The sequence below is a fragment of the Marinagarivorans cellulosilyticus genome (genome assembly GCF_021655555.1).
GTDB lineage: Bacteria > Pseudomonadota > Gammaproteobacteria > Pseudomonadales > Cellvibrionaceae > Marinagarivorans > Marinagarivorans cellulosilyticus.
The window spans coordinates 2586887-2644557 of record NZ_AP023086.1 but is presented as its reverse complement, the minus strand read 5'-3'; the positions used below and the strand labels follow the sequence as shown (position 1 = coordinate 2644557).

The following is a 57671-nucleotide window of genomic DNA, read 5'->3' as shown; positions in this document are numbered from 1 at the left end:
TCAGCGCCGGCCACCACACCAATACTACAATGGGGCGAAATGCCGGAAGGCACTGACGGCTTTGGCTTGGCGCTCCACAATAACGGCGAAGGCCACGAATGGCGGCTGCAAATAGGCAGCGAAAATAGCGTGAGCGTTTACGGTGCCGGCACTCTTGATACCCCCGTACATATCGCAATTACACTAGAAGACCAGCAGTTACAGCTATTTGTAAATGGGCAACCTTCGAACAACACTTTAGCCACTTTACTGACCACCGAAACCATTGCCCCTTTAAGCCTAGGTTTTTTTGATATCAGCAATGCCGAAACAGCCGCTTGGTATTTAGATGAGCTATTAATTACCCAAGGGCAAAGTAAATACAGCGCACCTTTTACACCGGAAAAAACACCTACCGTGGTAGAGCTTGATTATTAAGATCCGTAACTATTCAACCATGCTCAAATAGGTCGGCAAACTGAGCATTTCGCACCCACCTGAATAGTTACCAAGATCCTCGGCGTGCTGCATTTTGTGAAAACGGGTGTAACCCGCCATCCAGCGGCAATAGCTTTTTTCTGTAGTGTAAGCCACCTGCTTGCTGCGGATAAAAGCTATTGCCTGATCAATATTTAGCCAACAAACAACAAAATATCTTAATATCCCGTCTGATCGAATATTGGGATATTTTGGTTGAGCAATTTCAAAAAAACATAAAAATCAGATGGTTGTGGCGCTTTATTATTGCACGGATATTATAATATTCGGTTTTGGTGTGACGGTATATTTCTGGGGTTTGATGGGGTAATATCGCTGTAAGCTACGGAGGGCTGGGTTTTGACCTGTTTTCTCGTGAAAATGTCGGCCAGGAAAAGCGTCTAACGGAAATGCAAATGTTATATTCCACCCAATTTTATACCTGCTTCTCGCCTGCAAGCTGCTAGTAAACTTTCAATCGAATCTTGGTTCTGAAGCGTTCTAGCTATGGCGACAGCGCCAATCATCATTGCTGTAACTGACAAAATATCTTGTTCGTCGCAGTCGCAATAACTACTTGCGTACTCCATAATTGCTGTATTCATGCCATAGTAAACGTCAGCATAAGCTGTCTTTATTGCATTATCCTGCATGTTGATATCTGTGGCCAGGAAGGCTAACGGACAAGTCAACGAGCGCTCTCCTTTCACATGTTCCAAGCTCAGGTATGTATTTAGAAGCAAAGACAACCACTGTTTATTGGTGGTGTCCTCTGGTTTAAGGCCGGCAAGTTTAGTGCTGCAGGCTCTAAATTTTAGTGCCTCACGGTAAAGCTCTGCTTTGCTCGTGAAATGCGCATAAAATCCGCCTCTGGTAAGCCCGCAATTACTCATCAAATCATCGATTGTAACGCCCTCAAAACCTTTTATTGCAAATAGTCTGAAAGAGCTATCAAGAATTTTCTCTCGGGTTTTGTTTTTGTGCGTCTCTGTATATGGCATAGGGCTATCTCTGACTATTATTATATATGTTCTTTATCATATATAAAATCCACTCTAAGATGAAGTCGCATCTTTGGCAATTAAATTAAAGATGTATATTTATTACTATATTGTCGTCGGACATTATCGATACCGGAGATTACATGGAAAAGCATATTGGAAGTTGTCGCTGCGGCGACATTGAATTTTACTTTTATAACGACCCGATTAATTCTATTTTTTGCTATTGCAAGGAGTGCCAAGCGCTCACTGGGTCGGACAAATGGTTTGGGCTGTGGGTGCCAAAAGATAAATTTAAATTTACTAAAGGAACGCCTTCAACGTATACGCGGGCTGGTGATTCAGGTAAAGGCGTAAATTATAAGTTCTGCGCTACTTGTAGCTCTGCTTTGTGTGCTGAGGTAACTGCGGGTAATTTTTACTCTGTATCAGCAACTTCATTGAAAAACAATAAGTTCAATCCTAAAATGTCAATCTACGCATCATCAGCACCATCATGGGCGATCTTCCCCACCGATGTACCAAAATTTGATACTCTACCGCCAGGAATGGGAGGCTAAATCCCAAACAAAAACAGACGGCAGTAAACTTACGAGCGCAAATATAAATCGGGTAAGAGCTGGTTTCTAGCCAGCTCTCCCCACACCACCCGGCATGCGGATCCGCTATGGGCGGTTCCCTACTGGTAATGAATTTCTACCCAACGATCACGTAGCGAAATTAACCCTAAGTCGGCGAAGAATTCGTTGTTAAGCGCGGCATGAATACCTTCGGTTTTAGAGCTTCGCCAATAACCTTAACTGATAAACCGCTCCTTCGTTATCAGTATGACCACCATCCATGGCGGCCTTATTGGTGGAGCCGCATTGAACGGCCAAGTCTATTTTCACACCTAGACGTAATAAATTACGAACTTTAGTCCTCACTTTTCGCCAGTTTTGTATGAAATACCTCCTTGTATTTCAGCCTTCGGCCAGCAGAGCTGTGCTAAATTGATCCGGTCAATTTAGTCCAATAACTCATTCGTAGCCTTCGGCGTATCCAGTGGTCCAGCTCAATGCATTTCTGATAGCCTTGGGCTATACCGAAGCTTCCGCGTCCTGCTCACGCACCTTACCTAAATCCCTTTAGGCAAAATAATTAATCCAACCGCGAAGATACCGCGTTAGTTCGAGGATTTTACGTTCCATCGAAATACCTCGTGATCAGCCAGTGATTTCTCTGACGCGACATTTAAATTGGTCTAGCACTTTATTGTGCCAGACCAACTTTTTACCGAGAAAGGAAAATCCCAGAAATTTACACTGGTTAATAGGCGCCACTTGGCTTTTCGTCGTATTTACTTTGAGTTTAAGCTTGCGCTCAATAAAGTCGGTAATACTGGCCATGACGCGCTCGCCAGCTCGTTTAGAGTTAACAATAATCATAAAATCATCCGCATAGCGAACAAAGTCATGGTTACGCTTTTCTAACTCTTTATCGAGCAGGTCTAAAACAACGTTGGACAAGAGCGGAGAAAGAGGGCCACCTTGCGGAACCCCTTCGCGACACTCAAGCCAGCAGCCGTTTTCTATCGCACCTGCACGTATATATGTCCCGGTGAGTTTAAGGAGTGATTTATCGTTTATCTTGCGGCCGAGTAATGTCATTAATAGATCATGATTTACGCGGTAACCGCCACGGATGGTGGAAATGCAGATATTGCAGAGAGCAAATATCTGCCCTCCCCACAAGGCCTCGCGGACTTGCAGTTGCCATTCGCTAGTAGTTAGCGTTTAATAAACGGCATTAAACGGTGATTTCACTGGTAACTACGCCATGCATTATCATCAGACCCCATCCTTGGCGGCCTTCCTACAGAGGACTTTGATGCGCAGGACGCGCGAATGCAGTGAAGCATAGGGATATGGGAGAGCGTCACCTCATTAGTTCACGCCCATGCTGGGCGTACTAAGGCGCTTATACCGACAGTTTTCCCATCACTTGAATTTATGGCGAAGAAGACTGCCATAAATCAACCAATTACAAAGCTGCGGTATGGCGCGGCGTTAAGTGCAAGGAGCCCCAATGAGAAAGTGTCTTTTGTTTGATTGTGACGGTACTCTTGTGGATAGCGAACGACTCTGTAATATTGGACTTGTAATCAAGTTTAGAGAATACGGTATTGAGTTAGATGCCGATGAGCTGGGCATAAGATTTAGAGGCTGGAAGTTGGCTAAAATTATTGAAACTCTAGAGCAGGAGTCCCAATTAAAATTAGCTGAAGACTTTGTTGATAGCTATAGAGCTATAGTAACCAACCTATTTGAAACTGAATTAAAACCAATTCAGTATATTGGTGAGACCCTAAAGAATTTAGATCACCCAAAAGCTGTAGTATCAAGTGGCCCTGCTCATAAAATTCAACAAGCACTTAGGGTCTGCGGTTTAACCAAGTATTTTGGGGCTAATATTTACAGCTCCTATGAGGTTGGAATATGGAAACCAGACCCTGGTATTTATATATATGCTGCGAAAGATATGGGGTTTTCCGCAGAAGATTGCATTGTAATTGATGATAGTCCAGTAGGTATCGAGGCTGGTTATAGAGCGGGAATGAAAACGCTATTTTATAATAGGTTTAATGAGAAATGTGAATTTGAACCGGTAGTAAGCTTTTGTACAATGAAAGAGCTTCCTCAGTTGATTCACACTTAATAATAACAGGCAAGACGACGCCAAAAACCGGCGCACTTGCTGTTGGCGTTAGCTGTAAGCAGAGAGAACGATGAGAATATTGACGAATATATGCTCCGATGACTTACAAAAAAGTAAAGAATTTTATGTGAGCCTTCTAGGTTTTCAGGTTAAGTATGATAGTGATTGGTACGTACAGCTTTGCTCTCCAGAGGATTCTGAAATTGAATATGGCATTATTCAAAGAGATCACGCACTAGTACCCATAGAGTATCAGAACATACCCAATGGAATGTATGTAACATTCGTTGTCGAAGATGTTGATATTATCTATAAGAAGGCATTAGGTATGGAAATCCCTATTCTGCAAGAACCACGTAATGAGTTTTATGGTCAACGTAGGTTTTTGATTAAAGATCCTAATGGTTGTTTAGTTGATGTTTGTTCGCCATGGGAACCAAAATAATACACTAGGCCCCTAACCCGATAATGCAGCAAGCGTTTTCGTAACTATTCAGTCATGCTCAAATAGGTCGGCAAACTGATCATTTTCTGGGCCGCTCAAGCCGTCCTTGGTCACTATACAAGCGTTCCAGACACTTAAATGCCCAAAAAATAATCAATTCGCCTTTGGGGTGGCCATCATTTCGCACCCACCTGAACAGTTAAGCGTTTTCTAATAGCTGCGCGATGATAAATCACTGTACAAAGTGATTTATCATCGCCCTTAGGCGGGCAGGTTTTATGGGCTTTTTCAAGGAGGTAAAACCCATCGATTTAATGCGCTCCCAAGCGGCATCAGATTCCGTACCCGAGATAATAAACGCCGGGATTTCATACTGAAAAATGTCGCGGACAACGGCTATCGCTTGATCGCCTGTCACATTATCTGCCAATTCGTAATCGGAAATAATTAAAAACGGTATTTTACTTCCCCTCCGACCATCACTGCCATTACCGCTATCAGTATAGAATGCGCGCATACTGTCAATATCCGCAAAATCGTCGACGCTATAGCCCCAGTTTTCCAGTGTTTCTTTAAGGGCTTCGCGTACAACATCCATATCGTCGATCAATAAAATATGGGACTGGGCTTGTTCTTGCAGGCTGTCAAAGGTGGCTTTCTTTAAAGACGATTGCCTGCGCTCTACCCGTTGATCGCTGATTTCCCTTGCCAAGTTTTTATTGGCAACCGTATTCGGCGCTAAAGGCACCGTCAACCGAAACACAGTACCTCGACCAACAACCGACTGCACGCTTAGCTCATAACCTAAACTATCAACAAATTGTTTAACAATCGCCAAGCCCAAGCCAAAGCCACCGCGCTCGGTACGATCCTTTTCGTCAACTTGCACATACTTACTAAAAATAGAGGCTTTATTGTGCTCGGGAATACCACGCCCGGTATCCCAAACCTCAATAACCAATAAGTCGCCGCGCCGGCGACACCCCAATAAAACGCCACCCTTATCGGTATAGCGAATAGCATTACTGAGTAAGTTGCGAATAATGCGCTCTAACAAAGCCCCATGGGTAAGCACTTTGTAATCTGGAGTATAAAAACGTAGCTTTAAATGCTTTTGCGCCGCTAAGGCCTCGAACTCCAAATAAACTTTCGATAGCAGGTTTTTAATAGAAGTGGGCTGACTCGTCGCCTTTGCCACATCAAATTCGTAACGCGATACGTCTAGAATCTCAGTAAATAAATGATTGAGATTAAGCATGGCCTGCTTTAGTTTATCCAGAATACTCAGCTGATCTGGATCATCGACCTGGTTACATAGAGTATCAACAAAAATAGCCATTGCTTGCAGTGGTTGCCGTAAATCGTGTGCGGCGCTGCCAAATTGGTCTTTAACATGCGCGTTACGTAGCTCTAGGGATGCGGCGGTTGCTTCCGCTTCGGCGCTTTTCTCTACCAAGCCCCGGTACAATACCTCTAAGTCATCGTTGTGGTTTTCGACAATTTGCAACATTTCATTAAATGAATTCACTAACAAGCCCACTTCGTCACGCCCTTTAGCCTGCGCCCGCAAGCTTAAATCATTGCTTTTGCGCACTTGATCCATAACCGAAGACAAACCAATAATTGGTTGCACCACGGGCCGCAACAGGCGACGAGTAATTAAATAGGCGATAAATAAAGCCGCTAGCGTGACGTAAAAACTAATCGACACCCATTTTTTTGTCCGCACGGAAATAGGCGACAAATCGGAACCAACTAAAACAAAACCCAAGGGTTTCCCTTTGCGGATCATCGGTTCGACCACCTCCAGAAGCTGGACACTACGATTAGCCAAAATGCCATCGGCATAATCATAATCTAAAACTTCTGGGCAACCGGAAAATAGGGAATCTTTACGCAGATAGGCGGCGAATAGCTGTTGCTCTTGAGTATAAATACAAGCATGCTGAATTGTAGAGCGCAACGCCAAAGCCGATACATTTTCAAGCGCATTGGCCTTATCGCCAAAGGCGACAGCAACGGCACTTCTGGCTGCGGTAATGCGCGCTAGCACACGCATTTCCTCTACGAGGTCTCGCTTTACGTTATCGCGATCAAAAGAAATAAAGTTTGCAACCGTTACAATAATTGCACTAAGTATCCCAATAACAACCACTATAGAAAGCTTGCGCTGTATCGGTAAATCTTGATAGCGCAAAAAAGCTAACATTAGTCGGCCTTTTGGGTATTGCGCTTAATTAAGCGCGCTAACGCGAGTAAATCGGAATCTAAAAATAAGCCATTAGTTAATGCGTTTTCAATATTAACATCAAACTGAACACGGTCTTGTGTTCGCAAAATATTAATAATTCCGCCTTTATCAGCAAAACCTTGCCGCTCACCAATACTCAATACATAAATGTAGCGTATCTGCCCCCAGAAGGTCGGCAAACGAACGCGTTCGTCTTCGCCAACATACAGAATATGGCACCCCGCTCGAATATCGTCCATATTATCTGCCTTGGAAACCTCTAGAGCGCGATTGCCAATTAACGAGCCATTAAATGAATATAAATAGGGTGCAAAAAAAACACGGCCAAATAAACACACTTTAATCGGCGAGTTGGGTTTAATAAATGCGTCATCTGGCCATTCAACAAAATTGGCGAAGTTATACACAAACTGAGCGCGAACTTGTTTCTCGGCTTCGCTTTTAGGCGCCGCCCAAGCGGTAGAAACCCCAAAAGATAAAATAAGGGTTACACATAAATGAATAAGATATCGACTAAGCAACATAACTACATCTCAGATGTGGGTGGTAGCTCGCCACCCACAAGCCAGTGGGACAAAAAAGCCTTTAATGCAGTATCAATACGGCAGCGCTTAACACTATCATCGTCAATATCGGTGCAACTGCCGCCAAAGACTGCATCAAATTGATGAGCCACATTTTCGCCACTCGCTTGAATCTCCTCTTCAACTATCACGCTATCGTCAGCATCGGGCATTTCGGCCAATACATCGTCTATATCGTAAAGTTTAGCCGGTTTATCCGTCGTTATTGTTAAAGTTCTCCCCTCCCTTATTTGCTGCCAAGGTTGTGCGGCTACAACCACACCGTTCACAAGCACCTGCCCCGTCTGACTATCAGTCGGGTTATTATAGGCCTCTATTTGCACACCCTGTGCCTGCACTACATGACGAACCGCATCCTCGGAAGTATCAACCGGCCAAGCATTAAGTGCAATGTCACTACCCACTGCTTGTAAAGCCACTGCAGTACTGCCATTGCCTAAAACAATTTGTCGCTCGTTTGCGGTATTATCGGTTAGACGCAAGCTAATGCCATCTTCAGCACCGCTGTCTCGTCTATTGGTGCTACCCAACCCATTAATGTTATAGCGCGAAGTGATTGCCGCGTTATCCGATTGGCCGACTAATATGTTGCCGTTATCTGCGACTAAATCAATAATACCGTTGCGCAAGCCATCGTTGGCAATATCACTGGCTGTGATATTGCCATCTACGCTTAAATCGCCATCATTCACGTAAAGGCTAAAATTACCATCGGCAATATGTATTGCCTGTGCATCGCCGTTTAAATCTTGCACCCCTAAAGCGCCATTGCTGAATATCTGTAAACTTGCAGCACCGTTTATTTGTGCATCAACAATTCCGCCATCAAGCTGCCACGTATTTTCGCCCTGGGCATTACTTAAATTCACCAGAAGTTCTGGTGCCGAAAAATTTAATGTCCTATCGCTATCGGTAAAATCTGATGCCGACACACTTAAACGTGAATTAGCCGCTAAACCGCTTTCAGGAATTCGCAAAACACCAGTAGCTGCTAAAGCAGTATTCGTTGCATTAGCGGCTTGCCAATCAGTAAGCCACAAATCGCCCGTATTGTTTATTGACAAGGCATTTTCGGCCGCATAATCCAGCGCCAAAGTCGCCAGTTGGGTTTCTAAAGCTAAAGCCTGTTCACCACCTAATGTTAGTGCAGCACTATCACCAATCAAACGTATTACGCCGCCTCCGGTAGAGGTTAAATTGTTAGCCTCCATTGAAACATTGGCAACATTTAAACCCGCTTCTAATAATTCAATACTGCCTAAGGCTTGCACATCAAGTAAACCATTTACCGAGGTAGCCGTTGTTAAAAACTGTAAATCTGACGCGCCAATTAAAGAGGTATCAGCCGCTGATGTTAGCGCCGAAATAGCCGTTGCACTCGGCAAATTTACGCTTAACGCATTAATGCCACCGTAGGTAATATTCACGTCGTTAGCCGCTAAGATAAGGGCATTACTTTGAATATTATTAGCATTAAAATTAATAGTATCAGCCTGCCATCGCGTAATGCCCACACCTGCCGCGTTAGCAACTGTATTAGCATCAAGCGTTAAATTGGCAACAAGGTTAAGGCCAGCATTCGAAACCGTTAGCGTATCGGCCACCTGCAGCAATAAATCGCCAGTTAAAACCGGGTTACTTTGATTAAACGTTATAGAGCTATCTGCAACAATATCGACATTACCACCGGTATCTAAGCGGTTAACCGTTAAGTCCCCGCTTTGTTGTAACACAAGAGCACTGCCGGTTGTTTGCGAATAGCGTAATTGCGATAAGTCTGAATTTAACGTAAGTGCCTGCAACTGGTTACGAAGGGTAATATCCGCAGAATTTGCAGACAATATAATATCTTGATCGCCATCTTGTAATGAGGCCACATCCAAGCGTACATCGCCTTCAACATTCAAACCGGTATCTGCAATTTGCAACAAGCCGGTGCCGGTGGTTTGTACATCCAGCAAGCCAGGTACAGTAACATTCTGCCCTAAGGTTATATCTCCAGCCGATGTTAAAGTCGCATCGCCAGCCACCGCGAGATCACTAACTAAGATATTATTTTGCGCATTAATTACAACTGGGTTAAGGCCTGAAGAAGCGAAGCTTAATGTATCGGCATCGATATTGAGTATCGCATCGGCTGCGGCAGAATCTTGGCTAATACTCAAGTTGTTGGCTGTAATGCTAACAGTATTGTCATCATCCAAAATTTGCGCTGCTTGCAAAGTTAAATTATCACTATGATTTAACCCCGCCGTAGGAATCACTAAATTTTCGTTAGCCACCAGCTGTAAATCACCCGCTACCGCAGGGTTGACCACTAGCGTTAAATCACCCGCCGCTGTAGCGACACTAGCTGCTCCACCTGTGGTTAAAGTATTTAAAACCAAGGCATTACTATTATTAATAGCTAAACCACCGGCGCCGGCAACATTGGTTCCTAAGCTATTAAAGCTCGTATTCCAAATTTTATCGGCAGCGCCATCGCGCAAAATTATATTGGCATTCGGTGCAGCCAGGGTAATGTCGTTATCGGTATCGCGTAGGTTATCAGCCGTAAGGTTGAAGGTGCTTGCATGAGAAAAGCCAGCATCACCAATAATGACATCACCACTACCTATAGTGCTTAGCGCTAAATCCCCAGCTATATCTAACGTTGTTGGCGCTACAGTTAAGTTAGCGGCAACTGTACTTATATTGGCTGCGCCGTTGGTGCTTACTCCATTTAGGGTTAAGGCCCTGCTATTCGTTAGCGTCAGTCTATTAGTCGATGCTTGGGCATCTAAATTCAGCTGATTAAAGCCACTACTAATTGTTAAATCATCAGCCATTGCGGTCAAAGTAATGTCCGCTTGATCCGCATCAATCGCTACCGCACGATCACTATCAACAAGGTCTTGCGCCGTTAACATTAAGTTGCCGGATGTTGTCCAGCCTGCATCGGGAATAATCAGGTCGCCGGCCACTACATTAAATGTGCTACTGCCAGTAATTGTTGGCAGCGAATCTAATAAGGTTAAATCGCCGGCTGCCAATGTCACATTAATATTATCGACAGCTGCAATGGTTAAAGCCAAAGCGCCATCGTTATGAATAAATGCATTGCCAGCTGTCAGCGTTAATGCACTGCTGCTGTTCTCTATTGCATCGGTATTGGTGCCCACATTGCCGCCAGCAACAAGGTTAATGCTAGGCGCTGTTATATTCAGCGCCGCGGTATTAGCATCAGTAATATCGCCTGCAGCGGTAATATCAACCGCTGCGCCGATAACGCTCGCTAAATTAATATTATCGCCAGCATTTAATGCCATATTACCCGCACCGGCATTACTGGTCGTTAATGCCGACTGCAAAATATTGCCATCCGCCAATAACGATAACTGCGTGCTGTTATCAACAGCACCAGTAACATCAGCGATATCAGCATTAATAAAAAGATCATTCCCTGCATTTAACGTTAGAGCTGCCGCATTCCCTTCTAAATTAATGGCATTGGCTACAGTTAAATCAAAACCGCTTGCCGTTTGAATAACAGATGACCCAGTTGTTGCCTCATATTGCGTAAGTGATAGGTCTGAGCTATTAATAACCGTTACCGTATCTGCGCCGGTATTACGCAATTCTAAAAATTGCGCATCTGCATTAATCGTCGCATCACCACCTTCAAAATCACTATTAAGCACTAATGTATTCGCGGCAAGGTCCACTTCCCGCAAACCGTCTTGCTGTCGAATATCACTACCATTTAGCGTCATTGTGCCCGTAACGCGCAGCTCAGTATTTGGCAAACGAATTAATTGGCTAGCATTTACCGTCAAATCGGTTGCATTCACAATGGCAGAATTACGAATGGCAAAACCATTCGTGGCATTAATGGTTACAGCCCCGCCCGCCTCTAATCGCTCAGCGGCAAAACTTGCTACGTCACTTAATTCTATATTTCCTGCGGTAGAAATCGCATCAAAAGTATTGGTTTCTGATTCTAGTCCAACGATATCCCCCATCGAGCGCAAAAAGAAGCCGCCATCAGGTGCGTATAAATCGGTGCGGGTATCACCGCCATCAAGAATTTGGCCATTAAGTGCAGATACCGTAATGGCGTTATTAACCATCGCCTGCGTATTCAGGCCAGTAACTGTTGCATCGCCATTCAACGCTTGAACATCGAACACCCCAAAGCCAGAACTTAAAATCGAGCCGTCCAACATCGATAAATCGGTACCGGCCACAAGATTAATATCCAGCTCGTGATCAGAAGATCCCGTTTCATCAACTATGCGGCCATTAATGACCATTTCGGTACCCGATGTAAGGTTCAGCGTAGAAGCCGTTGCACCATCAAAATCGTTGCCGGCATCCCCAACATAAGTAAGGCTACCACCCGCCGAAATAGACATGGTCATGTTAGCGCCCAAACCCAACCGGTTTAACGAAAGGTCACCGCTAGTGCTCAAAGCGACATCACCTGAACTATTGCGAACTCCGAGCTGGGTCGTTTCTAAGGCTATGCTATCAATGCCGTTAACCGCCTGTAAAAAGATGCCGCCGCTGTTTGCATGCAAACCATTGGCCGCATTCGTATCGTCTAAAATTTCCCCCGCTGTCGCAGTAATACTTATCGCGTTTTCGGTCGTATTCAGGCTGACAATATCGGCAACAGTTACATGGTTACCACCGGTTAAATTAACCGGAAAAGCACCTGCATTTAGCTGGCTATCGGCGCCCATTACTATATCGTGGCCGGCATTTATATTAATAGCGCCGTCACCAGAGATAGAAGCATCGCCTAATAATGAAAAGTCGTTTACTGCCGTGGCATTAACACTGCCATTGCGAAAAGCCACAACAGAACCACTTTCAAAAGTGATTGAGTCGCCGGCATTCATATCAAGATTAAGGCTCCAATTGCCATTATTGGTATGGGTAAAGCCAGCGCCATCGCGAAAGATAATATCGTTGTCGGCACGCAAGCTCATTACCCGCCCTGCCGGAGCACCAATAAAATCCACTGTCGCTTCGAAAATAATATCGCCTGTACCGGCAGCATCAGAGGCGGTATCCAAATAGACACTGCCAAAATTAACCAAGGTGTTTTGCAAAGCCATACGGTTAGCAATGGACGTTGCTTGCGCAGGTAGGGTTAAGTTAAAAATATACCCATCCCCCCCCATAGTAAAAGCGCCATTGGTATTACCCGTGGCATCTGTAACGGTAATATCGGTAGGGTCGATGTACCATAAGCCGCCTTTGCCGTTGGTTGCGCCAATATCAACAGGGCTTTCTACAGCAACCACATTGCGGCCAGAAACCTCTACAAAACCGCCATCGCCAAGCACATCGCCACCGCGTGCCGAAATTTGACTACCCTCGCGATACCAAGTGGCGTTATCTGCGTACGCGATCATTTCGCCGCCGTTGCCTTCGGCGCCGCCATCAACGCGGGATTCACTATCTGCATGAAACACAATGGTATCGGCCGCATGAATATTAACAGCGCCGCCATCACCGATATTGGCGCCGCTGGCATTAAGCTCACCGGTTTGCGCATAGCGATGCGCCTCGATATTTACCGCGCCCCCTTGACCGTCGGTAGCGCTAGCATCTAAGCGCCCGGTATTCACAACATCGCTACTGCCCGCAAGCAATTCTATGCTGCCACCTTCACCGGCCACACTGACCGCACGCACTAAACCATGATTATTAATGGCGCTATCGTAAACATCGCGGCCTTGTTGGCCATCCAATACTAAAGCAACGCGGTTGGCACTAAGGGAGCCAACGTTCGAAACATGCCCGTCAAGCTGTGGGTCTTCAACCAGAATAGGGATTTCACTTCCTGCTGTGTGCAGCAACACACTGTTGCCACTTCGTAGCATAATTTCGCCAGCTGGGACTTGAATATCACCACTATTAAGTACCTCGGGCGCCATTAAGACCACGCGATCACGCGCGTTAATATTGCCCTGATTATCCACCGAGCCCGCTTGCTCACCACTAAAGTGCTCGCGCTGCTGCATAAAGTCTTGGTTGTCGATATCCAGCGTTGTAGCAACAAGGCCGGTAACATTCACCTGCGCGCCTTCACCAAATAAAACGCCGTTGGGGTTAATTAAATAAACGTGGCCATTGGCGTTAATAGAGCCGTGTATTTCAGATAACTCAGAGCCTAGCACTCGGTTTAGCGCCACCGAGTCACTGTTAGGTTGCTGGTAATTAACGGTTTCACCGGCCGCCACGTTATAGCTATCAAAATCTAGCACTACACGCTGCGAATCCTGATGAATATTCATTGTGTCGCCAGCATTTTCGATGCTTGCATCGCCGGCGCTCACCTGCCCCCCCTGTGGCAATGCAAAAGCACTACCCGATGAAGCAGCCAATACCGCCAAATAAAGCCGGCGGCGAAGCTTAATACCAGCGGATTTCGAACAAAACTTGCCCATCGCCCTCTACCTCTGTACCGTTTAACTCCCCTTTTAGGGCGCTAGACGCAGTCACTTGGGCCGTAAGATGACGACCCCAGTCTAAACGCATACCCACGCCAGCACTGGCATAAGTGGCTTGTGTTTCCAGGCCATCACCTAAACCTTCTTTATCGCCTGTTGCCCAGTCCCCCATCACAAATGGCTCCAACCGCCAACGCTGCTCGGCAGAAAAATACAGCAACGACGGAAAGCGCCACTCTAACGATGCCAGCACCGCGTTATCGGCATTAAAGCCTCCAGCTTCGTATCCGCGCACACCGTCGGCGCCGGTTAAAGAAACACCCTCCACGCTTGGCAAACCAGCATCACTCGCCTGCCCGCGTAAATTGAGTTGCAATACATTGCGGGCATGACCACCGGCCATACCTTTTAACCAAAAAGTGCTGATATTCAATTTATTAAATTGGCCATCAGCGGCAGCTTCTACGCTATATTTACCGTGGCTTAGGCCCACAACCCAATTCATTAACGCACTGCTTTTTTGCCACTGCTTATCTTTAAACCACTGTAACGACAAGCCTTGGCTTAGCTCTTCTTGCACGCCACTATCATCGTCTGCATCTAAACTATTGTGTTTGCTATACAGCCCTAAACGCATGCGCGAGCGATGCTTAGCATGAAAGCCGAAGTGTTTAGTAATGCCGGTACGCACGGTTGTGGCATCGCCCTCTAAACCCAACGAGGCAAAACGCGCACCGACTTCAAATTGATTATTACTAGCGCTTATATCCCAAGCATACTGCAAGCCTGCAAACGGTAAGCTGTACGATAAGCTACCGTAAGTATTCGCAACATCGTCCACAGAGCGCAATACCGCCAGCGATAAACGGTCATGGTGACCGGTTAATTGAAATTCAGAATATTGAGCGATTAAACGCTGCTGGCCGCTGCTTTCGCTGCCATAGTTATCGCTCTTAAGCGAAAAAGAGCGCTGTCGCGACTTCTCAACTTTTAAATTTAAACGGGCTTCTCCGGCTTTAACGCCACGCGAATAAAACGCAAAGACCTCAAAGCCACCTTGCATCTTTAACGCTTGCACTCGGTCTTCTATTGCTGGGGCATATAGAATATCACCCACAAGGTCTTTAAAAACCCGACTAAAACGAGCATCGGGTAGCGTGGTGTTATTAATGACATGAACAGAGCTAAGCGTGCCTTTTTGTAAGTTTAAGGCGACAAAACCATCCTCAATTTTTTGGGGCGGTAAAAAGACTGAATGAAAAACATAACCTTTAGAGCGAACGTACGCAGTCAAAGCATCGGCCACCTGATGAAGCTCATCCACAGTCATCATTTCACCAAAGCGCGCACGTTCTAACGTTAGCTGTTTTAGCAAAGACTCGCGTGGCAATTTTGCCGATGTCTCACTGTCCAATTCAACCAAGGTAAAGGTATTAACCTTAAGGCGCGCATCGTCGGACATTGGGTTTATCGCTTGCGCCCAAACGGGCAGGCACAGCGTAGCCCATAAAATGGTTAAAAGAATATGGTTATAAATCCGTTTCATCCTCGTTCTTAGCATAAAGTGATTATTGTATTTTTTGAGCACCAAAAACCTAAAAACAACGGTAAATACACTCGATAAGTTCAACAGTTACCTTGCTCTAAGGCGAAACAACCTGCCTGCAGTCAATTCACTCATTGCACACTAAAAATACAAACGCTAATACGCCTAACTTTTGACAGGATTTCTACGTTTTAGGCGTAAACTTAAATAGTGCCAAAATTAAGTTACAGTACTTGCGTTAATAAATATTTAATAAAATAGATTTGCGCTTATTAATGATAGTTTAGCCCCAGAAAACAGCGAAGCCACCTTGCTTTAGGCAACTGCGCCAACACTTTTAATAGGTTAAGAACACACAAAGAATGTTACAGTATACACTTCGCGAACCTCCCGTCAGCACAGCGCCGACAGCGGTTGCCAATAGGCAAAGCATCAGCCATTCTTAATGGGTAGGAATTCACCAGAAACAGAATACATGAGACCACAAACCGTTGAGCATTAAAGTACTCATTGTTGATGACCACGGGCTTTTTCGGCAAGGTTTAGAAATGCTGCTGATGGCGCAACTAAGCTGTAGCACCGTTTTACATGCCGCCACCGGCCAAGAAGCACTGGACTACCAAGCGCAAGATCAAGACATCGACCTAGTTTTGCTGGATTACAACCTTGGTGCCGACCACGGTTTAGACATCCTGCAAAAACTTAAAAAATGCGACCCCGCCTTGCCCGTTGCCATGGTATCGGGCCGCGATGAACCCCAAGTTATTTTGAGCGCGCTCGGCAGCGGTGCCAGTGGCTTTGTGCCTAAAAGCCTAGCCCCTGAAGATATTGTTTTTGCGATTCAACAAGTCATTGAGGGCGGCATTTATGTGCCCTCATCACTATTGGACACCAACCCGCGCACAACACCGGTCGAAGACACCCAGTCTATTCAAAAACAGCTGCAACACTTGGCCGATATTGCAAGGCGGGTAATACGCGAAAAGAACCTTGATATTTGTGATCAAGCCGATGTTGAAAGCGAAATGACATCAACACTCAATCGCTTGGTTCGAGAGCTCCAAGAAGACCGCGATTATTTAGAATTGCTCGCATTTCAAGATGACCTAACGGGTGTGGCCAACCGCCGTCTGTTCGATGAACGGCTAGATCAAGCACTGCGCAATAGTCGGCGCAACTGCACTTTTATTTCATTGATTTACTTGGACCTAGACCATTTTAAACGCATTAACGACACCCTAGGACACCCCGCAGGCGATGCTTTACTTAAAAAAGTTGCCCAGCGATTAGTAACGTCTGTACGTGAAGTCGATACTGTTGCCCGCCTGGGTGGCGACGAATTTACGGTTATTTTAGTGGATGTCGATTCTATCGACGGCCTTGAAGGCCACCTTACGCGCTTACGCAATACCATCAAGCAAGTGATCACCCTCGAAAACGGTAAGCAATGTACGCCCTCTGTCAGCATTGGCGCTGCCTTAAGTGACGGTGACGAAACAGCCGAATCCTTAATGAAACGTGCCGACAACGCCCTTTACCAAGTCAAAGAACACGGTCGCGATCATTTTCGCATCGCCCCGATTAACCAATAGCACTTTATTCGCTACTAAAAAGCCTACTTGCGGCCATCTTGCCCGCAAGTAAGCTGACTAGCCTGTACATAGCTCAACGCCTACCGTACCGCTGAACAGCTTCACGCTCCATGTGACGGATAGTTTTTATCAACACGATTGCGTAACATGCCCCCTACACGGGGACTGCAGCCACAAGGACGCGCCCTAGCCAGCCAACAACTTCAAAAAGGTGCCCCTTGCCAGAGCTCAATGTGCAATCCAATATCACTCACCCTCAAACCAATGCAACTGCACTTGCCCCCAAAGGCAGCGGCGCATGGAAGATCGCTATAATCGGCAACTTCAGCGGCCTAGCTTGCAGCGATGGGGCGACTTCGCTGTTAAAGCGCAAACATCACCGCGTTACCAAAGACAATTTCGACGAAGTCTTTGAGCGCTTGAATGTGCAACTTAAACTCCCCATTTGCGACAACACCATTAGCTTTGACGATATAGACGATCTTAACCCCGATCACCTGTATCAAAACGTTGCAGCTTTTAGCCAATATCGCGAATTAATCCAAAAGCTGCAATCTAAAGCACACTTCCAAGACGCCGTGGACCAACTACAAGCAAAAGGGTTAATTGAGCAAACACAAACTGCGGCGCAAGTGCGCGGTATACCCCCAGAAAACCTATTAGATTCTGTTCTGAGCAGTGCAACACAACAAAGCAATGCCGAGTTTTCTGTCGAGGCTTTAATTCGCCAAACTATTGCCCCCCATATAGAGGCACAACTAGACCCGCGAGCCGAACAATACGTTGGTGCCGTAGAGGCCGCAGCCACTGACCTGCTGCGCAGCATTATGCACGCCAGTGAATTCAAACAATTAGAAGCCAGCTGGCGCTGCCTCGACTTTATTAATCGCAAACTCGACACCGATCGCGCCTGCCACCTGCACCTTATTGATGCCAACCTAGAGGCCATCAAAAAAGACGCTTTGGAGCACGCCGCCAATGTTGAGGCATCCGAGTTATACCGCAATGTCATTGCGGACAAAGCCATTGCAGGCAATGCGCCCTACGATGCAATATTGCTCGACATTAACGCAACACCAAACGACGCACAATTGCTGCAGTTTTTTGCCCGCTTTGCTCAAGCGGCCAACGTACGCTTACTGACTGGCGCCAGCCTTGACACCGCAGGCTATACCAGTGCAAACGCATTATTAGATAACCAAGCAGCCACCGCTCAAAGCGATGCTTGGCTGCAAGCGCGCAGTACCGCTGGCGCACAAAATCTATTTGCCTGCACCCCGCCGTTTATGGTCCGCCTGCCCTATGGCGCTAAAACAAAACCTATTGAAAGCCTGCGCTTTGAAGAATTGCCCAGCACCAGCAATAAAGCATCTTTTTACTTGTGGGGTAATAGTGCTTATTTAACGCTTATGAGCCTAGTTAATAAGAATAACAGTATCGACAGCCTTCCTTTTCATGTCACTTATGATGACGATGGCGATGAATTATTGATACCTACGACTGGCGCTTACCTGCCAGCCAGTGCAATAGAAAAACTAGAACACGCAGGCCTTAGCGTCGTACAGTCTGTTAAAAATAGTGATAGCGTTTTAATTCAGCGCTGGGTGAGTTTCCAAAACCACCCCTAAAAAGTAAACGCCCAAGAATGTAACAGCGCCAGCTGTTACATTCTTATATGCTATACAACAGCAACCGTTATCCCCTTCCTGCAACCCTACAAATCGTCAACCACTGCTGACCTTCTTTTTCAAAAAAACATAGCTCTTTTACCCACCGCTATTTTGCACCTAATTTGCTGCCATTTTTACCAGAATCTAATTTTTGAAAAAAATACTGAATTGAAGCCGAAAAATAAGCATTTGGGCACCTCTAAAAATAGTAATTTTTGTGTGAGAGCAAGGAAGCGCCGCCCGGAGAGCCGCAGTTTACATGGTGTAAATGAGGACTCGAGGACGGAGCTGACGCCGCTATCGCGGAAAAAGTGCATTTTTAGAGATGCCCATTTGGCGACATTAACCCCAAAAGCACTTACATTTAAAAAACAAAAATAAACGTTACGCCACAAAATCACTTTTTGCGACAAAGCTAAAATCTAATATTTAAATAAATACTGCAATATTAATGAATGACACCGCTAAACCCCTGCTAAATAAGATTAATTACAATACTCGAAAACTATCGCGCTCTATTTTTTATTTCCTCACTACTACAATATGCATGAATGTCTTATTTAGTATTTAAGCAAGCAAAATAATCATGCGATATGTGAAGCATCTAAAATATTCATGTGCGGTATGTAGCAAAAAACACACAATACTAATCAGCTTTGGAACTCTCATAGAGTATGTATACGCCGTTAACATTTTTCTGCCTGTAAAACTTCTATAGTGCGGTCACTAAAAATATAAAGCGGCAAAGAAACCAAGGTTATTTTCTAATGAGTTTATTTTCGAGATGTATCCTGATAGCGATTGCTGTCATGACAAATAATTGCTTAGCGGCGGAGCGTGACGGGATATATGTGGGAGGGAGTATTCTACAGTCAAATATCGACACCTCTGATGACGAGGTGGGTATTTATGATGATTACGTTTATATTGATGAATATACCACTGGCTTCAAATTTTTAGCCGGCTATTTCTATGGGCTTACCGATAAAATTGATATTGGCATTGAAGTTGACTACCGTGAGTTTGGCATTGTTGACAGCTATGCCAGCCAATACTACGAAGAAGGTGGCGAAGGCGATGTTGTTATCGCCGCTAACGCCTATCAAGAATACGCCACCACCACGCGATACCGTCAAGATGTCTCCGCTATCAATTTTTATGGTCTATTGGGGATTAACCTAGGGAAGATGGGATTTTTCGCTAAATACGGATCCAGCTTTAACGATTCAGACGTAGAAAACTCCGAAGGTAACCTTTTTCATTCTGATTACAGTAGCACTTATGGTATAGGTGCTAAATTTCAGCTTGGGTCTGTTGCGGTAAGATCCGAATACGAAGTCATCGATTTTAAACCCACCGGCGGAAACTACATGTATATGTTTTCTGTTGGGGGAACCGTCACCTTTTAAAACCCATTAGTATTCCTAACATTAAAGGATCCATGCACACTCAGTTATTAAGCCAACCCCGGAACGTATGGCATGCACGGATGCACTCCTCCATCACTACAATGTTAATAACCTTAAAATGTTAAGGAAAAAAGTAAACACCAACGCTTGGCGCGGGTTCACCATCTTCGTTATCGCTAGGGATATAAACTCGGCCATTATAAATAGCAATATCACTGGCCTCTTCAACATCTTCCCGATTAAAACCCAGCGTGTATTCAACCTCGCCCTGCAGATTTAAAACCAGCACTTGCGTAAATGCTTCTGACACAATAAAAAGTTGATCATTTTCAAAACTAATACCTTGTGCGTCATAAGGGGAAACATTAGCTGCACCACCATTCACGAACACACGACTCACAAGGCTAAAGCCATCGCTGTAATCGAAAGTGTATAGTGCATCTTGAGTATTTTCGTTGTCGTCATCATTAATGACATAAATAAACTGCCGAATGGGATCAAATGCAATGCCAGAAAAACGATCACCCACGCTAATCTCAAGCGCGAATTGCGACTCGCGCTGATACCCTTGCGCCTGCACACTAAAATAACCCACGGTCGCTGAATCGGTAATCACAAGAAAATGGTTATCGTCTACGGTAGCAATGCCTTCAGTACAACCTTGAATACATGCAATGCCATCAAAGCTAACATGACCTTGATGCTCAATAACACTAAAGTCTGATTTTACAATAAAAACCTCGCGCTGATCGGTTAATACAAACCAAGAACCATCAGACCTAGGAGCAAAGCCCGAGGGTTGTGTGATTGCAGTATTAAAATCCAAAAAATGATCAAGCGTTAATTCCCCTACGGGCGCCAAGGGCGAAACACTTGGCTCTGGTTCATGCTTTGCAACAAGGTATAAGTTTTCCTCAAGCCCCTCAAAAGACACAAGCATTCGCCCATCAGGAAGAAAACTGGCATCCGTGGCAACTTTATTGGGGTAACCGACAATTTCCCAGCTTTCGATAACCTGCAAGCCATCACCAGCAGCGTCAAAAACATTAACCCGCAGGCTTCCTTGATAGTGGTAGGTCACCATTAAATGACTACCCTCAACGGTTAAATCAACAATATCAATGTCATCGTCTAGGACATAAAAGCGCCAATGCTCGGCATCGACTTCGCTATTAGGCATTAACGCGCCAAGCGTATGATCCGCTTCATTGTAGAGCCACACTTGGTTAGCATTGCTACCGTAAGCGATTTCGGTAAACACCGCGCCTTGCCGCCGATAACTCGCATCTAAAGAAAAACCTGAGCCATCAAATGTAGCGCGATTTAAATAGACACTTTCGTCCGCTTCAACACTCCATACCCTATCTTCAATATGAGTAAAGTCGTGGGCATGCAAAATGCCTGCGGCAATATGGCGCGCATAAGGTAAGTCTTCTTGCCCCGCATCAATAACACCAAAACTTGTGCCTTTTTGCAAAACCATGGCATGCGGAAATTCAATATCTATCGCCGATATATTGGCCAAATTATAGCCATCGCCATCAACCACAAAGCGCCACAAGGGGAAGTCTTCGGTGTAGATATTATCCGGTTCATGAAGGAAATTGATAGAAGCTGGCGCTTCGTCAAATGTAGAATTAGCGTTCTTATCGTCGCTGCTGCACGCGTGTAAAAATAAAGTACTTGCGCATATCAGCAGTAAAGAATAAGTCGCTTTTGGGTTTATTTTGGGGTTCATAGCCTTCCTCATCGTTATGTAAACTAAAATATCGAGAGGAAAACCATAAACAAACAGAAAAGAAAAACACCGAATAATGTCTGAGATTACATTTTAATTCATAAAGCCAACACCAATATCATCAACGGTACCTGCAGCTTGTACAAAAAGGCGCTCTAAGTTGCTGCCCGTGAACTTGGTTGGCGAGCGTGATCATAAACATTCCTGTGATAAGCAATAACCAGCATTGCTGCCCCCGCAAAAATCATGGGCACTGACAATGTCATGCCTCTGGTTATCCAATCGGTACCGTACAAAAAACCATTAACCCCTAACTGCGCATCCGGTTGGCGAAAGAACTCTACAGCTGTGCGGAAAAAACCATACCCCATAACAAACAAGCCAGAAGCTGCCATGCGCGGTCGTGGCTTGCGGATAAACCATTGCATCACAATAAACATCACGACGCCTTCTAGTACCATTTCGTAAATCGTTGAAGGATGCCGAGCCACCACAGCGCCCATTGCGTTTTCCGGTAATGCCATAAAATACACCCCCAAAGGCGATTCAGTAACGCGCCCCCACAATTCACCATTAATGGTATTACCCATGCGCACAAAGACAATCCCCATCGGTATTATCGGCACAACCCAATCGGCAATGGTAAAAGGGTTAACTCTATGCTTGCGCGCAAACAAGATATAAGCCACGCAAACCCCTAGAAAGCCGCCATGGAAAGACAAACCGCCTTCATGGATCTTAAAAATAAAGAGGAAATCAACTGTTCTAGAGCTTATGACATCCCCCGCTGCGTTCAGCGTTTCACGAAAGGGCAATAGTTGATCTAAACCATAAAACAATACATAGCCCAGCCTTGCACCAACAATGACACCCACAATCATGTAAAGCAGTAAGTCACTATTCATTTCTCGTGTTATGCCCCAAGCAGGTGCGCGATCGCTGCGACGATTTGCGTACCAAATACCAAAGAGGAATGTCGCGGCGAAGGTAAGGCCGTACCAATTTATTGAAAGTGGTGTACCTGGAACTGTGAAAATCACAGCATCCATAAAGGGGGATTCAAACATACAAGACTCACAAGCCAGTTAAATCAGGGGTGCCAGTAGTGAGGCTATCACCACTACAAGCTGCCAAGACATAAAAATTACCGCTTGGTTCACGGGTATTAGCCCGCCAGCATCAGCAAACCAAGGTTATGCAGACCTGTTAGGCCTGCGAGCATTCGCCAAAAATTTTGCGCCAACCACAGCGCCGTGGCGGGAAGCGCCGTATATTAGCCTTCTTACCAGTGCAATATCGCTTTATTAATACACAACCCAACTATTTTCGCTTAACATTGCCCCCACCTACCCTTCTCACCCGTTTTCACTTAAGGGGACCTCTAAAAATAGTAATTTTTGTGTGAGAGCAAGGAAGCACCGCCCGGAGAGCCGCAGTTTACGTGGTGTAAATGAGGACTCGAGGACGGAGCTGACGCCGCTATCGCGGAAAAAGTGCATTTTTAGAGATGCCCTTAATACATTTTGGATTTAGCGCCTTAGGAGCCTTGTATGCACTTACGTGTTTTATGTTTATCTTTATTATTAGCCGCTTGCGGCGACAACAATACAGCGGTTAAAGAACAGCCGTTGCCTGAAGTATTTGTTGTAGAGGCCACCGAGCAACCCTACCGCCCATCTAAAGGCTTCAATGCAAGGATACAATCGCGTAGCGACGTTGATATTAGCGCCCAGGTTAGCGGTCGATTAATCGCCATTCACTTTAAAGAAGGCGACCAAGTGCAGCTTGGGGCACCGCTATTTGATATTGACCCAGCCCCTTTTAAAGCCGCGCTAGCGCGTGCCAATGCCGAGTTATCACGTGCTGAAGCCAACCAAAAAATCGCTGCTAAGAATTTCACACGCGGTGAAAAGCTCGTCAAAGATGGTTTTATCTCAGAGTCCGAGTTCGATAGCTTAGAAGCGAAGAAGTTAGAGTCTGCTGCCCAGCAAGAATCAGCCAAAGCTGCCGTTGAAAGCGCTAAAGTTGACTTAGCTTACACAACGATTAAAGCGCCGTTAGAAGGACGAATCGGACGCTCAGCCCCTGCGATTGGCGACATCGTCGGCCCGCAATACGGTGCCCTGACCACACTCGTTGGGCAAGATGATATGGATATCGTTTTTCAAATTCCTGAAAAGCTAATCCTTTCCGCGCAAAGGCCAGACTCCAGGATTACCATCAACGATATTGAGGTATTGCTGGAGCTACAAGGCGGTACCGTCTACGAGCAAACAGGAAAAATCAATTATTTTTCTAACCGCGTCGATGCAACCACGGGCACCGTTGAAGTTCGATCTAACATTGCCAACCCCAACGATACTCTGCGCCCAGGTATGTTCGCACACGCCATACTGCGTTTAACCCACCCATTGCAAAGCTTAATGCTCCCGCAAGCAAGCATTCAGGTCGATCAGCGAGGGACTTATGTATTAACAGTAGACAGCAGCAACGTTGTCACCCGTAAAGACATTATTACTGGAGAGCGCATTAATGAAAATGTGCTGATTAACTCAGGCATTGATGCCGGTGAAAAAGTGATTATTCGCGGCGTTCAAAAAGCACGCCCGGGCGATAAAGTGACGCCAACGGCCTTTGTGCCAGCGACATCGACCTCGACAACAGAGGAATAACTACTGTGATCAGTAAAACGTTTATTCAGCGCCCCAAATTCGCGATCGTCATCGCTTTAGTAATTAGCTTGGCGGGCTTAATTGCCAATAAATTGCTACCTGTTTCTGAGTACCCCGAAGTGGCTCCCCCGCAGGTTAAAGTTCAAGCCAAATGGCCTGGTGCATCCGCTGCAGCTATGGAAGAAAGCGTTGGCCAGGTTATTGAAGATGTGGTTAATGGTGTTGAAGGCATGGCGTATATGTCTTCAAATTCTGCCAACGATGGCACCTACAACTTAACCATTACTTTCAATGTCGGCGATGACCCAGATATGGCCCTAGTTCGGGTTCAAAACCGCGTTAAGCTTGCGGAACCTTCGCTGCCCTCAGAAGTTCGAGCACAAGGCCTTACAATCGATAAAATATCGCCCGATATTTTATTTACCGTGAACTTATACTCACCCGACGGAAGCCTTGACGAACTATTTATTGCTAACTACAGCTTAATTAATATCCAAAGTAGTCTAAAACGAATTGCGGGTGTTTCAGATGCCGTAGTATTCAGTACCGCCGACTACTCCATGCGACTATGGCTTAACCCGCCAGAAATGACAGCACTAGGCATTACAACTGCCGATATTAACAATGCGCTTGCCGAACAGAATATTCAGGCCCCAGCCGGTAAAATAGGTGCGCCACCTTATGCTGGCAACCTCACTACCGAATACACCCTACAACTTAAAGGCAGGCTCCAAACGGCCGAAGAGTTCGAAAATATTGTATTACGCGTCTCGGAAGGCGGAGCCATCGTACGACTAAAAGACGTCGCCACCATTGAAATAGGACAATTAGATTATAAAGTCAGCGGTAGCTATAAAAATCACCCCGCAACAGTTATGGCGCTATACCTACTACCGGGTGCAAACTCACTAATTACTGGCGGTGAAGTTAAAAAAGCGCTTCAAGAAATGAAGAAGGCTTTTCCTGCTGGCTTAGATTACGACATTGGATACGATACCACCCGCTATGTTGATGTTTCTATTCAGCAAGTGACTACATCGCTGTTTCAAGCCGTGGCCTTAGTAATATTAATTACATTTATCTTCCTTGGTGATTGGCGCCCTACTTTAGTACCCACCGTTGCTATACCCGTGTCATTAATCGGCACTTTTGCCGTTTTGTTAATGGCCGACATGACAATTAATACAGTGACCTTATTTGGTTTAATTTTGGCCATTGGTATTGTGGTAGACGACGCTATTTTGGTCGTTGAAAATACCGACCGTCACCTGCGTGAAGACCCAAGCATGACGACCAAAGAAGCGGTTACAAAAACAATGGAGGAAGTCAGTGGCCCCATTGTTGCCACTACACTTGTACTACTAGCCGTATTTGTACCTGTCGCAATGCTGCCGGGCATTACGGGTGTTATGTACAATCAGTTTGCCGTAACTATTTGTGTCGCCGTGGTTTTATCCTCAATTTGTGCACTGACACTCAGCCCCGCAGTTGCCAGTTTAGTCATTAAGCGTTCAGAAAAAGAGGCCAAGTGGTTTCAAATATTTAATCGCTTTTTTGGTGGCGTGACCGGTAAGTTTACCTCCGTTGTTGCGGCATTACTTGCACGAAGAGCGATGGTTAGCGGCCTATTTGTAGTATTAATGGTTGGGCTGATATGGGGAACCAAGAGCATTCCAACCGGCTTTGTACCCGTTGAAGATAAAGGTGTACTCATCCTCAACGTGCAATTGCCCGATGCATCATCTATCACTCGAACTCAGGCGGTGATGGCAAAGTTGCAAACACTTATCGAAAGTGACCCCGCGGTTGAATCAGCAACTTTCTTATCGGGTTATTCCGTTTTAGCCGGCGCTGCACAAAGTAACGGCGGCGCGGGTTTTATTGTACTAAAGCACTGGAACGATCGCCCAGGATTTAAAGATCTATCATTTGCAGTGGCTGCCAGAATCAATGCTAAAGCTTACAAAGAAATCCCCGAAGCGCTAGTTCAAGCATTTCCCCCCCCTTCTATTCCTGGCATGGGTTTAGTTGGAGGGTTAGAAGTTGCCGTTGAAGATACCCAAGGCAGATCGCATGAAGAACTGGCCGGGGCCATCCAAGCACTGGCAGCAGAAGCAAATAAATCAGCATTAATTACGAATGCATCAACAACATTTCGAGCCAATGTACCGCAATATTTTATTGATATTAATCGAGAAAAAGCCAAAACACTCGACATACCATTAACGAATATTTTTAGTACATTACAAACACAGCTAGGCTCTGCGTATGTCAACGATTTTTCAATGTTTGGACAGACCTATCGCGTCATGATGCAAGCAGCACCAGAATACCGCTCGCAGCTGGATGATATTCAATCGTTGCATGTGCGCTCATCAAGCGGAAAAATGATCCCTCTATCAACGCTTATCGACATTGAACCCATTCTGGGCGCTGATGTTGGCACCCGCTACAATTTATACCGCTCAGCCATTTTAAGGGCTAATCCATCACAAGGTGTTTCTAGTGGTGAAGCCATGAAAGAAATGGAGCGCTTAGCAGCTGAACACCTACCAGAAGGCTATAAAATAGAATATACCGGCATGACCTACCAAGAAGCAAAAGCCGGCAACCAAGCAGCAATTGCCTTTTTATTGGCATTGGTTTTTGTATATTTATTTCTAGTGGCTCAATATGAAAGCTGGTCAATACCCGCAGCCATTATTCTCGTCGTACCTATTGCTGTTGCCGGTGCCATCGGCGGTTTGTTGCTGGCGGGATTAATTGGCATCCCTCAGCTGGGGGCCTTGGATTTATTTGCTCAGGTTGGGCTAGTACTACTTATTGGCTTGGCGGCAAAAAATGCGATTCTTATCGTGGAGTTTGCAAAAGAGCTACGCGAAAACGAAGGACTAAGTATTATTGAATCTGCACAAAAAGCCGCTGCACTGCGCTTTAGAGCTGTGTGCATGACGGCCTTATCATTTGTTCTGGGCATTCTTCCTTTGGTATTTGCCTCCGGTGCAGGCATGTTCAGCCAGATGTCCCTTGGGCATACTGTTATGTGGGGCATGCTCGCAGCACTTATCGTCGGCACACCTTTTATCCCCGTCTTTTTTGCAATTATTCAGTCAACACGGGAAGCCTTTAAGCAGAAATTTTTAAACTAAATATCCAATTAATTTAAGCCGGCGCCTTAGGCGCTGGCTTTTTTAACACCACCTCTAAAGGCGCTGCAAAATCGACGTGTAAATCGCGCTGAGGGAATGCAATTGAAATAGCCGCGGCCATATATTTATCGTTAATGGCTCGATGTAAATCAGTAACAACACTTAAACGATCATCCACAGAACCAATTCTGCAACGTAAATATAAAGATAATGCGTTATCGCCAAACGCTTCAAACGTGACAACCGGCGCCGGTGTACTCAATACCAAAGGATGCTCAAGTGCAGCTTCTTCGAGCAAGGCCAATGCTTTATCAACATCACTGCCATAAGCAATACCTACGGGTATTAGCACTCGCACTTCTTTATCACTTAATGTCCAATTCAGCAAAGAGCTAGTAATAAACTCTTTATTGGGCACTAGTAGTTCTTTGTTATCAAAATCTCTTAATGTGGTTGCTCGAATTTGAATGCGGTGAACAACACCCGTCTGACCGTTAATCGTCACTAAATCGCCAACACGGATAGGCCGCTCAAATAGAATAATAATGCCACTAATAAAATTAGCGACAATTTCCTGCAAACCAAAACCAATACCCACACTCAAGGCCGCAACAGCCCACTGTATTTTATCCCAGCCAAAACCTATTGAATTCCCAATAAAACTAACCGCTAACCCAAGCAGTGCATAAGACATCAAAGTTGTGATTGCGTAGCGGCTGCCATTGCTCATGTTTATCCGGTTAAGCAGCACCATTTCGATAAAAGCCGGTAATCGGCGCGCGGTAATATAAGCCACAAAGGCTCCCACCAAAATAAACAGCAAGCTTTTAAGGGTTACGGCAACAGCAGTTTCTTCACCGGCAACGACAGATGTTGTATTCCATAAAACCACCTCTTCAAAAATAGCCAATGCCGGCAACACCTTCAACCAAATAACAGAAACAGTGGTTATTGTAAGCAAGAGAAAAACAGACTTTAATAGCTTTTGCGTTTCAATAGCCAGCTCATCAACGCTACGCGTTTTCTGCTCTTCAACCGGAGGAATGCTTTCGTCATTAACTTTAGGGCTAGCAGTCATAGCCGCTGCATTATCATCAGCAGTAGCTTGATGGTATTTAACCCGAGATTGAAACTCCATTAATCCTCGCTCAGCAAGTTGATAAGCAAAGACAATAAAAGGGAGTACTAAAATCGTTTCAAATACGCGACCGCACAATACAATAGAGGCGTAACGATACCCTGCCAGCAAACTTATAGCCCAAACAATTGGCCCCCCGACCATAATTAAGCGCGCAATAATCTGCAGTTTTGACGCAGGCCTAACCAGCCTTCGCTGCTGAATACTGCCAACCAACGAATACTGAACAGACAAAAAGCAGTTAATACTGTAAGCCAGAAAGCACATTATTAAACTCAATAGGACGGTCCCCATAAAACCAGTCCCTTTGCTTGCAAAAAGATGCCACGGTATAATTGAAACCACTAACAAGGGAATAACAACCGTATTCCTCAAGCGTTTGAAACCTTTAAATAAATCGTGAATTAGCTCCTGAGGCCAGCGAAAATAACTGCTAACAAAACCGTTTGAGTGCAGCAACCTAGCCGTGAAATCTGCACAGAAAAGGTAAACCCACAATAAGCTAATTAATTTTTCATGCGCCTTAGGGATAACCGCTGCATCGACAGTACGCGATAAAACAAAAGCCAGAAGCGCTAGCGGCGCAGACCGCACCAGCACCCCAAAAACATACTGCAACGCCGGCACTAACGAGGCATGCGGCGCTTGAGCAATAGCTTGTTCGAGCTGTTTTTGGCGCGACTTCAACCAACTTTGACCAATAACTATTGCTGATATAACGAACAATATTAGCCACACCCAAAGCCTACCAAAAACATTGGCAACCGCCGCTTTATAATCAACATTGCCCAAGTAATCTATTAACAACACACCTTCGTTTAGAATATCAGTAGTGGTATACGATATTATTGAAGGTGATGTTCGAACCCACATTAACTGACGAACCAAAAATTCATCAAAACGATTAGTAACATCAATAAGCTCTAATAAATCGAAATCCACATCAGACAATACTCTCATGTAAGCAGCATATTCTGACTCAAGTTTTTCTAGCAGAGATAGACGGTTGGCAACAACATCACTAATCCATTGTTTATTTTCACCCGTAGCCGTGGAATTCAAACTGGCTAGCAAGCGCTTTTTGTCCTGCTCCAGATGATGCTGGAGGCTTACATCATTTTGTAATTCGAGCTTGCGTAGTGCGGTTTTAGAAATCTCCTCAAGCAATTCGTCATGTTCTTTATGGTAGCCCGCAATTTGCGGAAGGTCGTTACTGCGCTCGGTCAAAACGCTCCCCAAAGCATGAGAAAGCCCTGTGATTTCTAGTTTTTTCTTAATCATTCGGTAGCGATTATTAATAAGTTCCAGCTGATCTTTCGCTAGTTGGCTACGTTGAGTTTTATCATTTAATTTCTGAGCCAACTCGGTTAGCTCTAGGCTTAACGCCTTATTCCCTTTAACGTACTGTTCAACGTCATCACTTAATCCCACAGCGCTTGCTGATAGCGCCTGTGTTGCCTCACGTGAAACTTGCGCCTCAGTACTGCGTTTTTCATTTAACTCACGCTGCAACCGCTCGATGTTTCGCGCTAATTCACGCTGTATTTCAAGCTGTAGCGCATGATCCGCAGCTAACAACCGCGTTTGCATTGGCGCACTCGCAAGCTTTAACTCAAGCATTTTTTCTTCGGCATCCAACACTGCTTTTTTACTCAGAAGTAGCCACTGCTCTGCCTGCTGCAAGTTTGATGTTACACCTACCGAAATCTTGGCCAACTCGCCCTGTAACTTTTCCTGCGCCAAATTAATATTACTTAAACGCTGGCGGGCAGCCGATACGGTATTGGCCGGATTAGCTTGCTCTTTTTCTATAGCTAACAAACGCCCCTTAACCGCCAACAACTTGGCCTCTTCTCGAGACAACTGCTTTTGCGTTTCTGCGACCGACGCGTTTTCTGGTATCCGCAGTTGTGGCCGGTCTCCTTGACGCTGTTTGAGCTCTTCAGTTAGCTGGTCGGCATGCTCGTCAGCTTGCAATTGTATTTTGCGATATTCACTTGCCTTGTTTAAAAAACCACTCTGCTTAGCCAAATTTTCGAGAACAGCTTTGTATTGTACTTTTAATTTTTCAATGAACTCGGGAGAGAGATCAGCATTATCTTCTAGCCGGGCCAACTGCGATTCCACCTCAGAAGCATTAACTGAAGCATGCCCTTGAAACTCGATATCGTCGGCAACCGAGGCAGCAGGGAATACACTTAGCCACGTCACCCCACAAAATATCAACACAGTAATTGCTCTCGTAGAGGCCTTTTGAATATTAATCATCGATTACCTTCCATCATTAACTGCATTCAGCATTTAGGTGCCATTAGAATTTGGAATACGCCCAAAATAGAAATATAGAAACAGCAAACAGTGAGCACTTTCTTTATTTCCACCTTCTATTTTTGCATCGGTTCTAAAACCCGTATTGCACTGCTATATTGCTACCCCCGCACGCAGGCTTATAGCCTACTCGGTAGAATATTACAGAATGATTTTAGAGGTAACCATGTCAATCCATCGAGCCACCTTGGTGCTATTTCTCGTCTCTAACTGGGCCCTCTTTGGGCTGCCCAAGCAGGCAAACAGCGCACCAGTTATTCCAGACGCCGTGGCTAACGACGTACTTCAACAGCGCACGGATAACGCCTTTAATGACGAATGGGACTGGCTACAGTTAACATCAGGTGAATGGTTAAAGGGCAAAATAAAAGTAGTCTATAACGGGGAAATGGAGTTTAACAGCGCAAAGTTGGGGCTTCGGAAATTTAAATTAGACGATATTGAGCAAGTGCATACCCTAAGGCCACAAGCCGTTAGAATTTTTGGTGTCGATAAGCCACAGGTGGGCACAATTACACTTTCCGAGCGCACGATTGAAATTAAAAATGACAGCTTGAGCTACAACTTTGACCGCGAGCGTTTAATTGCACTGGTTTCTGGCCAACTCAAAGAGCTTAACTTTTGGAGCGCACGCTTTGGCCTAGGCACGAATATCCGATCAGGCAACTCACCGCAAACGGAATACAACGGTAACTTTTCAACAAAGCGTCGAACAGCTTTGTCACGCTTTACGGTCGATTACCTCGGTTTATACACCTACAGCGACGATAAAGAGACCGCCAACAATCATCGCTTGCGCAGCAATTTCGATATTTTTGCCAACCAGCGATTATTCTACCGCCCGTTATTTTTAGATATTTTTAGCGACCGCTTTCAAAATATTGATGCCCGAGGCACCCTTGGGGCAGGCCTAGGTTTACAGGCCATCGACAGAGATAATAAACAATGGGATTTATTTATCGGACCAGGTATACAGTTTACTCAATTCAACGAAGTCGAAGAAGCGAGCGAAAAGCGAGAGCAATCGGCAGTGCTAATTGCCTCTACGCACTACAACATGAATGTGACGAGCGCCATGGGCTTTATTCTCGATTATCAAATTCTCTGGGCAAATGAAGCATCAGGTGGTTACACTCACCACGTCATATCTACTTTGAGTTACGACCTAACCCGCAGCATTGACTTCAATACCTCCATTGTATGGGATTATATTGAGAGCCCAACACCCGATGATTTAGGCACAACACCAAAAAACGACGACTATCGCTTTATTTTTAGCATTAGCTATTCTTTCAACTAAATTAGCTGGAGGCCCAGCTCCTAGGGCTGAAACTGAAAAAGCGATATACCGGCAATGCCTTGCGCATAACAGTTTTGTGCAAACGGCAAGTCCGCAAGCGCCATACCACCTAATGCATATACTGGGACTTTGGCTTTCGCTACAAGCTGTGAAAAAGCATCCCAGCCTAAGCCGTTAGCATCTGGATGTGACGGCGTTGCTGACACTGGCGATAAATAAACGGCTTTAATTCCAGCCGCTTCTGCAGCCCTTATTTCTTCCAAGTTATGGCATGATGCCGTTGCATTCGCGATGCACGAACCGACTTTTTTTGCCTGCACCAAATGGCGGGAAGTAAAATGGACATGGGCAGCTAGCGAAAGTAGCGCTTGATTGATAACGCCTGAATTATCAAATAAATGCGCACTGTTTATCCAAATCGGCACACCGCAGAGCTCAGTCAATTTACTATGCAGCCAGTTGATATCTTCGGGCCCTAGTTGTAGTGAGCGCAATTGAAAACCAGCAGCGCCTAGAGCCAATGCCTTTTGGCAAAAAGCCAAAACTTCATCTTTTGCGCCACTAGAAGGCGTTACGGCAATGAGGCGCGGCAGGGTAAGAGCAGAAACAATTGGCCGGTTTGCCGCCGGAAAATCGTAATGGATTAATTGATTAAGATCAGCCCAAACCAAAGGCTGCCCTTCTTGGCCACTCGGTTCGCCGTCAAAAGCAGTTACCGTCCATACATCTAGCAAAACAACCTTATCGCCATAATCATGTCGAATTTGGATTAACGGCTGCATTTGTGTTGCATTAATAGCAAGCTCTTCTTTAAGCTCACGATTAAGTGCAGCCGTAACATGCTCACCGGCCTCAACCTTACCGCCAGGAAATTCCCATAAGCCACCTTGATGCTGATGCTGTGCACGTTTAGCTAAAAGCACCTTTTTCTGAGTTAAGATAACGCCTACAGCGACATGAACAGACGACATACTTAACTACGATATTCCGCATTAATTGTGACGTAGTCATGCGAAAGATCTGTTGTCCAAACCTCATCAGAACTATGACCACGGCCAAGTTCTACACGCACACTAAATTCGGCCTGATCAACAACTGCCTGACCTTGCTCTTCGGTGTACTCTTGTGCCCGCTGGCCAGCACGCACAATGCAAACATCATCCAAATAAACATTTACTTTTTGAGTGTCTAGTGCACGCACACCAGCATAACCAACAGCACAGATAATACGCCCCCAGTTCGGGTCTGATGCAAAAAGCGCTGTTTTCACTAGCGGTGAGTGCGCAATGGCATAGGCCACCTTTAAGCACTCTTCTTTGTTTCCACCTTGAGTGACGGCTACGCTAATACATTTACTAGCCCCTTCACCGTCTCGCACAATACCTAGCGCCAGCTGCCGGTGAACATCAGTAACTGCAGCCATTAGCTTATCGTACAATTCGCCAGCTGGATCACTCAACATAGGTAAGCCTGCTTGGCCTGTTGCCACTAACAAGCAAGAGTCATTCGTTGATGTGTCGCCATCAATGCTAATACGGTTAAACGACTGATCTGCAGCACGCTTTACCATATCATCCAGCAGCGGCTGGGCCACCACCGCATCTGTTGCTATATACGCCAGCATAGTCGCCATATTTGGCCTAATCATGCCCGCGCCCTTAGCGATGCCGGTAACAGAAATCACTTCGCCATCATGCTCGAACTGAACACTTGCGCCTTTTGGGCGAGTGTCTGTTGTCATAATTGCTTTGGCCGCCGCATCCCAACCATTAACAGACAACGACGACATGGCAGCCGGTAGCGCATTAACAATTTTAGGGACAGGCAAATATTCACCAATCACACCCGTCGAAAATGGAACCACTTGCCGCGCTTCAATATCGCCAAGTGTTGCCACCGCTTGGCAGCAGGACTCTGCATCGGCAAGGCCGCGCTCACCAGTACACGCATTCGCATTGCCAGAATTAATTAAAAAATAACGAATATCGCCAGCAGACAAGTGATTTCGCCCAACGATAACAGGAGCGGCGCAAAATGCATTTTGCGTAAAAACACCCGAAACCGCGGCACCCTCGGCAATAGCCATTACAACAATATCGGTTCGTCCCGCATATTTAACACCCGCACTTGCAGTGCCTAAAGTTAAACCTGCAATAGGATGCATTACCGGCCAAATGTGCTCACCCACTGCCATAACAATACCTCTTTACGCTAATTTACCGTGGCATGCTTTATATTTTTTACCCGAGCCACATGGGCACGGATCATTGCGCCCTACTTTGGGTGCTGCACGCTGCAAAGGCTGCTGCAAAGGCGGAGCTTCAGACTCTGGCGCTTGCGGCGCTGTTAACGCCGATGCGTCTTCATGCTTTAATTGCTGGTTACGCATCGCTGCTTCTGCTTCCATTCTGCGCTGGGCTTCCATCATATGCATTTGCTCTTCGGTCATCGGCTCGACTTTAAACAATACACGCGCAACATCGTGCTTTAAGCTATTCAATAATTCTTGGAACAACTCAAAAGCTTCTCTTTTATATTCTTGCTTGGGGTTTTTCTGCGCATAAGCGCGCAAGCCAATACCTTGGCGTAACTGGTCCATGCTCTGCAGATGCTCTTTCCACAATGTATCTAGAACATGCAGCATTAATTGCTTTTCCAGACCTCGCATAACACCGCCAAGGCGCTCGCACTTCTGCTGGTAGAACTCATCCATTGCAGCAATAATTTTTTCGCGCAACGGTTCTTCATACAGTTTTTTATCGTCTTCAAGCCACTGGGCAATGGGTAGATCCACACCGAAATCAACCTTAATAACTTCCTCCAGCCCCGATACGTCCCATTGCTCAGCCAATGATTGAGGAGGAATATGGTTAGAGATAATATCGTTCATGACCTCTTCGCGCATACCCGTAATGGCATCTTCAATGCTGTCCATTTCTAATAAATCATTGCGCTGGGTATAAATTACCTGCCTTTGATCGTTGGCGACATCATCGTATTCAAGTAGCTGCTTACGGAAGTCAAAGTTGCGACCCTCAACTTTTCGCTGCGCTTTTTCAATAGCCCGAGAAACCATTTTTGCTTCGATCGCTTCGCCTTTCTCCATGCCTAGCGCACTCATCATATTGCGCACACGATCAGAGGCGAAAATACGCATCAAGCTATCTTCCAGTGAAAGATAAAAGCGCGATACACCAGGGTCACCTTGGCGCCCCGCACGACCGCGAAGCTGATTGTCTATTCGGCGAGATTCGTGGCGTTCTGTACCAACAATATGCAGACCGCCATTGGCTTTAACTTGCTCGTTACGCTCCTTCCATTGCGCCTTGAGCTCGTCGATTTGGGCTTGTGTTGGGTTATCAAGCTTTTCGACATCAGCTTCCCAGCTTCCACCCAACTTAATGTCCGTACCACGGCCCGCCATATTAGTAGCGACTGTAATTGCACCAGGGCGCCCAGCTTGAGCAATAATATCGGCCTCGCGGTCATGCTGCTTAGCGTTAAGCACTTCGTGACGAACCCCCGCAGCCTTAAAGCGACGAGAGACTTCTTCAGAGCTTTCTACCGATGCAGTCCCCACCAAAATAGGGACGTTTTTGCTTTGCAGCTCTTGAACCTGTTTAACAATTGCATCGTATTTTTCGTCAATGGTTAAAAATACAAGGTCGTTCAAATCTTGCCGTGCAATGGGTTTATTCGTAGGGATAACAACAACATCTAAACCATAGATTTGACGAAATTCAACAGCCTCGGTATCGGCAGTACCCGTCATACCCGATAATTTTTTGTACAACCGAAAGTAGTTCTGGAAAGTAGTTGAAGCCAAGGTTTGACTTTCATTTTGAATTGCCAGTCCTTCTTTGGCTTCAATCGCCTGATGCAACCCCTCTGATAAACGACGCCCAGGCATTGTGCGGCCCGTGTGTTCATCAATTAAAAGTACCTGGCTATCTTGCACAATGTATTCGACATCATTGTGATAAAGCTTGTGGGCCTTCAACGATGTATGAACGTGGTGCAATAGATTTAGGTTGCCGGCAGAATAAAGGCTGTCGTTTTCCTTCATAAGCTTATTTTTGACTAACCACTGCTCAACCAGCTCGTGACCATCTTCAGTCAGCTCGATTTGGCGGCCTTTTTCATCGAGCATAAAATGCCCTTTTTCGGCCAACCGGCAAACTGGCGGTTTAGCACTGGCATCCGCAATCACCAAATCTTTATTAGCTTTATCAGCTTCAGTTAAAGCTGCAGTAATTGAACAGGGCTTTTCTTGCCCTTCGAGCAGCACCTTTTGAAATTGAATTTTCTCATTGCGCTCGCCATCAGAATCGGCCACGGGGCGCAAGGTGGGCGTTAGGAGGTTCATCACCCGATAAAGCTCAGAGCTATCTTCAGCTGCGCCGGAGATGATGAGCGGTGTGCGCGCCTCATCGATTAGGATCGAATCCACCTCATCCACAACGGCAAATGTCAGCGGCCGCTGCATGCGATCTTCTTTGCGCAAAACCATATTATCGCGCAAGTAATCGAACCCAAATTCATTATTTGTGCCGTAGGTAATATCAGAGTTATAAGCTTCGCGCTTTTCATCTTGCGGCTGCATTGAAGCAATAACGCCAACCGTTAAACCCAGAGCCTCATAAAGTGGGCGCATCCATTCAGCATCGCGGCGGGCCAAATAGTCATTCACAGTTACAAGGTGCGAGCCATTACCGGGAATCGCATTTAAATAGACAGCCAGCGTCGCCATGAGTGTTTTACCTTCGCCGGTACGCATCTCTGCGATGCGCCCCTCGTGCAAGGCGATACCACCAATCAGCTGAACATCGTAATGGCGCATTCCCATAACGCGCGAGCTGGCCTCTCTACAAACTGCAAAGGCCTCTGGCAATAATGCATCAAGGGTTTCACCATTTTGGTGGCGCGAACGAAACTCTTGTGTTTTTTCTTTTAGCGCAGTGTCTTCCAGCCCCTTGATAGACTCTTCTAAGGCATTAATTTTTTTAACGAGCTTGCGCATACGCTTTAATTCGCGATCGTTTTTAGAGCCAAATAACAATTTAATAATATTCAGAGTCATAACGGTATCTTAATTGTGTTGCCGTAACGGCGGTAAAAAGTGAGTTGGCTAAAAAGCCGAAACTGTTCGATATAAAAACAAATAGGACGGGGCTTTAAAGGTTCAGCGGCTGGCTCGACGAATGTAAGAGGCGGGATCGACAGCGCGACCATGCTTATAAACCTCAAAATGTACGTGTGGGCCTGTGGAGCGGCCACTTGAGCCCATCAGCGCTATAAGTTGGCCTTTTTTCACTACATCGCCTATTTTAACGAGGTTTTCTTTGCAGTGAGCATAGCGGGTTGTGAAACCGTTGCCATGATTAATTTCAACCAAATTACCATAGCCGTAACGCTCTGCAGACCAAGTAACGACACCCGCAGCAACTGCGACAATATCGCTGCCATCTTTGCCAGCAAAATCAACGCCCGCATGCCAAGCAACGCGCCCGCTGAACGGATCAGTTCTGCGGCCATAGCGCGACGACAAATAACCTTTTGTGATTGGACGCCCAGCCACAAAAATAGACTCTTCTACTTTTTGGTTGGCCATCAAGGCTTCTAGTGTTTGCAGCTGATGCTGTCGATCCTCAATCTTGAAGGACAGCTCATCAATCATATCCATGAATGTGGCAACTTCAAAGTTGTGGTTGTCTAGCTCCTCAGAGGGGCCACCCAAAGCTGGCGGCTGGCTAAAATCGAACTCGCCATGCTCTAGCTTTGCAGCCACTGTCATGCGCTCACCGAGCGCATCTAAGCGAACTAAGCGGGCCTGCAGCTCAGCCACTCGTAGTGTGAGTGCCTCAAGCTTACTTTGCGCTTCATTGCGGGTATTTTCGATTTCTAGCTGCTGGGCGGTGAGCGTTTGCTCCCACGTTTTTGAAACGTCCTGGGTTAACAGACTATGACCACTTTTTACACTCCATTGCAGCGCAATTAACGTTACCGCGGCTAACGGTAAAGCCAACATACCGGCGATCAAAAACGTCTTAGACCAAAAGCCTAAGGTAATTGTTTTTGTGCCACCATGGCGTTTGCTAATGAATATAATCTTCACTGACTTTTGTCTTTAGCTACCCGAAATACGCGCAATACTTTGAGCTTGCGCATATTTAAAAGTGTTTGATATCGACGGTAATTTAGACCTGATGCTGGGACGCCAGCAAGATGAATAAATAACGGTCGCCTCGCTTAAAGTTTAATCAAAAAAATGACAAAACCTAGTCGATTTGGCTATATAGCTTAATCGGCGCCAGAATATGGCATATAAAACACAAAAAGCCAACTGTTCGAAAGTTGGCTTTTTGTAAGCAGGCAAGCGCCAAGGCCTCGCCAGAAAAAACATAACCTATGGTTTATGCAGCAGCCAATGGCTTGTGATAGGCAATTGGCGACTCTTCATCATCCTCAAAAGTCACAACTTCCCAAGCATCTGGCTGACGAATAAGTTCGCGCAGCGATTGGTTATTTAAGCCGTGACCAGACTTATAAGCACGGAATTCACCAATTAAGGTGTTACCTAAGAGATATAAATCTCCGATGGCATCAAGGATCTTATGCTTTACAAATTCGTCTTCATAACGCAAACCGTCTTCATTCAATATGCGGTATTTATCAACCACAATGGCGTTATCAACACTGCCGCCCTTGGCTAAGCCTTTCGAGCGAAGGTATTCTATTTCATGCATAAAGCCGAAAGTCCGCGCTCGCGAAATCTCTTTCACAAACGAGGTACTTGAAAAATCCACCACGGCATCGAGTTTGCGCCCTTTAAATACGGGGTGATCAAAATCGATAGTAAAAGACACCTTAAAGCCGTCAAAAGGTACAAAAGTCGCCATTTTATCGCCGTCGGTAACCGTTACTTCTTTCTTGATGCGAATAAATTTCTTCGCAGCTGGCTGCTCTTGGATGCCTGCAGACTGAATCAGGAAAACAAACGGGCCTGCACTGCCATCCATAATGGGTACTTCATCGGCGCTTACATCAATAATGGCATTATCAATACCCAAGCCTGCCATCGCTGACAACAAGTGCTCTACAGTAGAAACCCGTACATCGCCATTTATTAGCGTTGTAGATAGCGTTGTATCACCAACGTTTTCAGCCTTTGCCTGTATTTCAACAACAGGGTTTAGGTCTACACGTCGAAAAACGATACCGCCATCTATTGGGCCAGGCCTTAGGGTTAGATAGATCTTTTGCCCTGTATGCAGCCCCACACCGGTGGCGCGAATCTCGTTTTTGAGCGTGCGTTGTTTGATCATTACTTTATGTCTCTATAGATAAGCGGCCAAAAATGTAAATTTTTAGCCGCGTGTCATACTGTTGTTATCAATTGGCCGGAGAATCATAGCCAATTCAATGAGTGCCACTGATGCTGCAAAGCAAAAATAGTAAATATTAAGGTGACTAATACTAACGCCACACAACTGAATTCAACCTGAACGCTCGATTCAGCAACCATAATGTACGCAAAAAGCACGCCGGTATTCGACGTGCTTTTTGCGTCAGCATACGCCCGCTATAACGCGGGGAACAGCATCCATGCAACGGTATCTCAGGCGTAGCTGCCAGAAACTGCGCGCAATAATCGAGCAAGCGGCCTGCGGTTAGTCCGCTTGACGGCGCAGGAACGCCGGAATATCAAGATATTCCATGTCCCGAGCCTTTTCATCAAGCTTTGGCGCTGCACTAGAGTTTTGGTTACGCATAACTGTTGGTTTATCCAACACAGCATAATTCAAACCACCGTCGGCGTGGCGCGTATTATCTACAACTTTTTCAGGTTTTGCAGGTGTTTCTTCTTGCGCCTGAACAGCACCCAAGCCAGTAGCAACCACAGTCACCTTAAGGGTGTCGGCCATATCAGGGTCAATCACTGTACCTACAACCACAGTAGCATCACCAGAGGCGAACTCTTCGATGGTGTCACCGACTTCATTGAACTCACCCAAAGATAAGTCCATTCCAGCAGTAATGTTAACCAAAATGCCACGCGCACCGTGAAGGTTCACATCTTCAAGAAGTGGGCTGCGAATAGCGGCTTCCGCAGCTTCACGTGCGCGATTCTCGCCTTTACCTGAACCGCTACCCATCATCGCCATGCCCATTTCACTCATCACAGTGCGAACATCAGCAAAGTCGACGTTGATCATGCCTGGGCGAATAATAAGATCCGCGATACCCTGCACCGCACCCAACAATACGTCGTTAGCGGCTTTAAAAGCATCGATTAAGCTGGTGGATTTACCCAGCACAGCCAATAGTTTTTCATTTGGGATAGTAATCAAAGAATCAACGCGATCTTTTAATTGCTTAATACCCTCTTCCGCAATCGCCATGCGCTTGCGGCCTTCAAAAGGAAATGGGCGGGTCACAACAGCGACAGTAAGAATACCCAGCTCGCGAGCAACCTCAGCCACTACGGGTGCAGCGCCTGTACCAGTACCGCCCCCCATACCCGCGGTGATAAATACCATATCGGCACCTTGCAGAGTTTCTGCAATACGCTCACGGTCTTCCATTGCAGCCTCGCGGCCCACGTTAGGGTTGGCGCCAGCACCTAAACCTTTGGTTAGATGGCCACCAAGTTGCAACACGGTTTGCGCACTAACATTTTTCAACGCCTGCGCATCGGTGTTAGCGCAGATAAAGTCCACACCATCAACTTGTTGCTCAATCATATGACGCACAGCGTTACCGCCACCGCCACCTACACCTACAACTTTAATTACCGCATTTTGCGGAATATTATCTACAAGCTCAAACATGGTTTTCCCCTTTCGTTCCCCTGCTTAAAAATATGTATACGCTAGGTATTGTTGCCATAGCGTCAATTCAAGTGTTTCGCGTAACTTATCAATAGCTAACAGTGCCTATGCACTAACTTTACAAGTTGCGCTGAAACCAATTCTTTATTCGTCCCCAAGTATTATCTGTAGGCTCAAATGACTCTGTACCCTGCCCACCTTGCTGCTTCAGGCCGTAGTGCAATAAGCCAACACCCGTGGAATAAATTGGGTTATTGACGATATCACGCAAACCAGAAACATTTTGCGGTGCACCTAAACGTACAGGCATATGGAATATTTCTTCGGCCAACTCTACAACACCTTCCATTTTTGATGTGCCACCGGTTAATACAATGCCCGCCGGTAGCATATCTTCGAAACCACTACGCCTTAGTTCGGCCAACACCAAAGTGAATAACTCTTCGTAACGTGGCTCCACTACTTCAGCCAACGCTTGACGAGAAAGGTCTCTTGGTGGGCGCTCGCCTACACTTGGAACCTTTATTGTTTCTTCCGCGCCGGCTAGCTTGGCCAAGGCACAGGCATATTTAATTTTGATATCTTCAGCGTGCTGCGTCGGTGTTCTTAACGCCATTGCAATATCATTAGTCACTTGATCACCAGCAATAGGGATTACTCCCGTATGGCGAATAGAGCCTTCGGTGAAAATAGCGATATCGGTTGTTCCACCACCAATATCCACCATGCATACACCCAGCTCTTTTTCATCCTCTGTTAACACGGCATAGCTCGATGCCAATTGCTCTAGAATAATATCGTCGACATCTAAGCCGCAGCGACGAATGCACTTCTCAATATTTTGCGCAGCATTTACAGCGCAAGTCACCAAATGCACTTTGGCTTCTAAGCGTACACCAGACATACCTAACGGCTCTTTTACACCGTCTTGATCATCGATGCGGTACTCCTGTGGCAAGATATGCAAAATGCGTTGATCCGCTGGTATAGCAACCGCTTGGGCAGCATCAATAACGCGCTCTATATCTTGAGCAAAGACTTCTCGGTCTTTAATCGCCACAATACCGTGCGAGTTCAAACTGCGAATATGACTACCGGCAATACCCGCATACACCGAATGTATTTGGCAACCGGCCATTAGCTCGGCCTCTTCTACTGCGCGCTGTATCGATTGCACCGTTGAATCAATATTGACGACCACGCCTTTTTTTAAACCACTAGAGCTATGAGAACCAATACCTACTACCGACAGTTCACCTTCAGGCGATAACTCCCCAACGATCGCAACAACCTTAGATGTTCCAATATCTAAACCCACGATCATTTTATTTCCACTGGACTGCGCCATTGCCTGTGCCCCGATAAATCAATTTGGCTTTTAAGCCCTAGTCGTATTACTGTTTCGCGATACCTACAAGGGTTCGCACTTTTATCGCTCAGAACATTTTAACTAATGAACTGCAGCTTCGGCTTTACTTGTCTCTGGCGGTTCTATCCAGTTAATGGCAAAGCCTTGTTTATAGCGCATATCGATCGCATCGATATTGCTTACTTGGTCATTCAACTCTGCGGTCAACACGTCCATGAGGCGCTGTAACTTTTTGAGTGAATCTTCTCTGCCAAGCTTAATTTCTATTTCTGGCGAGATCTTTAAGGACCAGGCTAGGGTATTATCCAGTTCTAGCACTAAAGGTGCAAATTTATAATTAGCCAACAACTTCGCAACTAAGACATATTGCTGCATGACTTTTTCTGCATACCTATCATTGGCTCTCAATAAAGGTAGATGATTTAATTCAGTTTTGTTGTCTAAATTAACAATTTCACCCCGTAAATTTAAAAAATCATGCGAATTCCAGCGCGCTATTGGCTGTTGCTCCGATATTTTTATCAATAACGTATCTGGCCACTGCCGAGTCACTATTGCACGATCAATCCAAGGGTGCTTTTCCAAGTGACTTTTTAAAGCAACAATGTCCAGCTCTAAAAAAGTTTCCGTCAATTTTGTTGCCACTAACGCTTCAATATTTACCTGTGATACATACTTAAAATCCCCCTGCACACTGACATGCGCAATAGGCTTATTCGTGTATTGCTGAATAATGGCTAATGGCTCTAACCGATAAATACTCCAAACCAACAATACAGCGACGGCAACCGCCAAAAAAGCATTCAGTAAAAAGCGCCAGGGTATCTGGCTTGCTTCACTTTTCTTCGCTGCCAGGCTTCGCCGCCGGCTAGCGCCACCACTTTTTTTCGCCTTTGCCACAAACTAATTCGCCGTAACCTGCGCGGCAATGCGCAAAATCAACGTTTCAAAATCAATATCTGCAGCTTGCGCGGCCATTGGCACTAATGAATGGCCCGTTAAACCCGGCACAGTATTGACTTCCAGCAAATAAAATTCACCCGCTGCATTTGCCATAATATCAACACGCCCCCAGCCCTCAGCCCCAACAGCCGTAAAGGCAGCCTTTGCTAATTGCTTTAGCTCAGTTTCCTTTGCTTGCGCCAAACCACAAGGGCACAAGTATTGAGTATCATCGGCTAAATACTTTGCATTGAAGTCATAAAAGTCACTATTGGGTTGAAGCCGTATAGGTGGCAGCGCTTCACCATTTAAAATAGCCACCGTGTACTCCGCGCCGACAATGAACTGCTCGGCCAATACGCTAGTATCGTATTGCGCAGCCTCTTCGTAAGCTTTTTTAAGCGCTTGCGGCGTATTCACGCGGCTCATTCCAATACTCGAACCTTCGTGCGCAGGCTTTACCATTGCCTCGCCACCCAAATAGGCAAGCGCTTGTACCCAGTCGGTAGACTTCTCGAGCGCTAAATATTGCGCAGAAGGTAAATTTACGCCGGACCACAATTGCTTTGTACGCAACTTATCCATACATAACGAGGATGCCAACACACCACTGCCGGTGTAAGGGATATTTAAAAATTCCAACAAACCTTGGATTTTGCCATCTTCACCACCCACGCCATGCAAGGCAATAAAAGCACCCGATAGTTCCTGCTGTTGCAACTGTGCAACAGCATTTTCTTGTGTATCAATAGCCACTACATCAACACCGAAGCTTTGCAGTGCTTCAATCGCAGCAGCGCCACTTTGTAATGAGATTTCGCGCTCGGCAGAGTTCCCACCAAATAACACCGCAATACGACCTATTTTTTGCGCTACGGCTTTGGCATCAAAAGCTGTTTGTTTAAGCGTCATGCGAAACCGCCTCCGACCATTGACCAAACACATCAGCCAAGCTAATCGCTAAAGCGCCGACATTACCGGCACCTTGAGTAATAACAATATCGCCGGGTTGAATTAAATTCTTTAAAACCCCAGCCACTTGATCTAGCGCTTCCACAAACACCGGCTCAACAAAACCACGCGTACGAATACCTCGACTAAGATGCCGACCGTCAGCGCCAGTGATTACCGCTTCGCCAGCGCTGTATACTTCTAGCAAAACTAATTGATCTACTGTCGATAATACTTCTACGAAATCTTCAAATAAATCACGCGTGCGGGTATACCGATGCGGCTGGTAAACCATCACTAGACGGCGCTCTGGCCAACCCTCTCTTATTGCGGCGATAGTGGCGGCAACCTCCCTTGGGTGGTGGCCATAATCGTCAACTAACATAACGCTTTGCTCACCAGCTAAAGCGTATTCACCATAAATTTCAAAGCGACGGCCAACACCTGAAAATTCTTTTAGCCCTTTCGCTATTGCATCAACACTTAAACCTTCCTCTAAGCTTACCGCTAATGCCGCCGTAGCATTTAGCACGTTATGCCGCCCGGGCAGGTTAACGTGCAGTTCTAAGGGCTCCTCGTGGTGAGGCGTTTTAACTTTGAAAACCTGAGACTTTTCTGTTTGGACAACATCAAACGCTTGGTAATCACAACTTTCACTAAATCCGTAGGTTTGAACAGAGCGCGATACTTTGGGCAAAATGCTGCGAACAACCTCATCATCACCGCACACGACAGCCAAACCATAAAAAGGAAGGTTATGTAAAAACTCAATAAACGTTTGCTTGAGTTTTTCAAAGTCACCGCCATAGGTTTCCATATGATCAGCGTCAATGTTTGTCACAATGGAAACCATCGGCTGGAGGTGCAAAAACGACGCATCACTCTCATCGGCTTCCGCCACTAAATAACGGCTGGCACCTAACTGCGCATTACAGCCGGCACTATTTAATAAGCCGCCAATAACAAAGGTGGGGTCTTGCCCTGCAGCAGCAAAAATGGCAGCCAATAAGCTGGTGGTAGTGGTTTTGCCATGCGTACCAGCAACTGCAATGCCGTGACGATAGCGCATTAGCTCGGCGAGCATTTCTGCTCGGCGAACAACGGGGATGCGATGTTCACGTGCTGCGTGTATTTCTGGGTTGCTTTCGTCAATCGCACTAGAGTTCACAACCACATCCACATTGATCACATTAGTGGCATCGTGACCAATAAAAACAGTGACGCCCATATTAGCCAAGCGCTGGGTCGTCTTAGACGCCTTAGCATCCGAGCCCGATATTTCGTAACCCTGATTCAGTAAGACCTCTGCAATGCCGCTCATACCAGCACCGCCAATACCAATAAAATGTATGCGGCGAATTCTGCGCATTTCTGGCGTTTGATAAACGCTGATATCAGACATGTAAATACTCCAAACAATAATCTGCTACATTCGCCGTGGGTGTTTTTTCATCCCGCATAAAAGCGGTTACAGCCATTTTGTGCAAACGAGAACGGTCTTGGTAAAGCTGTGTAATGTGATCGGCCAACAGTGCTGCAGTTAAAGTAGCTTCAGGGCATAAAATTGCCGCACCTTTTTCACTTAACCATCGGGCATTGGCCGTTTGGTGATCATCAATAGCATATGGGAATGGAACCAATAAAGAAGCCGCCCCCACCGCCGCTAGCTCTGCCACGGTTAACGCACCTGCGCGACAAATAATTAAATCGGCATCCGCCATAGCCTTAGCAACGTCTACAATAAATTCCGGCAATTCAATGTGATATTCAGGCTTTTGCTCTTTAAGAGCGCTATACGCTTCTTGCGCTACCGCTTTTGTTCTAGCACCCGATTGATGAACCACTTGAACATTGAGGTCGGCCGGTAACAAAGCCAATGCCTCTGGCACCTTTTGATTAAGCGCTTTTGCGCCTAGGCTTCCACCTAAAACCAGCACTTTAAAAGGTAACCCCTTCTGCGTGTTAACGCGCTCACTAGGTTGAAGCTGATGATAAAAGCCGTTGCGCACAGGGTTACCAACAAAAATGCCTTTTGGCAGCGCATTAGGAAAACCACACAACACATGCTTAGCAAGCCTTGCCAATATCTTATTCGTGCTGCCTGCTATTGCATTTTGCTCATGCACAATCAAGGGAATTCCACAAAGGCGTGCAGCAATGCCACCTGGACCAGAAGCATACCCCCCCATCCCTAAAACAACATTTGGCTTTATTTCCCGAATAATACTTTTCGCTTGAGCAATCGCTTTAGCTATAGCTATGGGGCCGGTGATAAACTTAGTTAAAGACTTACCACGAATACCTGCAATGTTAATGGTATGTAAAGGAATGTTATTTTCGGGGACCACTTTTGCCTCAATACCTTTATCGGTACCTATCCAATGCACCTGAATACCGAGATCGCGCAAGTAATCGGCAACGGCCAATGCGGGAAACACATGCCCCCCAGTACCGCCCGCCATAATTAAGATGGTACCTACTGCCTTTTGAGACTTGGGAGCGTTAGGCTGTGTCATCGTTAACCTCCCAGCCCAACCGCAAAACCAACGCTATTAATGCCGTACAAACAATCAAGCTGCTGCCGCCAGAGCTCACAAAAGGCAGAGTTAAACCTTTTGTGGGTAACAAGCCAGAGGCTACCCCCATGTTTATAAAAGCTTGAGCACTAAAAAGCATCCCGATACCAACTGCACAATAGCTAGCAAAAAAACGCTCTTGCTTAAATGCTTTAGAGGCTAAAAGTAGTATTCGCCATACCACAACAACAAAACCTACCACTAAAACCAAAGCGCCGATAAGGCCAAATTCCTCAGCTACAATCGAAAAAATAAAATCTGTGTGTGCCTCTGGTAAAAAGAACAATTTTTGTAAGCTATTCCCTAACCCTAATCCCATCCATTCACCGCGCCCAAACGCGATTAAAGATTGCACCAGCTGATAACCACTCGAAAACTGATCAGCCCAAGGGTCAAGAAATGTCACTAAGCGCTGCCAGCGATAAGGCGAAGCCACGGCCATAAAGACCAAACCGGCAATACCAACTAACGCCAATAAAATAAAACGCAATATTGGCACACCGGCCATAAACATCATTGCTCCAGCAGTAATACACAATACAACCGAGCTTCCAAAGTCAGGCTCAAGTAGTAACAAAGCAACAAACGCGCCCAATATCGCTAGCAATTTGAAAAATGCACTCCAACCTTCACGGAACTCGACACTTCTGCGGGCTAAAAAGCTGGCAAAAAAAACAATAAAGCAAAACTTAGCCGCTTCAGATGCCTGAATAGTAAAAGGGCCAACCCCTAACCAGCGGCGGCTGCCATTAACAACCTTCCCCACACCCGGAATTAATACGGCCACTAACAAGGCAATGCCAACAATAAGAAATACAATACCAAAACGATTCCATATTTCGCTCGGCAAACTAAAAATAACCACGCCGGCAGCTAGGGCCAAGCACAAAAACACACAATGGCGCTTTACAAAAAACCAAGGGTCATTATAACTATGGGCTGCAAGGTCGATAGAAGCAGACAGCACCATCACCAAGCCGAACGACATTAGAGCCAACACTGTCGTCAGCAATACCAAATCAAGACGCGAGCTTTTAGCAACAAGGTCACTAACGCTTTGCTCAAAATTTAACGATGCCGTCGTCACGCGAGCAACTCCCTAGCCGCAAGACTAAATACCTCGCCACGCTGCTCAAAACTGCTGAACATGTCTAAGCTGGCACAAGCTGGCGACAGCAACACACAATCGCCAGTGGTCGCCTGTTTAAATGCAGAAGCAACCGCTTGCTCTAATGAACTCTCGTTTGCAACAGGAAGCTCCGGTGCCAACTGCGCTATCAGCGCTGCAAGCGCGGGGGCATCTTTACCGATTAAAGTAACTGTCTTAGCGGTACGCTTTAAGGCTGGAATTAACGGCGAGAAATCTGCCCCCTTACCATCGCCGCCAAGAATAATGTGTAAATTCTGAGGACCATCGGCAAAACCATTTAATGCCGCAACTGTTGCCCCGACATTAGTGGCTTTGGAGTCGTTGATAAAATCAACGCCATTCACTGTGACGACAAATTCGCAACGATGCGGTAGTCCACCATACTCAGCTAAGGCACGTAGACAAGCCTCCATAGGAATATTAGCGGCTTCAGCCAACGCCAAAGCCGCTGCCGCATTAGCATAATTATGCGAGCCCACAATTTTCAAATCGCAGCCTGCAATTAGCGGTTTAAAGCCCTTGGCTATATGACCATCATAAAAGCCAAAATCTTTTAAATCTGGCTGGCTTGCGCTAAAGCATACGCGCTTAACACCTTCAGCAAACGGGGGCTCTGTTAATGGGTCTTGTTTATTAACGACAATAGTTTTGGCGCCAAAGGCAATGCGTTGTTTAGTTAAGGCATATTCCATAAAACTATTGTAACGATCCATGTGATCTGCTGACACATTCAAAACAGTTGCCGCGATAGGCTTGAGCGATTGAGTACTTTCTAATTGAAAGCTCGATAACTCCAAGACATAAAGATCAATAGCCGCATCGAGAGTATCCAATACAGGCAAGCCGATATTGCCAGCAACCACTACATTAATACCTGCAGCTTTTGCCATTTCACCCACAAGGCTTGTAACCGTCGACTTGCCATTGGAGCCTGTAATAGCAATAACCGGTGCCGTAACCGCCCGTGCAAATAATTCTACATCTCCAACAACTGATACTCCCGCCGCTATTGCTTGTTCAATAATAGGATTTTTGCGTGACAAACCTGGGCTGATAACAATTTCATGCGCACTACACAACAACTCGCCATCGAAAGCGCCCAACTGAATATTCAGCGCTGGAAACCGCTGTTGTACGGCTGCTAAATTTGGTGGTGTCTCGCGGCTATCACACGCGACAACCCGAACACCTTGCGCCAATAAATACCGTATAACCGACAAGCCGGTAACGCCAAGGCCAATCACAACGGTGTATTTATTGGAGCTGATTAAATTCACAAAAAATCTCTTTAAATACCAAAATTAATACAAGTAACGTTAAAGCTGCACTAGCGCAGTTTTAACGTAGCTAAACCAAAAAGTACTAGCATCACGGTTACAATCCAAAAACGCACAATCACGCGAGGCTCTGGCCAACCTTTAAGTTCAAAATGATGGTGCAGTGGTGCCATGCGGAAAATACGCCGCCCAGTCAGCTTGAAGCTTGCGACCTGCAAAATCACAGACACCGTCTCCATCACAAACACACCAGACATGACAAAAAATACAATTTCATGACGAACAATTACCGCCACAACACCCAGCGCGCCGCCAAGAGCCAAAGCACCAACATCACCCATAAACACTTGAGCAGGGTAAGTGTTAAACCATAAAAAGCCTAAACCGGCACCGGCAAGCGCCGCACAAAAAACAACCAGCTCGCCAGTACCTGCGATATAAGGGATGTGAAGGTAAGCTGCAAACTTTGCATTACCCACGAGGTAAGCAATAATGCCCAGTGCCGCCCCGACCATGACAGTCGGCATAATAGCGAGTCCATCAAGGCCATCAGTAAGGTTTACTGCATTAGAGCTTCCCACAACAACAAAATACACAAGCAACAAATACAACGGACCTAAATCGAGCGCTATATTCTTAAAGAAAGGAATAAATAACTGCGTTTCTGCCGGTGCCTGTGCCGTACTATATAAAAAGACAGCAACGGCAAAGCCTGCTGTTGATTGCCAAAAATATTTCCACTTTGCAGGTAATCCTTTTGAATTTTTTTCTACCACTTTGCGGTAATCATCTACCCAACCAATAGCGCCGTAAGCAAACATAATGAACATAACCGCCCAAACAAAACGGTTACTTAAATCAGACCACAGTAAAACGCTTGTTCCAATGGCAAATAAAATGAGAGCACCACCCATGGTCGGTGTGCCCTGCTTGCTTAGGTGGCTTTGCGGACCGTCCGTACGAACCGCTTGACCAATTTGTAGCTCTACTAATTTGCGGATAAACACAGGGCCTAAAAATAAACACATACCCAACGCCGTTAACACACCCAAAATGGCTCGTAATGTTAAATAACGGAAGACATCCAAAGCACTATAGTGCGGCTGCAATAATTCAGCCAACCAAACTAACATGGGCTAAGCCCCTTACCTGTTTTTGAAAGAATTGGAAGCACATCATCAACGGCTGCAGTGTGCGAACCCTTAAGTAAAATCGTTGCATCTTGATGTAAATACGGGGCAATAATTTCTGCGGCTTCCATAGTGTTGGCTACAGCAATCGCCCCATTACCAAAAGCCTCTGCAGCCAAACGCGGTAAGTTGCCAATGGCCAACAAATGCGTTACGCCCATTTCCTGCGCATATAAACCAACCGAAGTATGTTCAATGGTTTCGCCCTCGCCCAGCTCGCCCATATAACCTAATACCAATAAACGAATTGGCGTTGACTGCGCAGCCAAAAAGTCGATAGCCGCTCTTACTGAGCCTGGGTTTGCATTGTAAGCATCGTGAATAATCACCGCTTTTTGGCCACGAACAACAGAATCCAGACGCTGCATTCTTCCGTTGTCGCCTTGGTACTGCTGTAACCCGCTTGCGATAACACCCAAAGAAAGCCCTGCAGCAATCGCGCAAGCACTGGCTGCCAGCGCATTATTAACAAAATGTAGCCCTAACACATTTAATGCAACCGGTACTTTTTCGCTTTGATAATGCATAACAAAAGCAGGGAAACCCTCAGCGTTAATTGAAATATTTTTTGCCGATAAACACGGAAATGAGAAATTGCTGACATCACTCTTGCCGGCACTGAACCCCAGTTGCTTCAAGTGCTCGGTCTGCTTGATATACTGGCTCGAAAAGGCATCATCTAAATTAATTACAGCAGTACCTGTAACGCGATGTTTAATGTGGCTATGCTCTAAAGCCGTATAAATAGTACCTTTTTCCTGCGCGATCGCATCAATACTACCGAAACCACCGATATGTGCCGCGCGAATATTGTTAACCAACGCAATAGATGGCTCGGCTAAGTTTGCCAAGTAAGCTATTTCGTTTTTCCCACTGGTACCCATTTCAATAACAGCAAAGTCATGCTCCGCGGTAAGACCGTTAAGCGTTAAAGGAACACCAATGTGATTATTAAAGTTGCCTTGGGTTGCTAGCGTTTTACCGGCTTGCTCAAATATGCTTTTTGTTAATCCTTTAACAGAGGTTTTGCCACAGCTACCAGTAATAGCAACCAAAGGGCCTTTATATTTTTGACGAATGCCATTTGCAATTGACCCTAGCGCCAATGTTGTATCTTTCACAATTAACTGGGCCAGCGTACAACCCTCTACACGGTGCTCAACCACTACTGCAGCTGCGCCACTTTGTTGCGCCTGCAAAACAAAGGAGTGGCCATCAAAATTTTCACCTCGTAAGGCAACAAAAAGATCAGCATTTTTTATGTTTCGTGTATCTGTCGTAATGGCAGAGAATTCACAATCTTCTCCCACCAACTCGCCATCGGTTAGCGTTACACACTGAGAAAGCCTCATTGACGCCCCCCTTGCTCCAGTGAAGCTGACGACGAGAAATTTACAGCATGCTTTTGCGCTAACGCTTGCTCCGCAATGGAAATATCGGAAAAAGGAATTTTTTTCTCCTTAACTATTTGGTAGGTCTCGTGACCTTTACCAGCAATAAGGATGCAGTCACCCGCCGCCGCATTAGTAATGCTATATTCAATGGCTTCTTTTCGATCAACAATAATGCGTGCCGCCTTTTTACAACCTGCAGCAATATCATTTAGGATGCTATCGGGGTTTTCGTTTCTGGGGTTATCACTGGTTAAAACCAATTCATCCGCAAGATCTTCCGCTATAGCGCCCATCAAAGCGCGCTTTTGCTTATCTCTGTTGCCGCCACAACCAAACACCACCCAAATTCTGCCAACCGTATGCGCTTTTAATGCGATTAACGCTTGCTCTAAGCCATCTGGAGTGTGAGCAAAATCAACAACCACTTGAACCCCCCCGACAGGCGTCAATTGTTGCATGCGGCCCGTAATAGAGGTTAACGCAGGTATCGCTTGGACAACCTGTTTAAAATCTGCACCTTGCACCATTACCGCAGCAATTGCTGCTAGAAGGTTATAAACATTAAAGACACCATAAAAAGGCGATATCACCTCAGTATTACCCCAAGGCGAACGCAACGTAAAAGCCGTGCCCGTTTGGCGCGTATAAATATTTTCTGCTAACACCTCTCCGTTATGAATACCATAGCGAATCACCGCTGCAGATGGCTGCGCACTGGCCATTAGTTGAGCTTGTTCATCGTCCGCATTCACAATGGCATACTGCACAGAAGGCATAGCAAAAAGTTTTTGTTTTGCTTTCGCGTAGCTTGTTAAATCGCCATGGTAATCGAGATGGTCTTGCGTGAGGTTGGTAAAAACAGCCGTCGTAATCGGCAAGCCTGTAACGCGCCCTTGACTTAAACCATGGGAGGAAACCTCCATGGCAACGCAGTCGACGCCGGCTGACGAAAATTCGGCGAGGGTTTTGTAATTACTAAAAACATCGGGCGTGGTCATTCCTGTTTCAACAAGCGGTTCACCAAGAATTCCAACCCCCAAGGTGCCCACCGTCGCTGTTTTAGGCACACCCGCAGGCTTTACTGGGCCCGCCTTTTGAAAAAGCTGAGCAATCAAAGAAACCAGTGTGCTTTTACCGTTTGTGCCAGTAACGCCAACGATTGCGGGCATTGCCAGCGCCGATGTGAAATATCTTTTGTGTGCAAGCTCAGGAAGAATTGCGGCTAGGTTGGGTACTTTAATAATTGCGGTATCGCTATTCTTTGCAACCGCAATACCTTCGTCGCCCTCGATTAAAATCGCAATAGCGTTTGCATTTACCGCATCTGCAATAAAAGCTTCGCCACCAATACAAATAAAAACATCACCGCTTTTAAGCAAACGAGTATCTAAACGCAAATCACCAACGGGAAGGTTGGCGATTTTTGATGGCAATGTCAGCTGAGGCAAAAGCTGGGCAAGCGTTATCACATTCATCGCCGCGCCACCCTTGCGCCAATAGTTTGCTGGCTATTATTGGGAGGAATATTTAATAACCGTAACGAACTATCTGTAACGCTTGCAAACACAGGTGCCGCCGCTTCACCGCCATAATAATGCCCGCTACTGGGTTCATTAATAACAACAACTGTCACCACCTTAGGGTTATCTGCCGGCGCCATGCCAGCAAAAGTCGCTACATACTTATCGTCGGCATAACCGTGTTTACCCACCTTGTGGGCGGTGCCGGTTTTGCCCGCGGTGAGGTAAGCACTTGTTTGCGCGCGTGTTGCCGTACCACCACGCTCGGTTACCCGCTTTAACATAACCGCTATTTGGTCAGCAATTTTAGCATCGACCACTTGCGTCGCAGGTGGTAGCTCGTCTTGTTTAAGTAGTGAAACCGGACGCGATTGCCCTGAATTTGCAACTGTTACATACGATTGCGCCAACTGTAGCGGTGTAACAGAAAGACCATAACCAAAAGCTAAAGTGGCGGTTTCTATGGGGTGCCACTTTCGTCGATTAGGTAAAACACCCAAGCTTTCGCCAGGGAACCCTGTACCGGTACTTTGGCCGAACCCTAAACGCGAAAACATATTGCGCACCACATCTTGCGGAAGATCTAGCGCGAGCTTACTAATACCAACCTGACTGGATTTTTGAATTACTGTACCCAAGTCAATTTCGCCATAATTTTTAGGGTCTAAAAATGTTTTTCGCCCTACGCGAACATAGCCTGGGTTGGTATTAATTGTGGAATCTGGCGTATAACGGCCTGTCTCCAGTGCAGCCATAACAGTAAACGGCTTAACCGTTGAGCCAGGTTCAATCACATCTGTCATTGCGCGATTGCGTGTTTCAGAAGCATTAATTTTTTTGCGGTCATTAGGGTTGTACGACGGTTGATTGACCATCGCTAGTATTTCACCGCTTTCAACATCCAGCATTACAATCGAGCCAGACTTTGCTTTTTGGCTAGCCATTGCGCTTTTTAGCTCTCTGTAAGCTAAATATTGCAAGCGCAAGTCTATGCTCAGCTGCACATCACCACCGGGGCTAGCCGCTTGAATAATTCCTAGATCTTTAACGATATTCCCTTTTAAATCTTTGATCACTCGCTGAACACCAGCCGTACCGGCTAAATAGTCATCCAGAGCCAGCTCCATACCCTCTTGGCCTTGATCATCAATATCGGTAAAACCAACAACATGCGCAGCCACCTCGCCCGCGGGATAAAAGCGCTGATATTCACGCTCTGCAATAACACCGCGAATATTCAACGACGTTGCTGGCGACGCCTCATGAGGGGGTAATTGCCTAGCAACATACATAAATTGTTTGTTAGCGTAGTGTTGTAACTTTTTATTGAGGTCATTTATAGAAAGGTTAAGTGCCCGAGCTAAATCTGTAACGCCTTGCGGCGAAATGACTTGCGGGTTTACCGCTATCGATATAACAGGCGTACTAACCGCAAGCAACTCGCCATTGCGATCAGAAATAACGCCGCGATAAGCATTAATTTTTTGCTCGCGCAATGTCCGCGCTTGCCCTTGCGCCTGAAGAAAATCGTGCCCCTTTTCTTGCCCAGGCATCACCTGCAAATAAGACAAATGCCAAACCAATGCAGCGGGTAACACTGCAATGATTAAGCAAATTGCGGCAAATCGCCAATGGGCAGCTATGCGGCTCATCGTGTTTCTACCACCACAACTTCATGCCCTGTAGGTACCCGCATACTCAATTCTTGCGTGGCAATTTTTTCTACCCGCGCATAAGACGCTAAGGCACTTTTCTCTAGTAATAGCTGTCCAGTTTCCACCTGCAAGGTTTGGGTTTGATTATTTAACACCGCGAGGGCTTGGGTATGGCGCCGCACATCAAACGTGATATAAACCACAGAAATGGCCGATACCACAACACCGACCCACAAAATACCAACCAACGATAATTTAGATTTTGAAATGACCATTATTCGTGATCCTTCGCGGGCAGCTTTTCGGCAATGCGCATAATGGCACTGCGTGAACGAATGTTTTCACCCAATTCTTCAGAGGTCGCTTTAATGGGCTTAGTAATAATGCGCAGCGTTTTCTCAAGCTCTATATCAGGAATTGGCAGGTTAGCCGGCAAAGCTTTTCCTTTCGCACCCTCTTTAAAAAAGCGCTTCACAATACGGTCTTCAAGGCTATGGAAACTAATAACAACTAAACGCCCACCTGGACGCAAAATATTTAAAGCGGCCGGCAATGCGGCACTGAGGTCATCCAGTTCACCATTAACATGAATACGGATACCCTGAAACCCTCGCGTTGCAGGGTTTTTATCGCGTTCCCAACGCGGGTTAGCCTTCGTAATTACATCAGCCAAATCCAGCGTACGCTCGAAGGGTTTCTCGGCGCGGCGGCGTACAATAGCGCCGGCAATACGGCGCGAAAAGCGCTCCTCGCCGTACTCTTTCATAACCCGTGCAATTTCTTCTTCTTTGGCGCGATTGACAAAATCGGCAGCACTTTGCCCTTTGCTAGTATCCATTCGCATATCTAATGGACCATCTTTAATAAAGCTAAAGCCCCGCTCGGCTTTATCTAACTGCGGAGAAGACACCCCCAAGTCCAAAAGAATGCCATCTACCTGCCCAACTAAACCACACTCCTCAGCCACCTGCTGCATACTGGCAAACGAATCGTGAACAATAGAAAAACGCGTGTCCTCTGCATGCAAAGCATTGCCCACTGCAATCGCTTCTGGGTCTTTATCAAAGGCTATTAACTGAGCTTGCTCGGACAAGCTTTGCAGAATGGCTCGGCTGTGGCCGCCTCTTCCAAAGGTGCCATCAATGTACACGCCGCCCTCATTGCCAACCAATGAGGAAACGGACTCTGCGAGTAATACTGAATAATGCGCTTGTGCTGTCATAACGTCGCTAAGTTAGAGTTATAAAGAAAGCGACAGCATTTCTGCTGGCATTTCGTCATCTTCGGTGGCAGCTACAGTTTGCAGCCAATCGTCTTCGTTCCAGAGTTCAAACTTTTTGCCCAAGCCAACTAACATCAGCTTTTTGCCAAGATTGCCGTAATCGCGCAATGTCGGCGGCACTAATACACGGCCATTACCATCGAGTTCCAAGGTGGTCGCATAGCCAATCAATAACCGCTGCGCCCGTAGAGCTGCACGATTAAAGGTCGGTAATGCTTCGATCTTCGGTAAAATGGCTTGCCATTCAGTTTCTGGGTACAGTAATACGCAGCGATCTTGGGTATGGGCCGTCATAACAATACGCGACTCACTAACAGTCGCGAGCAGATCCCGGTGTTTAGCCGGAATCGCTAGGCGCCCTTTAGCGTCCATATTAATGTTATGACTGCCCTGAAACACGATTCCCCACCAAGAGTAGCGATTGAGCCACTAAAAACCACAATTAACCACATTTAACCACTTATGCACACTATATGTGCGATCAAAGTAAAGTCAAGCAAGGTGGCATCAAAGTTGGACAGATGGCAGCTTATTAATGCCTGATACGTGCACAATAAAGGACGTTCATGTTAATAAAGGGGGTAGTTAGTTAAGCTAAAGCAAGGCGTTACAAGCAACTCTTAAGAAAGAACTTTAAGAAAAAGAACAAATAGAGGTTATCGAGTTTTTTTGAAATAGCCGCTAGCTATAAAGGGCTGAACGAGATCAGTAGTTAAAGGGTAGGAAATCACTGCCACGAGCAAATTAGAGGGAGTCAGCCGGTAAGCCGGGTTCTGTCGTGGACAATCATTCATCTGGGATATGTGTCGCCACACACCTCAAGCAACCTACCCGAACCCAACGCGGGCCACGCCATACGGGTTCCTATTTGGTCTTGCTCCGAACGGGGTTTACCATCGCCGTGAACTGTTGCCAGTCACGCGGTGCGCTCTTACCGCACCTTTTCAACCTTACCGGCGCTTGCGCGCTTAGGCGGTACACTTTCTGCTGCACTTTCCGTAGGCTCGCGCCCCCCAGGCGTTACCTGGCGTTCTGCCCTATGGAGCCCGGACTTTCCTCCCCTGCTAAGCAGAAGCGATTGCCTGGCTGACTCCGGTGCGCACTTTAGCGGGTTG

The 57671-nt window shown here is 46.0% G+C and carries 41 protein-coding genes and 1 other RNA gene (1 of these 42 cut by a window edge); 10 read left to right on the top strand and 32 right to left on the bottom strand.

Annotated features, from left to right (window positions below):
- Positions 1-417, top strand: the 3' end of a protein-coding gene (locus MARGE09_RS10675; RefSeq protein ID WP_236987318.1) for a Calx-beta domain-containing protein. 3723 nt of this gene lie to the left of the window's left edge; only the last 417 of its 4140 coding nucleotides appear in the window; its start codon lies off the left edge, out of view; the stop codon is at positions 415-417.
- A 9-nt stretch (positions 418-426) separates the two neighbouring features.
- Here the strand turns inward: MARGE09_RS10675 and MARGE09_RS21805 are convergent, their stop codons facing one another.
- Both MARGE09_RS21805 and MARGE09_RS10670 read right to left on the bottom strand, forming a co-directional pair.
- On the bottom strand, positions 427-597 hold the full coding sequence (locus tag MARGE09_RS21805; RefSeq protein ID WP_476703466.1) for a phage integrase N-terminal SAM-like domain-containing protein: 171 nt from the start codon (positions 595-597) through the stop codon (positions 427-429).
- A gap of 278 nt (positions 598-875) precedes the next feature.
- Entirely contained in the window at positions 876-1457 is a 582-nt protein-coding gene (locus MARGE09_RS10670; protein WP_236987317.1) for a TetR/AcrR family transcriptional regulator, read from the bottom strand.
- A 143-nt stretch (positions 1458-1600) separates the two neighbouring features.
- Here MARGE09_RS10670 and MARGE09_RS10665 point away from each other — a divergent pair, with 143 nt between their 5' ends.
- Complete coding sequence (locus MARGE09_RS10665) at positions 1601-2017, top strand: GFA family protein (protein WP_236987316.1); 417 nt, start codon at positions 1601-1603, stop codon at positions 2015-2017.
- A 567-nt stretch (positions 2018-2584) separates the two neighbouring features.
- On the opposite strand, the gene MARGE09_RS21750 is transcribed toward MARGE09_RS10665, so the two are convergent.
- Both MARGE09_RS21750 and MARGE09_RS10660 read right to left on the bottom strand, forming a co-directional pair.
- Positions 2585-2653, bottom strand: a complete 69-nt coding sequence (locus tag MARGE09_RS21750; protein WP_420828100.1) for a group II intron maturase-specific domain-containing protein — start codon at positions 2651-2653, stop codon at positions 2585-2587.
- A gap of 9 nt (positions 2654-2662) precedes the next feature.
- Entirely contained in the window at positions 2663-3106 is a 444-nt protein-coding gene (locus MARGE09_RS10660) for a reverse transcriptase domain-containing protein (RefSeq protein ID WP_236987315.1), read from the bottom strand.
- 418 nt (positions 3107-3524) lie between these two features.
- Between MARGE09_RS10660 and MARGE09_RS10655 the strand changes: the two genes are divergently transcribed.
- Both MARGE09_RS10655 and MARGE09_RS10650 read left to right on the top strand, forming a co-directional pair.
- Positions 3525-4154, top strand: a complete 630-nt coding sequence (locus tag MARGE09_RS10655; protein ID WP_236987314.1) for an HAD-IA family hydrolase — start codon at positions 3525-3527, stop codon at positions 4152-4154.
- A gap of 70 nt (positions 4155-4224) precedes the next feature.
- A complete protein-coding gene (locus MARGE09_RS10650; protein WP_236987313.1) occupies positions 4225-4599 on the top strand; it encodes a VOC family protein in 375 nt (124 codons plus the stop codon).
- A 232-nt stretch (positions 4600-4831) separates the two neighbouring features.
- On the opposite strand, the gene MARGE09_RS10645 is transcribed toward MARGE09_RS10650, so the two are convergent.
- The 4 genes from MARGE09_RS10645 to MARGE09_RS10630 are packed head-to-tail and all read right to left on the bottom strand — an operon-like array spanning position 4832 to position 15423.
- Entirely contained in the window at positions 4832-6808 is a 1977-nt protein-coding gene (locus MARGE09_RS10645) for an ATP-binding protein (protein WP_236987312.1), read from the bottom strand.
- Positions 6808-7374, bottom strand: a complete 567-nt coding sequence (locus tag MARGE09_RS10640) for a YfiR family protein (RefSeq protein WP_236987311.1) — start codon at positions 7372-7374, stop codon at positions 6808-6810. Before MARGE09_RS10640 ends, MARGE09_RS10645 begins: the two co-directional genes overlap by 1 nt.
- Positions 7375-7376: 2 nt before the next feature.
- On the bottom strand, positions 7377-13874 hold the full coding sequence (locus MARGE09_RS10635) for a two-partner secretion domain-containing protein (protein ID WP_236987310.1): 6498 nt from the start codon (positions 13872-13874) through the stop codon (positions 7377-7379).
- Positions 13840-15423, bottom strand: coding sequence for a ShlB/FhaC/HecB family hemolysin secretion/activation protein (locus tag MARGE09_RS10630; RefSeq protein WP_236987309.1), 1584 nt, complete (start codon positions 15421-15423; stop codon positions 13840-13842). The genes MARGE09_RS10635 and MARGE09_RS10630 overlap by 35 nt, the downstream gene beginning before the upstream one ends.
- 491 nt (positions 15424-15914) lie before the next feature.
- Here MARGE09_RS10630 and MARGE09_RS10625 point away from each other — a divergent pair, with 491 nt between their 5' ends.
- The 3 genes from MARGE09_RS10625 to MARGE09_RS10615 all read left to right on the top strand — a co-directional run bounded on the left by MARGE09_RS10625 (position 15915) and on the right by MARGE09_RS10615 (position 20094).
- The gene (locus MARGE09_RS10625) at positions 15915-17015 is read left to right on the top strand and encodes a diguanylate cyclase (protein WP_236987308.1); all 1101 of its coding nucleotides are present in this window, start codon (positions 15915-15917) and stop codon (positions 17013-17015) included.
- Between the two features lie 218 nt (positions 17016-17233).
- Entirely contained in the window at positions 17234-18643 is a 1410-nt protein-coding gene (locus MARGE09_RS10620) for a type VI secretion system contractile sheath domain-containing protein (protein WP_236987307.1), read from the top strand.
- An 851-nt stretch (positions 18644-19494) separates the two neighbouring features.
- On the top strand, positions 19495-20094 hold the full coding sequence (locus MARGE09_RS10615; RefSeq protein ID WP_236987306.1) for a hypothetical protein: 600 nt from the start codon (positions 19495-19497) through the stop codon (positions 20092-20094).
- Between the two features lie 121 nt (positions 20095-20215).
- Here MARGE09_RS10615 and MARGE09_RS10610 read toward each other — a convergent pair whose 3' ends face one another.
- A complete protein-coding gene (locus MARGE09_RS10610; protein ID WP_236987305.1) occupies positions 20216-21832 on the bottom strand; it encodes a hypothetical protein in 1617 nt (538 codons plus the stop codon).
- A gap of 155 nt (positions 21833-21987) precedes the next feature.
- Entirely contained in the window at positions 21988-22899 is a 912-nt protein-coding gene (gene lgt / locus MARGE09_RS10605) for a prolipoprotein diacylglyceryl transferase (RefSeq protein ID WP_236987304.1), read from the bottom strand.
- 483 nt (positions 22900-23382) lie between these two features.
- Between lgt and MARGE09_RS10600 the strand changes: the two genes are divergently transcribed.
- Together MARGE09_RS10600 and MARGE09_RS10595 are read left to right on the top strand one after the other, a co-directional pair.
- Positions 23383-24504, top strand: a complete 1122-nt coding sequence (locus MARGE09_RS10600) for an efflux RND transporter periplasmic adaptor subunit (RefSeq protein WP_236987303.1) — start codon at positions 23383-23385, stop codon at positions 24502-24504.
- A gap of 5 nt (positions 24505-24509) precedes the next feature.
- Positions 24510-27653: an efflux RND transporter permease subunit gene (locus MARGE09_RS10595; protein WP_236987302.1), complete on the top strand. Its 3144-nt coding sequence runs from the start codon at positions 24510-24512 to the stop codon at positions 27651-27653.
- Between the two features lie 13 nt (positions 27654-27666).
- On the opposite strand, the gene MARGE09_RS10590 is transcribed toward MARGE09_RS10595, so the two are convergent.
- Positions 27667-31059, bottom strand: coding sequence for a mechanosensitive ion channel domain-containing protein (locus MARGE09_RS10590; RefSeq protein ID WP_236987301.1), 3393 nt, complete (start codon positions 31057-31059; stop codon positions 27667-27669).
- A gap of 226 nt (positions 31060-31285) precedes the next feature.
- Here MARGE09_RS10590 and MARGE09_RS10585 point away from each other — a divergent pair, with 226 nt between their 5' ends.
- Entirely contained in the window at positions 31286-32419 is a 1134-nt protein-coding gene (locus MARGE09_RS10585) for a DUF481 domain-containing protein (RefSeq protein ID WP_236987300.1), read from the top strand.
- Positions 32420-32439: 20 nt separating this feature from the next.
- Here the strand turns inward: MARGE09_RS10585 and MARGE09_RS10580 are convergent, their stop codons facing one another.
- From MARGE09_RS10580 to rnpB, 21 genes are all read right to left on the bottom strand, one after another.
- Positions 32440-33390: a Nudix family hydrolase gene (locus MARGE09_RS10580; RefSeq protein WP_236987299.1), complete on the bottom strand. Its 951-nt coding sequence runs from the start codon at positions 33388-33390 to the stop codon at positions 32440-32442.
- Between the two features lie 2 nt (positions 33391-33392).
- Positions 33393-34613 (bottom strand): bifunctional glutamate N-acetyltransferase/amino-acid acetyltransferase ArgJ, encoded by a 1221-nt coding sequence (gene argJ / locus MARGE09_RS10575; RefSeq protein ID WP_236987298.1) that lies wholly within the window; start codon positions 34611-34613, stop codon positions 33393-33395.
- A gap of 12 nt (positions 34614-34625) precedes the next feature.
- On the bottom strand, positions 34626-37499 hold the full coding sequence (gene secA / locus MARGE09_RS10570) for a preprotein translocase subunit SecA (protein WP_236987297.1): 2874 nt from the start codon (positions 37497-37499) through the stop codon (positions 34626-34628).
- Positions 37500-37601: 102 nt separating this feature from the next.
- Positions 37602-38534 carry a M23 family metallopeptidase gene (locus MARGE09_RS10565; RefSeq protein ID WP_236987296.1) on the bottom strand — a complete coding sequence of 311 codons (933 nt, stop codon included), beginning with the start codon at positions 38532-38534 and terminating at the stop codon, positions 37602-37604.
- Between the two features lie 298 nt (positions 38535-38832).
- A complete protein-coding gene (gene lpxC, locus MARGE09_RS10560; RefSeq protein ID WP_236987295.1) occupies positions 38833-39744 on the bottom strand; it encodes a UDP-3-O-acyl-N-acetylglucosamine deacetylase in 912 nt (303 codons plus the stop codon).
- Between the two features lie 345 nt (positions 39745-40089).
- Complete coding sequence (ftsZ, locus tag MARGE09_RS10555; RefSeq protein WP_236987294.1) at positions 40090-41250, bottom strand: cell division protein FtsZ; 1161 nt, start codon at positions 41248-41250, stop codon at positions 40090-40092.
- A gap of 118 nt (positions 41251-41368) precedes the next feature.
- Positions 41369-42598 (bottom strand): cell division protein FtsA, encoded by a 1230-nt coding sequence (ftsA, locus tag MARGE09_RS10550; protein ID WP_236987293.1) that lies wholly within the window; start codon positions 42596-42598, stop codon positions 41369-41371.
- Positions 42599-42700: 102 nt separating this feature from the next.
- On the bottom strand, positions 42701-43519 hold the full coding sequence (locus MARGE09_RS10545; protein ID WP_236987292.1) for a cell division protein FtsQ/DivIB: 819 nt from the start codon (positions 43517-43519) through the stop codon (positions 42701-42703).
- Positions 43520-43522: 3 nt separating this feature from the next.
- Complete coding sequence (locus MARGE09_RS10540) at positions 43523-44473, bottom strand: D-alanine--D-alanine ligase (protein ID WP_236987291.1); 951 nt, start codon at positions 44471-44473, stop codon at positions 43523-43525.
- Complete coding sequence (murC, locus tag MARGE09_RS10535; protein WP_236987290.1) at positions 44463-45914, bottom strand: UDP-N-acetylmuramate--L-alanine ligase; 1452 nt, start codon at positions 45912-45914, stop codon at positions 44463-44465. Before murC ends, MARGE09_RS10540 begins: the two co-directional genes overlap by 11 nt.
- A complete protein-coding gene (gene murG, locus MARGE09_RS10530) occupies positions 45907-47028 on the bottom strand; it encodes an undecaprenyldiphospho-muramoylpentapeptide beta-N-acetylglucosaminyltransferase (RefSeq protein ID WP_236987289.1) in 1122 nt (373 codons plus the stop codon). Before murG ends, murC begins: the two co-directional genes overlap by 8 nt.
- The gene (ftsW, locus tag MARGE09_RS10525) at positions 47015-48175 is read right to left on the bottom strand and encodes a putative lipid II flippase FtsW (RefSeq protein ID WP_236987288.1); all 1161 of its coding nucleotides are present in this window, start codon (positions 48173-48175) and stop codon (positions 47015-47017) included. The genes murG and ftsW overlap by 14 nt, the downstream gene beginning before the upstream one ends.
- Positions 48172-49515: a UDP-N-acetylmuramoyl-L-alanine--D-glutamate ligase gene (gene murD / locus MARGE09_RS10520; protein WP_236987287.1), complete on the bottom strand. Its 1344-nt coding sequence runs from the start codon at positions 49513-49515 to the stop codon at positions 48172-48174. Before murD ends, ftsW begins: the two co-directional genes overlap by 4 nt.
- A 50-nt stretch (positions 49516-49565) precedes the next feature.
- Positions 49566-50648 carry a phospho-N-acetylmuramoyl-pentapeptide-transferase gene (mraY, locus tag MARGE09_RS10515; protein ID WP_236987286.1) on the bottom strand — a complete coding sequence of 361 codons (1083 nt, stop codon included), beginning with the start codon at positions 50646-50648 and terminating at the stop codon, positions 49566-49568.
- Positions 50642-52057, bottom strand: coding sequence for a UDP-N-acetylmuramoyl-tripeptide--D-alanyl-D-alanine ligase (locus MARGE09_RS10510; RefSeq protein WP_236987285.1), 1416 nt, complete (start codon positions 52055-52057; stop codon positions 50642-50644). The genes mraY and MARGE09_RS10510 overlap by 7 nt, the downstream gene beginning before the upstream one ends.
- The gene (locus MARGE09_RS10505) at positions 52054-53574 is read right to left on the bottom strand and encodes a UDP-N-acetylmuramoyl-L-alanyl-D-glutamate--2,6-diaminopimelate ligase (RefSeq protein WP_236987284.1); all 1521 of its coding nucleotides are present in this window, start codon (positions 53572-53574) and stop codon (positions 52054-52056) included. Before MARGE09_RS10505 ends, MARGE09_RS10510 begins: the two co-directional genes overlap by 4 nt.
- On the bottom strand, positions 53571-55271 hold the full coding sequence (locus tag MARGE09_RS10500; protein ID WP_236987283.1) for a peptidoglycan D,D-transpeptidase FtsI family protein: 1701 nt from the start codon (positions 55269-55271) through the stop codon (positions 53571-53573). Before MARGE09_RS10500 ends, MARGE09_RS10505 begins: the two co-directional genes overlap by 4 nt.
- Entirely contained in the window at positions 55268-55549 is a 282-nt protein-coding gene (ftsL, locus tag MARGE09_RS10495) for a cell division protein FtsL (protein ID WP_236987282.1), read from the bottom strand. Before ftsL ends, MARGE09_RS10500 begins: the two co-directional genes overlap by 4 nt.
- Entirely contained in the window at positions 55549-56496 is a 948-nt protein-coding gene (gene rsmH, locus MARGE09_RS10490) for a 16S rRNA (cytosine(1402)-N(4))-methyltransferase RsmH (RefSeq protein ID WP_236987281.1), read from the bottom strand. Before rsmH ends, ftsL begins: the two co-directional genes overlap by 1 nt.
- A gap of 18 nt (positions 56497-56514) precedes the next feature.
- Positions 56515-56955 (bottom strand): division/cell wall cluster transcriptional repressor MraZ, encoded by a 441-nt coding sequence (mraZ, locus tag MARGE09_RS10485; protein ID WP_236987280.1) that lies wholly within the window; start codon positions 56953-56955, stop codon positions 56515-56517.
- A 347-nt stretch (positions 56956-57302) separates the two neighbouring features.
- An RNA gene (rnpB, locus tag MARGE09_RS10480) (RNase P RNA component class A) lies at positions 57303-57650 on the bottom strand.
- Between the last annotated feature and the right edge of the window lie 21 nt (positions 57651-57671).

Bases quoted from the DNA above. Each gene is read 5' to 3' on its own strand.
- ftsZ (WP_236987294.1), bottom strand. From the start codon at position 41,250: ATGTTTGAGCTTGTAGATAATATTCCGCAAAATGCGGTAATTAAAGTT.
- secA (WP_236987297.1), bottom strand. From the start codon at position 37,499: ATGACTCTGAATATTATTAAATTGTTATTTGGCTCTAAAAACGATCGC.
- MARGE09_RS10615 (WP_236987306.1), top strand. From the start codon at position 19,495: ATGACAAATAATTGCTTAGCGGCGGAGCGTGACGGGATATATGTGGGA.
- ftsL (WP_236987282.1), bottom strand. From the start codon at position 55,549: ATGGTCATTTCAAAATCTAAATTATCGTTGGTTGGTATTTTGTGGGTC.
- lpxC (WP_236987295.1), bottom strand. From the start codon at position 39,744: ATGATCAAACAACGCACGCTCAAAAACGAGATTCGCGCCACCGGTGTG.
- MARGE09_RS10600 (WP_236987303.1), top strand. From the start codon at position 23,383: ATGCACTTACGTGTTTTATGTTTATCTTTATTATTAGCCGCTTGCGGC.
- MARGE09_RS10610 (WP_236987305.1), bottom strand. From the start codon at position 21,832: ATGAACCCCAAAATAAACCCAAAAGCGACTTATTCTTTACTGCTGATA.
- MARGE09_RS10660 (WP_236987315.1), bottom strand. From the start codon at position 3,106: ATGACATTACTCGGCCGCAAGATAAACGATAAATCACTCCTTAAACTC.
- MARGE09_RS10585 (WP_236987300.1), top strand. From the start codon at position 31,286: ATGTCAATCCATCGAGCCACCTTGGTGCTATTTCTCGTCTCTAACTGG.
- MARGE09_RS10580 (WP_236987299.1), bottom strand. From the start codon at position 33,390: ATGTCGTCTGTTCATGTCGCTGTAGGCGTTATCTTAACTCAGAAAAAG.
- lgt (WP_236987304.1), bottom strand. From the start codon at position 22,899: ATGTTTGAATCCCCCTTTATGGATGCTGTGATTTTCACAGTTCCAGGT.
- murG (WP_236987289.1), bottom strand. From the start codon at position 47,028: ATGACACAGCCTAACGCTCCCAAGTCTCAAAAGGCAGTAGGTACCATC.
- rsmH (WP_236987281.1), bottom strand. From the start codon at position 56,496: ATGACAGCACAAGCGCATTATTCAGTATTACTCGCAGAGTCCGTTTCC.
- MARGE09_RS10590 (WP_236987301.1), bottom strand. From the start codon at position 31,059: ATGATTAATATTCAAAAGGCCTCTACGAGAGCAATTACTGTGTTGATA.
- murC (WP_236987290.1), bottom strand. From the start codon at position 45,914: ATGTCTGATATCAGCGTTTATCAAACGCCAGAAATGCGCAGAATTCGC.
- mraY (WP_236987286.1), bottom strand. From the start codon at position 50,648: ATGTTAGTTTGGTTGGCTGAATTATTGCAGCCGCACTATAGTGCTTTG.
- MARGE09_RS10635 (WP_236987310.1), bottom strand. From the start codon at position 13,874: ATGGGCAAGTTTTGTTCGAAATCCGCTGGTATTAAGCTTCGCCGCCGG.
- MARGE09_RS10510 (WP_236987285.1), bottom strand. From the start codon at position 52,057: ATGAGGCTTTCTCAGTGTGTAACGCTAACCGATGGCGAGTTGGTGGGA.
- MARGE09_RS10650 (WP_236987313.1), top strand. From the start codon at position 4,225: ATGAGAATATTGACGAATATATGCTCCGATGACTTACAAAAAAGTAAA.
- MARGE09_RS10645 (WP_236987312.1), bottom strand. From the start codon at position 6,808: ATGTTAGCTTTTTTGCGCTATCAAGATTTACCGATACAGCGCAAGCTT.
- MARGE09_RS10630 (WP_236987309.1), bottom strand. From the start codon at position 15,423: ATGAAACGGATTTATAACCATATTCTTTTAACCATTTTATGGGCTACG.
- argJ (WP_236987298.1), bottom strand. From the start codon at position 34,613: ATGGCAGTGGGTGAGCACATTTGGCCGGTAATGCATCCTATTGCAGGT.
- MARGE09_RS10665 (WP_236987316.1), top strand. From the start codon at position 1,601: ATGGAAAAGCATATTGGAAGTTGTCGCTGCGGCGACATTGAATTTTAC.
- MARGE09_RS10670 (WP_236987317.1), bottom strand. From the start codon at position 1,457: ATGCCATATACAGAGACGCACAAAAACAAAACCCGAGAGAAAATTCTT.
- MARGE09_RS10505 (WP_236987284.1), bottom strand. From the start codon at position 53,574: ATGAATGTGATAACGCTTGCCCAGCTTTTGCCTCAGCTGACATTGCCA.
- ftsA (WP_236987293.1), bottom strand. From the start codon at position 42,598: ATGGCGCAGTCCAGTGGAAATAAAATGATCGTGGGTTTAGATATTGGA.
- MARGE09_RS10640 (WP_236987311.1), bottom strand. From the start codon at position 7,374: ATGTTGCTTAGTCGATATCTTATTCATTTATGTGTAACCCTTATTTTA.
- MARGE09_RS10540 (WP_236987291.1), bottom strand. From the start codon at position 44,473: ATGACGCTTAAACAAACAGCTTTTGATGCCAAAGCCGTAGCGCAAAAA.
- MARGE09_RS10655 (WP_236987314.1), top strand. From the start codon at position 3,525: ATGAGAAAGTGTCTTTTGTTTGATTGTGACGGTACTCTTGTGGATAGC.
- MARGE09_RS10500 (WP_236987283.1), bottom strand. From the start codon at position 55,271: ATGAGCCGCATAGCTGCCCATTGGCGATTTGCCGCAATTTGCTTAATC.